This is a genomic window from Vagococcus fessus (genome assembly GCF_003987565.1).
Lineage (GTDB): Bacteria > Bacillota > Bacilli > Lactobacillales > Vagococcaceae > Vagococcus_D > Vagococcus_D fessus.
The window spans coordinates 115,344-173,014 of record NZ_NGJY01000002.1 but is presented as its reverse complement, the minus strand read 5'-3'; the positions used below and the strand labels follow the sequence as shown (position 1 = coordinate 173,014).

The 57,671-nt window shown below is 35.8% G+C and carries 51 protein-coding genes (2 of these 51 cut by a window edge); 40 read left to right on the top strand and 11 right to left on the bottom strand.

Features of this window, described 5'->3' with window-relative positions; genetic code table 11:
• From galE to CBF31_RS05165, 3 genes are all read left to right on the top strand, one after another.
• On the top strand, positions 1 to 813 hold the 3' portion of the coding sequence (galE, locus tag CBF31_RS05175) for a UDP-glucose 4-epimerase GalE (RefSeq protein WP_126831330.1). 171 nt of this gene lie to the left of the window's left edge; 813 of the gene's 984 nt are visible here — the last part of the coding sequence; its start codon lies off the left edge, out of view; it ends in the stop codon at positions 811 to 813.
• A 100-nt stretch (positions 814 to 913) separates the two neighbouring features.
• Positions 914 to 2,638, top strand: coding sequence for a phospho-sugar mutase (locus CBF31_RS05170; RefSeq protein ID WP_126831329.1), 1,725 nt, complete (start codon positions 914 to 916; stop codon positions 2,636 to 2,638).
• Positions 2,639 to 2,750: 112 nt separating this feature from the next.
• Entirely contained in the window at positions 2,751 to 3,065 is a 315-nt protein-coding gene (locus CBF31_RS05165) for an ArsR/SmtB family transcription factor (protein ID WP_126831328.1), read from the top strand.
• Positions 3,066 to 3,096: 31 nt separating this feature from the next.
• On the opposite strand, the gene CBF31_RS05160 is transcribed toward CBF31_RS05165, so the two are convergent.
• Positions 3,097 to 3,924 carry a pyruvate, water dikinase regulatory protein gene (locus CBF31_RS05160; protein WP_170167885.1) on the bottom strand — a complete coding sequence of 276 codons (828 nt, stop codon included), beginning with the start codon at positions 3,922 to 3,924 and terminating at the stop codon, positions 3,097 to 3,099.
• Between the two features lie 71 nt (positions 3,925 to 3,995).
• Here CBF31_RS05160 and CBF31_RS05155 point away from each other — a divergent pair, with 71 nt between their 5' ends.
• From CBF31_RS05155 to CBF31_RS05055, 21 genes are all read left to right on the top strand, one after another.
• Positions 3,996 to 4,433: a Fur family transcriptional regulator gene (locus CBF31_RS05155; RefSeq protein WP_126831909.1), complete on the top strand. Its 438-nt coding sequence runs from the start codon at positions 3,996 to 3,998 to the stop codon at positions 4,431 to 4,433.
• A 177-nt stretch (positions 4,434 to 4,610) separates the two neighbouring features.
• Positions 4,611 to 4,787, top strand: coding sequence for a 30S ribosomal protein S21 (rpsU, locus tag CBF31_RS05150; RefSeq protein ID WP_126831326.1), 177 nt, complete (start codon positions 4,611 to 4,613; stop codon positions 4,785 to 4,787).
• 25 nt (positions 4,788 to 4,812) lie between these two features.
• A complete protein-coding gene (locus tag CBF31_RS05145; RefSeq protein ID WP_126831325.1) occupies positions 4,813 to 5,256 on the top strand; it encodes a GatB/YqeY domain-containing protein in 444 nt (147 codons plus the stop codon).
• Positions 5,257 to 5,445: 189 nt separating this feature from the next.
• Positions 5,446 to 6,444, top strand: a complete 999-nt coding sequence (locus tag CBF31_RS05140) for a PhoH family protein (RefSeq protein ID WP_415674407.1) — start codon at positions 5,446 to 5,448, stop codon at positions 6,442 to 6,444.
• Between the two features lie 44 nt (positions 6,445 to 6,488).
• On the top strand, positions 6,489 to 8,690 hold the full coding sequence (locus tag CBF31_RS05135; protein ID WP_126831324.1) for an HD family phosphohydrolase: 2,202 nt from the start codon (positions 6,489 to 6,491) through the stop codon (positions 8,688 to 8,690).
• A 2-nt stretch (positions 8,691 to 8,692) separates the two neighbouring features.
• Positions 8,693 to 9,169 carry an rRNA maturation RNase YbeY gene (ybeY, locus tag CBF31_RS05130; RefSeq protein ID WP_126831323.1) on the top strand — a complete coding sequence of 159 codons (477 nt, stop codon included), beginning with the start codon at positions 8,693 to 8,695 and terminating at the stop codon, positions 9,167 to 9,169.
• Positions 9,153 to 9,554 carry a diacylglycerol kinase family protein gene (locus tag CBF31_RS05125; RefSeq protein WP_245977927.1) on the top strand — a complete coding sequence of 134 codons (402 nt, stop codon included), beginning with the start codon at positions 9,153 to 9,155 and terminating at the stop codon, positions 9,552 to 9,554. The genes ybeY and CBF31_RS05125 overlap by 17 nt, the downstream gene beginning before the upstream one ends.
• A gap of 60 nt (positions 9,555 to 9,614) precedes the next feature.
• Positions 9,615 to 10,520 (top strand): GTPase Era, encoded by a 906-nt coding sequence (gene era, locus CBF31_RS05120; RefSeq protein WP_126831321.1) that lies wholly within the window; start codon positions 9,615 to 9,617, stop codon positions 10,518 to 10,520.
• 63 nt (positions 10,521 to 10,583) lie between these two features.
• Positions 10,584 to 11,384 (top strand): DNA repair protein RecO, encoded by an 801-nt coding sequence (gene recO, locus CBF31_RS05115; protein WP_126831320.1) that lies wholly within the window; start codon positions 10,584 to 10,586, stop codon positions 11,382 to 11,384.
• 272 nt (positions 11,385 to 11,656) lie between these two features.
• A complete protein-coding gene (gene glyQ / locus CBF31_RS05110) occupies positions 11,657 to 12,559 on the top strand; it encodes a glycine--tRNA ligase subunit alpha (RefSeq protein WP_126831319.1) in 903 nt (300 codons plus the stop codon).
• A gap of 1 nt (position 12,560) precedes the next feature.
• Complete coding sequence (glyS, locus tag CBF31_RS05105; RefSeq protein ID WP_126831318.1) at positions 12,561 to 14,648, top strand: glycine--tRNA ligase subunit beta; 2,088 nt, start codon at positions 12,561 to 12,563, stop codon at positions 14,646 to 14,648.
• 205 nt (positions 14,649 to 14,853) lie between these two features.
• Complete coding sequence (locus tag CBF31_RS05100; protein WP_126831317.1) at positions 14,854 to 16,383, top strand: ABC transporter permease; 1,530 nt, start codon at positions 14,854 to 14,856, stop codon at positions 16,381 to 16,383.
• Positions 16,384 to 16,396: 13 nt separating this feature from the next.
• Positions 16,397 to 17,071, top strand: a complete 675-nt coding sequence (locus CBF31_RS05095) for an ABC transporter ATP-binding protein (protein ID WP_126831316.1) — start codon at positions 16,397 to 16,399, stop codon at positions 17,069 to 17,071.
• Entirely contained in the window at positions 17,064 to 18,539 is a 1,476-nt protein-coding gene (locus tag CBF31_RS05090) for a PASTA domain-containing protein (RefSeq protein WP_126831315.1), read from the top strand. The genes CBF31_RS05095 and CBF31_RS05090 overlap by 8 nt, the downstream gene beginning before the upstream one ends.
• Positions 18,540 to 18,767: 228 nt before the next feature.
• Positions 18,768 to 20,708, top strand: a complete 1,941-nt coding sequence (gene dnaG / locus CBF31_RS05085) for a DNA primase (RefSeq protein WP_126831314.1) — start codon at positions 18,768 to 18,770, stop codon at positions 20,706 to 20,708.
• A 21-nt stretch (positions 20,709 to 20,729) separates the two neighbouring features.
• A complete protein-coding gene (rpoD, locus tag CBF31_RS05080) occupies positions 20,730 to 21,842 on the top strand; it encodes an RNA polymerase sigma factor RpoD (protein ID WP_126831313.1) in 1,113 nt (370 codons plus the stop codon).
• Positions 21,843 to 21,993: 151 nt separating this feature from the next.
• Positions 21,994 to 22,761, top strand: a complete 768-nt coding sequence (locus CBF31_RS05075; RefSeq protein ID WP_126831312.1) for a hypothetical protein — start codon at positions 21,994 to 21,996, stop codon at positions 22,759 to 22,761.
• A gap of 71 nt (positions 22,762 to 22,832) precedes the next feature.
• The gene (locus CBF31_RS05070) at positions 22,833 to 23,531 is read left to right on the top strand and encodes a tRNA (adenine(22)-N(1))-methyltransferase (protein WP_126831311.1); all 699 of its coding nucleotides are present in this window, start codon (positions 22,833 to 22,835) and stop codon (positions 23,529 to 23,531) included.
• Positions 23,531 to 24,571, top strand: coding sequence for a Nif3-like dinuclear metal center hexameric protein (locus CBF31_RS05065; protein WP_126831310.1), 1,041 nt, complete (start codon positions 23,531 to 23,533; stop codon positions 24,569 to 24,571). Before CBF31_RS05070 ends, CBF31_RS05065 begins: the two co-directional genes overlap by 1 nt.
• Before the next feature lie 21 nt (positions 24,572 to 24,592).
• Positions 24,593 to 25,831: a peptidase T gene (pepT, locus tag CBF31_RS05060; protein WP_126831309.1), complete on the top strand. Its 1,239-nt coding sequence runs from the start codon at positions 24,593 to 24,595 to the stop codon at positions 25,829 to 25,831.
• 75 nt (positions 25,832 to 25,906) lie between these two features.
• Positions 25,907 to 26,362 carry a hypothetical protein gene (locus tag CBF31_RS05055; protein WP_126831308.1) on the top strand — a complete coding sequence of 152 codons (456 nt, stop codon included), beginning with the start codon at positions 25,907 to 25,909 and terminating at the stop codon, positions 26,360 to 26,362.
• A 793-nt stretch (positions 26,363 to 27,155) separates the two neighbouring features.
• Here CBF31_RS05055 and CBF31_RS05050 read toward each other — a convergent pair.
• Positions 27,156 to 27,629, bottom strand: coding sequence for a hypothetical protein (locus CBF31_RS05050; RefSeq protein ID WP_126831307.1), 474 nt, complete (start codon positions 27,627 to 27,629; stop codon positions 27,156 to 27,158).
• 266 nt (positions 27,630 to 27,895) lie between these two features.
• Between CBF31_RS05050 and CBF31_RS05045 the strand changes: the two genes are divergently transcribed.
• Together CBF31_RS05045 and clpB are read left to right on the top strand one after the other, a co-directional pair.
• A complete protein-coding gene (locus CBF31_RS05045; protein ID WP_126831306.1) occupies positions 27,896 to 28,297 on the top strand; it encodes a YxeA family protein in 402 nt (133 codons plus the stop codon).
• A 252-nt stretch (positions 28,298 to 28,549) separates the two neighbouring features.
• Positions 28,550 to 31,156 carry an ATP-dependent chaperone ClpB gene (gene clpB, locus CBF31_RS05040; RefSeq protein WP_126831305.1) on the top strand — a complete coding sequence of 869 codons (2,607 nt, stop codon included), beginning with the start codon at positions 28,550 to 28,552 and terminating at the stop codon, positions 31,154 to 31,156.
• A 61-nt stretch (positions 31,157 to 31,217) separates the two neighbouring features.
• Here clpB and CBF31_RS05035 read toward each other — a convergent pair whose 3' ends face one another.
• Genes CBF31_RS05035 through CBF31_RS05015 form a run of 5 tightly spaced genes read right to left on the bottom strand, consistent with a single transcriptional unit; the run spans position 31,218 to position 34,521 of the window.
• Positions 31,218 to 31,640 (bottom strand): DUF2712 domain-containing protein, encoded by a 423-nt coding sequence (locus CBF31_RS05035; protein ID WP_126831304.1) that lies wholly within the window; start codon positions 31,638 to 31,640, stop codon positions 31,218 to 31,220.
• Positions 31,641 to 31,666: 26 nt separating this feature from the next.
• Positions 31,667 to 32,299 carry an ABC transporter ATP-binding protein gene (locus CBF31_RS05030; RefSeq protein WP_126831303.1) on the bottom strand — a complete coding sequence of 211 codons (633 nt, stop codon included), beginning with the start codon at positions 32,297 to 32,299 and terminating at the stop codon, positions 31,667 to 31,669.
• 15 nt (positions 32,300 to 32,314) lie between these two features.
• A complete protein-coding gene (locus CBF31_RS05025; RefSeq protein ID WP_126831302.1) occupies positions 32,315 to 33,019 on the bottom strand; it encodes a hypothetical protein in 705 nt (234 codons plus the stop codon).
• Positions 33,006 to 33,707 (bottom strand): hypothetical protein, encoded by a 702-nt coding sequence (locus CBF31_RS05020; protein ID WP_126831301.1) that lies wholly within the window; start codon positions 33,705 to 33,707, stop codon positions 33,006 to 33,008. The genes CBF31_RS05025 and CBF31_RS05020 overlap by 14 nt, the downstream gene beginning before the upstream one ends.
• Positions 33,697 to 34,521 carry a hypothetical protein gene (locus CBF31_RS05015; RefSeq protein ID WP_126831300.1) on the bottom strand — a complete coding sequence of 275 codons (825 nt, stop codon included), beginning with the start codon at positions 34,519 to 34,521 and terminating at the stop codon, positions 33,697 to 33,699. Before CBF31_RS05015 ends, CBF31_RS05020 begins: the two co-directional genes overlap by 11 nt.
• Before the next feature lie 214 nt (positions 34,522 to 34,735).
• Between CBF31_RS05015 and CBF31_RS05010 the strand changes: the two genes are divergently transcribed.
• The 3 genes from CBF31_RS05010 to CBF31_RS05000 all read left to right on the top strand — a co-directional run bounded on the left by CBF31_RS05010 (position 34,736) and on the right by CBF31_RS05000 (position 39,601).
• Complete coding sequence (locus CBF31_RS05010) at positions 34,736 to 37,006, top strand: helix-turn-helix domain-containing protein (protein WP_126831299.1); 2,271 nt, start codon at positions 34,736 to 34,738, stop codon at positions 37,004 to 37,006.
• 177 nt (positions 37,007 to 37,183) lie between these two features.
• Positions 37,184 to 38,398, top strand: coding sequence for an MFS transporter (locus CBF31_RS05005; RefSeq protein WP_126831298.1), 1,215 nt, complete (start codon positions 37,184 to 37,186; stop codon positions 38,396 to 38,398).
• 15 nt (positions 38,399 to 38,413) lie between these two features.
• The gene (locus CBF31_RS05000; RefSeq protein ID WP_126831297.1) at positions 38,414 to 39,601 is read left to right on the top strand and encodes an amidohydrolase; all 1,188 of its coding nucleotides are present in this window, start codon (positions 38,414 to 38,416) and stop codon (positions 39,599 to 39,601) included.
• 44 nt (positions 39,602 to 39,645) lie between these two features.
• Here CBF31_RS05000 and CBF31_RS04995 read toward each other — a convergent pair whose 3' ends face one another.
• Both CBF31_RS04995 and CBF31_RS04990 read right to left on the bottom strand, forming a co-directional pair.
• Entirely contained in the window at positions 39,646 to 40,962 is a 1,317-nt protein-coding gene (locus CBF31_RS04995) for a Sapep family Mn(2+)-dependent dipeptidase (protein ID WP_126831296.1), read from the bottom strand.
• A 14-nt stretch (positions 40,963 to 40,976) separates the two neighbouring features.
• Positions 40,977 to 41,702, bottom strand: coding sequence for a GntR family transcriptional regulator, LSA1692 subfamily (locus CBF31_RS04990; RefSeq protein WP_126831295.1), 726 nt, complete (start codon positions 41,700 to 41,702; stop codon positions 40,977 to 40,979).
• Positions 41,703 to 41,993: 291 nt separating this feature from the next.
• On the opposite strand from CBF31_RS04990, the gene CBF31_RS04985 reads away from it, so the two are divergent.
• From CBF31_RS04985 to CBF31_RS04965, 5 genes are read left to right on the top strand one after another with little or no spacing between them, the layout of a single operon-like run.
• Positions 41,994 to 42,314, top strand: coding sequence for a PTS lactose/cellobiose transporter subunit IIA (locus CBF31_RS04985; protein WP_126831294.1), 321 nt, complete (start codon positions 41,994 to 41,996; stop codon positions 42,312 to 42,314).
• A gap of 33 nt (positions 42,315 to 42,347) precedes the next feature.
• Positions 42,348 to 43,310 carry a glycosylasparaginase gene (locus CBF31_RS04980; RefSeq protein WP_126831293.1) on the top strand — a complete coding sequence of 321 codons (963 nt, stop codon included), beginning with the start codon at positions 42,348 to 42,350 and terminating at the stop codon, positions 43,308 to 43,310.
• A 45-nt stretch (positions 43,311 to 43,355) separates the two neighbouring features.
• Entirely contained in the window at positions 43,356 to 43,685 is a 330-nt protein-coding gene (locus CBF31_RS04975) for a PTS sugar transporter subunit IIB (protein WP_126831292.1), read from the top strand.
• 27 nt (positions 43,686 to 43,712) lie between these two features.
• Entirely contained in the window at positions 43,713 to 45,071 is a 1,359-nt protein-coding gene (celB, locus tag CBF31_RS04970; RefSeq protein WP_126831291.1) for a PTS cellobiose transporter subunit IIC, read from the top strand.
• A gap of 15 nt (positions 45,072 to 45,086) precedes the next feature.
• Positions 45,087 to 45,602 carry a GrdB-related putative oxidoreductase gene (locus CBF31_RS04965; protein ID WP_126831290.1) on the top strand — a complete coding sequence of 172 codons (516 nt, stop codon included), beginning with the start codon at positions 45,087 to 45,089 and terminating at the stop codon, positions 45,600 to 45,602.
• A 19-nt stretch (positions 45,603 to 45,621) separates the two neighbouring features.
• Here the strand turns inward: CBF31_RS04965 and CBF31_RS04960 are convergent, their stop codons facing one another.
• Positions 45,622 to 45,984 (bottom strand): DUF805 domain-containing protein, encoded by a 363-nt coding sequence (locus tag CBF31_RS04960; RefSeq protein WP_126831289.1) that lies wholly within the window; start codon positions 45,982 to 45,984, stop codon positions 45,622 to 45,624.
• A 216-nt stretch (positions 45,985 to 46,200) separates the two neighbouring features.
• Between CBF31_RS04960 and CBF31_RS04955 the strand changes: the two genes are divergently transcribed.
• A complete protein-coding gene (locus CBF31_RS04955; protein WP_126831288.1) occupies positions 46,201 to 50,031 on the top strand; it encodes a MucBP domain-containing protein in 3,831 nt (1,276 codons plus the stop codon).
• A gap of 159 nt (positions 50,032 to 50,190) precedes the next feature.
• Positions 50,191 to 51,045, top strand: coding sequence for a MucBP domain-containing protein (locus CBF31_RS04950; protein ID WP_126831287.1), 855 nt, complete (start codon positions 50,191 to 50,193; stop codon positions 51,043 to 51,045).
• 170 nt (positions 51,046 to 51,215) lie between these two features.
• Here the strand turns inward: CBF31_RS04950 and CBF31_RS04945 are convergent, their stop codons facing one another.
• Positions 51,216 to 52,439: a GNAT family N-acetyltransferase gene (locus tag CBF31_RS04945; RefSeq protein WP_126831286.1), complete on the bottom strand. Its 1,224-nt coding sequence runs from the start codon at positions 52,437 to 52,439 to the stop codon at positions 51,216 to 51,218.
• A 171-nt stretch (positions 52,440 to 52,610) separates the two neighbouring features.
• Here CBF31_RS04945 and lepA point away from each other — a divergent pair, with 171 nt between their 5' ends.
• The 4 genes from lepA to herA form a co-directional block, all read left to right on the top strand.
• Complete coding sequence (gene lepA / locus CBF31_RS04940) at positions 52,611 to 54,446, top strand: translation elongation factor 4 (protein ID WP_126831285.1); 1,836 nt, start codon at positions 52,611 to 52,613, stop codon at positions 54,444 to 54,446.
• Between the two features lie 73 nt (positions 54,447 to 54,519).
• The gene (locus CBF31_RS04935; protein ID WP_126831284.1) at positions 54,520 to 55,080 is read left to right on the top strand and encodes a hypothetical protein; all 561 of its coding nucleotides are present in this window, start codon (positions 54,520 to 54,522) and stop codon (positions 55,078 to 55,080) included.
• A gap of 88 nt (positions 55,081 to 55,168) precedes the next feature.
• Positions 55,169 to 56,458, top strand: coding sequence for a DUF4297 family anti-phage-associated protein (locus CBF31_RS04930; RefSeq protein WP_126831283.1), 1,290 nt, complete (start codon positions 55,169 to 55,171; stop codon positions 56,456 to 56,458).
• 19 nt (positions 56,459 to 56,477) lie between these two features.
• On the top strand, positions 56,478 to 57,671 hold the 5' portion of the coding sequence (gene herA / locus CBF31_RS04925; RefSeq protein ID WP_126831282.1) for an anti-phage-associated helicase HerA. Its footprint extends 537 nt past the window's final position; only the first 1,194 of its 1,731 coding nucleotides appear in the window; its start codon is at positions 56,478 to 56,480; its stop codon lies off the right edge, out of view.

Here is a 57,671-nt window from a genome sequence, read left to right as displayed (position 1 = left end):
TTGACACAAGTCTTTGAATTTGAGAATATTGAAGGTGTTATTCATTTTGCAGCTAATTCTTTAGTAGGAGAATCTGTTGAGGAACCTTTGATGTACTTTGATAATAATGTTTACGGGACACAAGTTCTAGCTGATGTGATGAGAGAACAAGATGTGAAAGCAATTGTCTTTTCTTCATCTGCTGCTACGTATGGAGAGCCGAAAGTAGTGCCGATTTTAGAAACAGCAGAAACAAACCCTACAAGTCCATACGGTGAAACAAAACTAATGATGGAAAAAATCTTAAAATGGTGTGATAAGGCATATGGTACTAAATTTGTAGCACTGCGTTATTTTAATGTCGCGGGTGCGAAGTTAGATGGTACGATTGGGGAAGATCACAATCCAGAAAGTCACTTAATTCCAATTATTCTTCAAACAGCACTTGGTCAACGGGATAGTCTGAAAATCTTTGGAGATGATTATCCAACACCAGATGGAACGTGTATTAGAGATTATGTCCATGTTTTAGACTTAGCTGAGGCACATGTTTTAGCGATTGACTATTTGTTAAAAGGTGGCGAAAGTAACATCTTTAACTTAGGGAGTAGTGTTGGTTTTTCTGTTCAAGAGATGTTAGAAGAAGCACGTAAAGTGACAGGGAAAGCAATTGATGCTGAAGTCGTTCCGAGACGAGCAGGAGATCCGAGTACGTTAGTAGCCTCTAGCGATAAAGCGAAATCTGTATTAGGCTGGTCACCTCGTTATACAGAAGTGGATACGATTTTATCGAGTGCTTGGAAATGGCATAGTTCGCATCCGGAAGGGTATTAATCGGAAAGGGTGGCTAGTTCAGCACTCTTTTTTCTTTTTATTTTTTTAGTTGTAAATGGTATACTGTAAAGGATTACATTTTAGTGGAAGAGGTGTCGACATGTCTTGGGAAGAGAACTATCAAGAATGGGTTAAATACGAAACATTAGATAAGGAAGTTAGAGATAACTTAGATAAATATAAAAATGATAAAAAAAATTTAGAAGAAGCTTTTTATGCCCCATTAGAATTTGGTACAGCGGGTATGCGTGGCATTTTAGGTGCGGGGATCAACCGTATGAATATCTATACGGTTCGTCAAGCGACAGAAGGATTAGCTTTATTTGTGGATAGTTTAGGAGAAAAAGCTAAGAAGCAAGGTGTTGCGATTGCATTTGATTCACGTCACCAGTCACCAGAGTTTGGTTTAGAAGCAGCTCGTGTCCTTGCCAATCATGGCATTCAGGCTTATCTTTTTGAAAGTTTACGTCCAACACCAGAATTATCATTTGCCGTTCGTGAGTTAAATTGTGTAGCAGGTATCATGATTACAGCAAGTCATAATCCGGCTGACTATAATGGCTATAAAGTATATGGAGCTGACGGTGGCCAAATGCCGCCTAAGGAAGCGGCAGCTCTTACAACGTTAGTTAGAAGTGTAGAAAAGCCATTAGAAATCAAAGTTGCAGAACACTCTGAAGAAAAACCATCTCCATTTATAACGATTATCGGTGAAGAAATTGATACCCGTTATTTAGAGCAGTTAAAATCAATTACCATGAATCAAAAGCTTGTAGAAGAATACGGTAAAGATTTAAAATTAGTATTTACCCCTCTTCACGGGACAGGTAAAATGATTGGTGAACGTGCGTTAAAACAAGCTGGGTTTGAAAAATTCGTAGTAGAACCTGAGCAAGGTGTGGTTGACCCTGATTTTTCAACAGTAGCGTCACCAAATCCCGAAGAGTATGCAGCGTTTGAATATGCCATTCGTTTAGGTACAAAAGAAGAAGCTGATTTATTAGTAGCGACAGATCCAGATGCAGATCGTCTAGGGGCAGCTGTTAGATTACCTGATGGGTCATACCAAATCCTTACTGGAAATCAAATTGGGGCAATTTTAATTCACTATATTTTAACGACTAAAAAAGCACAAGGACAGTTACCAACCAATGGTGCGGTAGTGAAATCAATTGTTTCTAGCGATTTCTCAGCAGAAATTTGTCGTGATTTTGATGTAGACATGATGAATGTCCTAACAGGATTTAAATTTATAGCTGAGAAAATTGAAACCTTTGAAAAAACAGAAAGTCATGAGTTTTTATTTGGATTTGAAGAAAGTTACGGCTATTTAGTGAAATCATTTGTCCGCGATAAAGATGCGATTCAAGCTTTAGTGCTCTTATCAGAAGTAGCGGCTTACTATAAATCACAAAACAAAACGTTGTTTGATGGCTTGCAAGACTTGTTTAAAACCTATGGCTATTTTGATGAGAAAACAATTTCAGTGACAATGCCTGGAATTGAGGGAACTCAAAAAATTAAAGAGTTAATGGCTAAATCACGCACAGAGCGCTTTGAATCATTTGGTGGCAATAAAGTAATCTCAACAGAAGATTTCTTAAGCCAAGAACGCCTTTCATTTGAAGGGGCTGTTTCGAAAATTGACTTACCACAAGCTGATGTGTTGAAATATACACTAGAAGATGGAAGCTGGGTTGCTATTCGTCCGTCAGGAACAGAACCTAAAATTAAGTTCTATATTGGCGCAAAAGCTCAAAATTCTGATACTGTATCAGATAAAATTAATAAAATCGAAGAAACTATCCAAGAATTAATTAAATAAAAAAGCTAGAGGAATCTAGCTTTTTTTGCTACTTGATATTAAAGACTCGACTTTTTTCAAAATAGGTATTACGATAGTGAAAAGAAAGCAATGACTAAAACGAGGTGGTAAGATGACTAAACTTGAGGCAACGGATGAGATGATAGCAGAAGCATCCCAGTTATATAAAGCGTTGAGTGATAGCACACGCATAAAAATTCTCACACTTCTGAGTCAAGGTGAGCGAAATGTTAGTGGAATTGTTGAAGCGTTAGGATTAGAACAGTCAAATGTATCTCATCAGTTGAAACTGTTGAGAAATGCTAATTTAGTTAAGACTCGTAAAGAAGGCAAGACGGTTTACTATGCATTGGATGACCAACATGTGTTGGATATTTTAGGTCAGACCTTCAAGCATGTAAGCCACTCGCCAAAGTGTAAAAAATAAAAGAGTTGGGATTTTTCCCAACTCTTTTTAATTAACCAAGGAAGCTGTGCTCTTCTAAACAAAGTGCTTCCAAAATGATAGAGGCTGTTTCTTCGATAGATAAATCAGCGACATTAATAACAACGCAATGTAATTTTTCGTATAAGTCATTGGCGTATTGTAACTCTTCTTGGATTTTATCAATATTTGAATAAGCAGTGTCTGGATCGAGCCCATATGCCCGCATTCTTTCTTGACGAATTTTATTTAAAACTTCTGGATTATTAGTGAGTCCGACAATTTTATCAGGATCAACTTCCCAGAGTTCTTTAGGCAATGTTGCCTGTGGGATAAGTGGTAAGTTTGCAACCTTCAAGTTTTTATTTGCTAAGAATAGGCTAAGTGGTGTTTTTGATGTACGAGAAACACCTAGTAACACAATGTCGGCGTCTAAGAAACCTTTAGGGTCTTTTCCATCATCGTATTTAACAGCAAATTCCATAGCAGTAATTCGACTGAAGTATTCTTGGTTTAAAGAATGAACAGCACCGGCAATACGGTTAGGTTCGATTTCAGAACGAGTAGCTAATTCATTTACAATAGGGGATAATAAGTCCATTGAGAAAAGATTGTGTTCTTTACAGTAATCATTAGCTAACTGAATAAACTCCTTTGAAATCAATGTATGAATAATAATAGCATTGTGTTCCTTTGCTGATTCAAGAGATTCTAATAAGTCTTTTTTTTCAGATACAAAGGTTTTACGAACGAAAGTGATATTAAGTTCGTCGTATTGTGAAACAGAGGCTTGGGCAAGTTTTGAAGCAGTTTCCCCAGCAGAGTCTGAAATAATATAAATATAGATGTCTTTAGTAGGCATATTATATAACACTCCTTGCATTTAAGTTTCCATTATTATAGCATAGTTTAAGTAGGAAGGTGATGAGAGAAATGCGGAATCCTAAGATAGAGAATGCTTTGTCTATTATGAAGGACAAAGGCTTTAAGTATACAAAAAAACGTGAAGAGATTTTAGCGTTCTTATTAGAGGCAGATAAATATACAAGCGCAAGAGAAGTTTATGACTTTATGAATAATAAATATAATGGCATTAGTTATGATACGATTTATCGTAATTTAAAAGATTTTTGTGAATTGGAATTGATTGAAGAAACAGATTTTAATGGCGAAAGAAAATTTAGATTTCATTGTAGTCATAGTGAATTAGGACATCACCACCACTTTATTTGTACAAAATGTGGAAGTACAAGAGAGATATTAATGTGTCCGATGACTTATTTTAAAGAACAACTAGCAGGCTGTGAGATAACAAGCCACCGCTTTGAAATATTTGGCACGTGCGAAGAATGTTTAGCAATTAAATCTTAGTAGGCTATTTTTGTAAATTATTTTTAAAAAAAGTGGAATAAAACTAAAGAAAGTAGAAAAAGATAGTTGACGGTTAAAAAGAGTTTAGATATAATGATAAAAGGACAGTTTTGATAACGTTTTTTCAAACGTTTATCGAATTCGGTTACTTTTTAAGCACGGAGGGAGGGAATTTGTATGTCAAAAACAGTTGTTAAGAAAAATGAATCTCTTGATGATGCTCTTCGTCGCTTCAAACGTTCCGTTTCAAAAACTGGTACTTTACAAGAATACCGCAAACGTGAATTCTACGAAAAACCAAGCGTAAAACGTAAGAAAAAATCTGAAGCAGCAAGAAAACGTAAAAAATTCTAGTTTTCTATGAATGGAGCTGAATTAGATGACACTTTTATCGACATTGAATGAAGATATAAAAACTGCCATGAAAGCTAAAGATAAACCAACTTTAGATGTCCTGCGCTTATTGAAATCTTCTGTTCAAAATGAGCAAATCGCTAAAGGCGAAGACTTAACTTCTGATGAAGAAGTAACAGTATTAGCTAGAGAGATGAAGCAACGTCGAGATTCACTTGTGGAGTTCGAAAGTGCTGGTCGCTTAGATTTGGTCGAGAATGTTAGAGCGGGCATTGCTATCGTTGAAAAATATCTACCTAAACAGTTAGATGAATCTGAGATTCGTCAAATTGTATCTGAAGCTATCGAAATTACAGGTGCTACTTCTGCTAAGGAGTTTGGTAAAGTGATGGGGGCAGTAATGCCAAAAGTTAAAGGTAAGGCAGATGGCAATTTAGTGAATAGTATTGTCAAAGAGTTATTAAATTAAGTTTGAAAACCAGCAGGTTAACCTGTTGGTTTTTTTATTATATAAAAATAGAGACGAACAAATTAAAAAGTGATTAAAAACAAGTGTTATAGGCGTTAGGCGAGGGTTGTTAAAACTTTTTAAGAAGTTGAAAGTATGGTATATTTAACTTGGAAGATATTAGATAAAAGTGAAGGAGATGTTCTTTTTTTGATCGAAAATAGTAAAGAAATGCGCGAGATCGAACTGAAGAATCCCAATGAGGCTCAACAATTAATGGGAGCTCAAGATCAGTATCTGAAATTAATAGAAGAAAATCAAAGTGTCGAAATACACAGTCGAGGTGAAGTGTTACAAGTAAGCGGAGAGCTAGATTCAGTTCATAAAGCGTACGATGTTTTGAAAAAATTACAAGCCTTACTTTTAAAAGGCGTACCTATCGGCACAGCGGATGTTGTGACGGCTCTTAAGATGGTTAACAAAGGGACTCTAGATTATTTTTTAGACATGTATGAAACAGAAATTATGAAAGATAAGATGGGCAAACCAATTCGTATTAAAACGATTGGTCAAAAACAATACGTCGAAACAATTAAGAAAAAAGATGTCACATTTGGAATTGGTCCAGCGGGGACAGGTAAGACATACCTAGCAGTTGTCATGGCAATTTCTGCCCTAAAACGTGGAGAAGTACAAAAGATAGTCTTAACACGGCCAGCGGTTGAAGCTGGAGAGAGTTTGGGCTTCTTGCCAGGAGATCTTAAAGAAAAAGTGGATCCTTATTTACGACCAATATACGATGCGCTGTATTCAGTCTTTGGAATGGATCATACTAATCGATTGATGGAAAGAGGTATTATTGAAATCGCACCATTAGCATATATGCGTGGGCGAACATTAGAAGATTCGTTTGTTATTTTAGATGAAGCTCAAAATACTACGATAGCTCAAATGAAAATGTTTCTGACGCGCTTAGGATTTAATTCAAAAATGATTGTAAACGGTGATATCTCACAAATTGATTTACCAAGGGGCGTGACGAGTGGTTTAATTCATGTACAAAAGAAATTAAAACCTATTAAAAATATAGGGTTCGTGACGTTCTCATCGAGTGATGTGGTTCGTCATCCTGTGGTTGCTGAAATTATTGAGGCTTACAAAGAAGAAGAACAGAAATCCAAGTTAGCAGTAGATAAAGAAAGTGACTAGAAATTATATTATAAGTATTAAGGCTTATAGTAAGGAGTAAAATAATGAAGTTGAATTTTAAAAGAAGACAAAAGGGGTTAGGTAACAAGTATATTGTGACCTTATTACTGGTCTTTGGAATTGCTTGTTTTTTATTACTTTTTAATAATGTGCGTCAAAAATCGGTGTCGATTAAAGAAGGACAACTCGCAGAAGAAACAATTAGAGCCAATAAAACAATCGAAAATAAGGCGGAAACAGAAGAGAAAAAACGTCTTGCTGCGGAAGCAGTGACCCCAGAGTATAATTTTGATAAGGACCTAGAAGGAAAGCAAGTTGTTCTTTTGGAACAGTTGTTTGAAATTATTGATAATGTCAGCACCTCAGCTCAAGCCTCGTATCAAACAGAGCTTGCAAGTACGAAAGATAAGGAAAAAAATAAGGTTCAAAAACCAACGAGTGAAGATAAGATAGTCTTATTAAAGAAACAATTTGAAACTACCGATCAAGAAGATGTTAGCTTTTACCAAGCCTTTCCAAATGTATTTTACAAAGGAATGTTCGACCTAACAGATAAAGACCGTGACAGAGTAAAAACGGAAAGTATTAAAATTGTCAAAGAGAAAATGTCTGAGCCTATTCGTAATACTAATTTAGATTCGGTAAGACAAAAAGCGAATGATGAAATTCAATATCTTGATTTACCTAGTGATATGCAACAATTAGTTAAGTACGTTGTTGATAGAGGGATTATCAGTAACGAAGCAGCAAATGATAAAAAAACGGAAGAACTTCAAGAATTAGCTAAAAATAACGTTAAGCCTGTGATGATTTACCAAGGTGAAGTGGTTGTCCGTGAAGGTGTCCAAATTGATTCACGTGCCATAAATAAATTGGAATTATTAGGAATTACTAATCGAGAACCTTCAGTGTTCCCATTGGTGGCCTTAGCAGCAATGATTATTACTCAAATTCTTGCTTTGGGCTATCTTTTATATAATACAATTGGAACGGATATGAAAATTCGATTTGTGACTTTTTATGTGATTACGATGCTAATTGGTTTAATTATGATGAAAGCACTAGAGTTTTTCCAAACGGAAAATATGTCTGCAGTACCGTTATTATTCCCTGCAGCCTTTACACCGCTTGTTTTAAATTTATTTATCAGTCGTCGTGCAGGTATTTTAGCAGCGCTCTTCCAAGTGTGCTTTGCCATGTTTGTGTTCTACGATATGTTAGGAACAAGTACGTTATTATTAATCACAGTTATTTATATGTTTACAGGGTTAATGGCAACACTGATTAAACAAGATCGTATAGGAAGACAACTTAGAACAGCCGCATTGTGGTTAATTGCTTTCCCTATGTTATTTAGCCTTGTCGTAACAACCTATCAAGGTATGGAGTTATCAGATTCAAAAACACTGACAATGCTTTTGTGTGTATTTGTAGGAAGTGTCTTTACCTTCTTGATGTCAGTTGGATTACACCCGTATATCGAGCTATTTTTAAATGATGATAGCATCATTGTTTTAAATGAATTAAGTAATCCAAACCATCCACTATTAAAACGTCTCTTGCAAGAAGCACCTGGGACGTATCACCATAGTATGATGGTAGCAAGCCTTAGTGCTAATGCAGTAGCTGATATTGGTGGACGCTCACTGTTAACTCGAGTAGGGTGTTATTATCATGATATTGGTAAAATTAAACACGCTAACTTTTTCGTAGAGAACTTACCAGATGGGGCAGAAAATCCACATAACTTCTTATTACCTGAAGATAGTAAAGAAATTATTTTTAGTCATGTTTCTGAAGGGGTTAAGATTTTAGAAAAAGAAGGCATGCCGCAGATGGTAATTGAAATCTGTCAGCAGCATCATGGAACAACGTTGATGAGTTATTTCTATTCAAAAGCGAAGGAACGTAATCCGGAAGTAACAGAAGCAGAATTCCGTTATCCTGGACCAAAACCTCAATCAAAAGAAGCGGGTGTTGTTAGTTTAGCTGATACGTGTGAAGCAGCAGTTCGTGCAATGGATCACCCTAGCAATGAAAAAATCAGAAAATTTGTTAATAAATTAATCGAAGGTCGTATTATGGATGGACAGTTAGATGATACGGGTCTAACGCTTAAAGAAATCAGAATTATTGAAGAGTCCTTAATCAATGGACTATGCAGTACGTTCCATTCAAGAATTAAGTACCCTAAGATGAAATCAGAAGCAGAAGAAATGAAAAAAGAACAAGAAGGAAGTAATTAATTATGGAAATCACGTTAATGGATGAAACAGGAAAAGTCTCAGAAGAGCAACAAGCTGAAATCGAACGTATTCTAGTATTTGCTGGAGAACAACTTGAGTTAGAAGAAGATACTGAAATGTCTGTAACGTTTATGGATAATGCAGCTATTCAAGAAATTAACCGTGACTACCGTCATAAAGATGCGCCAACTGATGTTATTAGCTTTGCTCTAGAAGAATTAGGTGAAGATGAAATGCCAATTATTTTTGAAGAGGAAGACATGATGATGCCTCGTAATATTGGCGATATCATGATTTCGATTGAACGTGCAGCAGAGCAAGCAGAAGAGTACGGTCATAGTTATGATCGTGAACTAGGTTTCTTAGCGGTTCATGGTTTCTTACATCTTAACGGGTATGACCACATGACAGAAGAAGATGAGAAAGAGATGTTCGACTTGCAACGAAAGATTTTGGCTGATTATGGCTTATCAAGATAAGGACCCATTCCAAACCAGTAAAAATAAATCTTTTTTCAGGTCGTTACAACATGCTTTAAGAGGAATCGGAACTGCTTTTAAGGAAGAACGTAATATGCGCTATCATGTTTTAGCAGGATTTGTTATACTACTCTTAGCGCTAATCGTTCAAATTCAATTGAATGAGTGGTTGTGGCTACTCCTTGTTATCTTTTTAGTTCTAGCAATGGAGATACTAAATACGCTTGTTGAAAATACAATTGATTTGGTAACGGATTATCATTATCATCCGTTAGCTAAAAAAATTAAAGACATGGCGGCAGCCCTTGTCTTACTAACAGCACTCTTTGCACTGCTTGTTGGGGGAATTATTTTTATTCCAAAAGTGTTGTCATTACTAATTTAACTAACCAAACAAACAGTGCCAACATCGTCACTGTTTGTTTTTTAAGAAAGAGGAAACTAAATGAGTTCAAACGAACATAAGTCAGGATTTGTGGCGATTATTGGTCGCCCAAACGTTGGAAAATCAACGTTATTAAACAGAATTGTGAAACAAAAAATCGCAATCATGAGTGATAAAGCTCAAACAACACGTAATAAAATTCAAGGTGTCTATACAACTGATGACGCTCAAATTATCTTCATTGATACACCTGGTATCCATAAACCAAAACATCGCTTAGGTGATTTCATGGTTGAGACAGCCTACAGTGCATTAAGAGAAGTTGATGCGACGTTATTTATGGTTAGCGCAGAGCAACCTCGTGGACGTGGAGATGATTTCATCATCGAACGTTTAAAAAATAGCCAAACACCGGTGTATTTATTAATTAATAAAATTGATACAATCCATCCAGATAAATTATTACCAATCATTGAAGATTATAAAGAGCAAATGGATTTTGCTGAAATTATACCAATCTCAGCAACTGAAGGAAATAACGTGGACAACTTACTTTCTATTTTAGAAAATAAAATGCCTGAGGGTCCTCAGTACTATCCGGCAGATCAAGTAACGGATCATCCGGAATACTTTATCGCTTCAGAATTAATCCGTGAAAAAGTCTTACTTTTAACTCACGAAGAAGTACCGCATTCAGTTGCAGTTGTAATTGAAGATATGCGTCGTGATGAAAATGATAAAATTCATATTCATGCTACTATCGTTGTTGAACGTTCTAGCCAAAAAGGAATTCTAATTGGTAAAGGCGGCAAAATGATGAAAGACATTGGTATCAAATCTCGTAAAGATATTGAAAACTTATTAGGTAACAAAGTTTATCTTGAACTTTGGGTTAAAGTTAAGAAAAACTGGCGTGATAAGCAAAGCTCATTACAAGATTACGGTTACCGTGATATGGACTATTAAAAAGAGTAGGATTGATTTTATATCAATCCTCTTTTTTGTTTAAAAAAAGAAAGGAGCAACGTGATGACACTAAGAAGCGAAACCAAAGGGATGATATTATTTACGAAGGATCATCGAGAAAAAGACAAATTAGTCAAAATATTTACTGAAAAACACGGTAAGATTATGTTTTTTGTCAGAGGGGCACGTGGTAGAAATAGTAGCGTTGCTCCAGCTATCTTGCCATTTACAGAAGCAACATATATTGCAGATATTAACAGTGATGGCCTCTCTTTTTTGAAAGATTACAAAGAGCTAGAGAACTTTAAACTCATCCAACAAGATATCTTTGTCAGTGCCTATGCGACGTATATCTTAAATTTAGTAGATGTTGCAATTGAAGACCAAACATACGACCCGGCACTTTATGGGTTTACCAAACAAGCGCTAATGTATTTAAATAAAGGATTGGATGCGGAAATCATCACGAATATTTTTGAGCTGCAATTACTCTCTCGATTTGGCTATGACTTTGAATGGAAAGGGTGTAGTGTATGTGGGGAAACTCATGGACGTTTTGATTTTTCTTCACAGTATTCAGGTGTCTTATGTGAGCGCCACTGGGAAATGGACCGAAGACGTTACCATGCTGACCCGAAGGCTATCCATTTCATGCGTTTGTTTGCTAGTATTACACTAGATCAAATTGAAAGTATTACATTAAAAGAGGATACAAAATTAGCCATTAGACAAACCGTCGATTTACTATATGATGAATTTACAGGGGTAAGGTTAAAAAGCAAAAAATTTATTGATGAAATGAAATCCTGGGAAGGTATGTTAAAACCACTGCCTACAAAAGAAAAAGAAGTTGACAACGACTAAGGTTTAACGCTATTATTAAAAGGAATTAAATAGTTACGTTGAAAGAGAAAAGTAGCGACATCAGGTTTAGTAAAGCGAGGTTGGGAGAGTGAAAGCCAACTTAAACGGATGAGTGAAGAGGCGCTCTGGAGTAACACCAAACGAAGCTGCTGGTAGTCATATCAGAAGTAGGGTGGAACCGCGATTAGTCGTCCCTATGTGTATTCTGGAAACAGGTACTCATAGGGGCTTTTTTTGTTGTTTTAAAGTAGAAAACTAAAGGAGAAATCAAGATGAAGAAAAAATTAACCGTTCAAGAAATGATCTTAACGTTACAAAAATTCTGGTCTGAACAAGGCTGTATGTTAATGCAAGCATACGATACTGAAAAAGGGGCAGGGACAATGAGCCCTTACACGTTCTTACGTGCAATCGGACCTGAGCCGTGGAATGCAGCTTATGTTGAACCATCACGTCGTCCTGACGATGGCCGTTATGGTGAAAATCCAAACCGCTTATTCCAACATCACCAATTCCAAGTGGTTATGAAACCATCTCCAAATAACATTCAAGAATTATACTTACAAAGTTTAGAATTAATCGGGATTAACCCATTAGAGCATGACATCCGTTTTGTCGAAGATAACTGGGAAAACCCATCAATGGGCTGTGCTGGTTTAGGATGGGAAGTATGGTTAGACGGTATGGAAATCACTCAATTTACGTACTTCCAACAAGTGGGTGGATTAGAATGTAGCCCTGTTACAAGTGAAATTACATTCGGTATTGAGCGTTTAGCTTCATACGTTCAAGAAGTAGAAAGTGTTTATGATTTAGAGTGGACAGAGGGCGTTAAATACGGCGAAATCTTTATCCAACCTGAATATGAGCATTCAAAATATGCTTTTGAAGTAAGTAATCAAGAGATGTTATTTGATTTATTTGAAAAATATCAAGCAGAAGCTGAAAAATGTATTGCTGAAGGTTTAGTACATCCAGCCTATGACTACGTTTTAAAATGTAGCCATGCCTTCAACTTATTAGATGCTCGTGGGGCTGTGTCAGTAACAGAGCGTGCTGGTTTCTTATCACGTATCCGTAAAATGGCGCGTGAATTAGCGAAAACTTTCGTAGCAGAACGCGAAAAATTAGGCTTCCCATTATTAAATAAAGACACAAACAAGGAGGACAAATAAGATGGCTCAAAATTTCCTATTAGAAATCGGTTTAGAAGAAATGCCCGCTCATGTGGTTTCACCAAGTGTGGCTCAATTAAAAGATAAGACAGCAGCATTTTTAAAAGATAATCGTTTAGACTTTGAGTCTATTGAAACATTCTCAACACCTCGTCGTTTAGGCCTACGTGTTAATGGCTTAGCTGAAAAACAAGCAGATATCGAAGAAGAAGCAAAAGGACCGGCTAAAAAAATCGCATTAGACGATGAAGGCAATTGGTCAAAAGCAGCTCAAGGATTTGTACGTGGACAAGGAATGACACCAGAAGATATTTTCTTCAAAGAAATCAAAGGTGTAGAGTACGTTCATATTAATAAATTTATTCCGGGTAAAGAAGCAAAAGAAGTGTTAGCAGAAATGCCTTCTGTTATTAAAAGTATTAACTTCCCTGTTAGCATGCACTGGGGAAGTTATGATTTCAAATACATTCGTCCAATTCATTGGTTAGTGGCATTATTAGGCGAAGAAGTTGTACCATTTGAATTATTAGACATCCAAACAGACCGTACATCACGTGGTCATCGTTTCTTAGGTCAAGAAGCGTCAATCACAAGTGCTGATACATACGAAGAAGACTTACGCGCTCAAGCTGTTATTGTTAACAGCCAAGAACGTCAAGATTTAATCGTGGCACAAATGGAAGCTCTATCTGTGGAAAATAATTTCAAAGTCATTGTTGACGATGAGTTATTAGAAGAAGTGACAAATCTTGTGGAATACCCAACAGCATTTGTGGGTAACTTTGACCAAAAATACTTAGATATTCCTGAAGAAGTTCTAATCACATCAATGAAAGAACATCAACGTTATTTCTACGTAACGAATGAAGTAGGTCAATTAATGCCTCATTTTGTTTCAGTTCGTAATGGTAACGATGCTCATATTGAAAACGTGATTAAAGGAAATGAAAAAGTATTACTAGCTCGTCTTGAAGATGCTGAATTCTTCTTCCGTGATGACAAAGAACTAACAATCGCTGAATGTGTTGAAAAACTTAAAAACGTCACATTCCATGAAAAAATTGGTTCAACATATGAAAAAATGCAACGTACTGGGGCAGTCGCTCAAATTTTAGGTCAAAAACTAGGTTTAACAGCAGATGACTTAGCATTACTACAACGTGCTTCTGAAATCTATAAATTTGATTTAATGACTAACATGGTCGGTGAATTCCCTGAATTACAAGGGATTATGGGTGAGAAATATGCGTTAATGCAAGGTGAAAATCCAGCAGTAGCAAAAGCAATCAAAGAACACTATATGCCAACATCAAGTGAAGGTGACTTACCAGAATCTGAATTAGGTGCAATCTTAGCGGTTGCGGATAAATTAGATTCAGTGATGAGCTTCTTCAATGCTGATATGGTTCCAAGTGGATCAAATGATCCTTATGGTTTACGTCGTCAAACATATGGTATTGTCCGTATTGTTGCTGACCGTGAGTGGGACTTACCGCTTATTGAGCTATACCGTGATATTTTAGAAACAATAAATAAAGACTCAGCTAAATATGGCGTAACATTATCTGCAGATGTGGACAGCATTTTAGACTTCATTAAAGCACGTATGAAACAATTCTTATCAACAAAAGAAATCCGTCATGATATTATTGAAGCTGTTATTAACACAGATGAAGCAAACTTAACAACGATGTCAGAGGCGGCTCATGTCTTAAAAGCGAGCCAATCAAACGATGATTTCAAACCATCTATTGAAGCCTTAACTCGTGTTATGAACTTAGCTAAAAAAGGTCATGAATTACTTGAAAAAGGGATTCATGAAGAAGTTGAACCTAAGTTATTTGAAAATGAAGCTGAGAAAAACTTGCATACAGCTGTTGCCGAATTAGAAACAAAAGCAATGGACCGTACATTATCAGAAAATTACGATGCACTTAAAGCACTACAACCGTTAATCGATGCTTACTTCGATGAAACAATGGTAATGGCAGAAGATGATTCTGTTAAAGCAAATCGTCTACGTCAATTGAATAAAATTGCTAAGATTGCTAAATCAATTGCAAGCTTAGATTTACTTGTTATTAAATAATAAATGAAACTCCGCATCTTAATTGATGCGGAGTTTTTAGTATAAGTAGGCTGTTATTTTAATGAGGGGTATTTGTTTAAAAGCTTATTATTACGAATTCTGTTAGCGGTTTAATAAGAAAAAATTAAATAGTTTTCATTAGGAGCCTATGGTATAGTCGGGGTATAATTAGGCGATAAAAGTGGAGAGGAAAAGGGGCGATGGTATGAATTATTTTAAACGAGCGATAGCGAGTGTTACGAGAAAAAAGGGGAAGTCTTTAATTTTATTTGCAGTTATTTTTATTTTAGGAAATGTAATCGCAGGTGCTATCTCAATTCAGCAAGCGACACAAAATGTTGAAAAAAATATTAAGAAACAATTAGGTGGGACTGCGACAGTAGGGATAAATTCAAAAGAGTTTGAGAAATTTTGGAATGAGCACCCTGATGATGAAAAAGGACCAGGAAATAAAGAATTAACATTGGACAAGATTAAAGAGATTGGGTCACTACCTTATGTTAAATATTATGACTACAATATAACAGGTGGGGCGCAAACTAAAGAGTTAAAGATGTATCAAAAGCATGAAGAGGAAGAGATGCAGAGCCAAGATGGCCTAACTGAATTTTTTTCATATAAAGGTGTCAATTATCCTAAAGTAATGGATATTGAAGAGAAGAAAGTTGAACTAACCGATGGTCGAGTTTTTACAGAAGAGGAAATTGCGAGTGGAAAACCTGTCGCGATTATTTCGAAACAAATGGCTAAGAAAAATAATCTAAAAGTTGGTGATAAGCTTGTAGTAGATTCCTCATCACCAAATTATATGGATTCAGAAGCGATGGATGATGAAAAGAATAAGCCAGAGTTATTCACACAAAAACAAGTGTTTGACATTATTGGTTTGTTTTCACCGATTGTAAATGATAAAAAAGAGAAGAAACGAAATGACGTAGCAGAGAACATGGTAGAAAACTTATACAATTTAATCTATGCTCCGAATGACGTCATTAAAAAAAATAATAAAGCATTTGAAGAAGGAATGTATAAGAAATTCCCTTCTTATAAAAAAGAGATGGAAGAGATTTTAAAAGGGGAGCAACCTTCGGAACCATTGACACCTTATTTTGTTCTTAAAACACCAGAAGATGCTGAGGCGTTTAAACAAGATGCCACAGCGTTACTACCTGATAAATACAGTAAATTAATCATGTCGACAGACCAATACGATTCTATCGCAGGTCCTGTAAAAAATATGTCGAAGATTGCTAAATACGTGATTTATGTATCAGTAGGTGCAACTCTGCTGATTATTTCATTGGTTGTCTTGTTGTTCTTACGTGACCGTAAGCATGAATTAGGGATTTATATTTCTTTGGGTGAGAAACGTACAAAAGTAATCGGTCAAATCGTGATAGAGGTAGTTATGATTGCATTTGTTGCGATTACATTATCTGTCTTTACAGGAAATGTTTTAGCTAAGAATGTATCTGGCTCACTTATTTCAACTCAAATGAAAGCACAAGAAGATAAGAATAATGATATGGGTATGATGAATGAAGATGATTGGGAATTAGCAGAGTTGACGGGTAATTCAGTTGATGCAACTGATGTTAAAGAATCGTATGAAGTCTCATTATCAGCAAAATATATCGGTGTATTCTATGTGGTGGGGTTACTGACTGTTTTACTTTCAACGGTGATACCTTTGATTTATATTTTACGACTAAATCCTAAGAAAATAATGATGTAAGGGGGGACTTAAGATGGCAATATTAGAAACTAAAAATGTGAGTTATTTTTACCAAGATGGCGATCAACGTCGCTTTATTTTAAAAGATACAACAGTTGGATTTGAAAAGGGTAAATTTTACACGATATTAGGGCAATCGGGCTCTGGTAAAACAACCTTTTTATCATTAATTAGTGCACTTGATGAACCTAAGGAAGGAGAAATTCTTTTCGAGGGGAATGATATCAAACAAATTGGTTATGAGAACTTTAGACGTAATAAAATCGGAATAATTTTCCAAAGTTACAATCTTATTCCCTACTTAACCGCGGTTGAGAATGTGATGGTTCCTATGTCGATTACAGAAAATAAGTTGCCAGAAAACCCAGAAGTAGTAGCCTATAATTTATTAGATTATATTGGAATTGTTTTAACAAAAGCTAATCGACCAGTTAACAAACTTTCTGGTGGAGAGCAACAACGTGTTGCGATTGCAAGAGCACTTGCAACAAATGTGGATGTTATATTAGCAGATGAGCCAACCGGAAATTTAGATGAAGAGATGGAGCTAGAAATTGTTGATATTTTTAAAACTTTAGCACATGAACATAATAAATGTGTCATTGTAGTAACTCATTCTAATGAAATAGCAGCGATGTCAGATGAAACATTGTATCTTAAAAAAGGGATGTTGAGTAAATATGAGTGATTTTTTATCGAATTTTGACCAAGATAATTATGGTAAAACCATAGCAAAAAAAGAAAAAAATAATGAAAAGAAACCAGATAGACCTGCTAAATCAAAAGAGGTTCAAGACGAAGAAGCGTTAAAAAGAGAAATTGAACGTCGTTTGATGGAAGAATATGACGTAGAGGTAGAGGTAGAAGACAATACAGCATCTAAAAAATCGATGCCGAAAGAAACCATCAAGACGTCTAGAAAAAAAGAAAAGAAACAAGCTGCCATTAGTTCTACGGTAGGGGAAGAAGTTGAAATTGATCCTACTTATAAAAAGAAAAAGCAAAAACAACTTATTGTTGGGACAATAATAGGGGTCGTATCGGGTTGTTTAATTGCTTGGGCGTGGTATAGCTATAGTCATGTAGAGGTGCCAAACTTTAAGAATAAAACAGTATCTGAAGCGAGAACATGGAGTAGTGAGAATGATGTCGCGATTAAAGTGGAAACAGAGTTCAATACACAAAAAGAAGCAAATGTCATTTTGAAACAGAAACCAGAATCGACTAGCAAACTAAAGAAAAAAGAAACACTGATTTTAACTGCAAGTAAAGGCCCAGATCCTGATGAAGTTCTACCTTTACCAGATTTTAGTAAGCTATCAAAAGCTGCAGCAACGGAGTGGATCGTAAAAAATAAGGCAGATAATGTGACCGTTTTAGATGACTATAGCGATAAAAAGAAAGAAAAAGAATTTATCAAATTAGAGTTTAAAGATAAAGATGTGACGGAAAAAACATATACACGTTCTGACCAAGTTATTGTAACCTACTCTAAAGGGAAAGAAGTATTTGAAAAAGATATCACAGTTCCTGACTTCAAAGGGAAATCTAAAGAGGTAGTGGAAGAGTGGGTCAAAAAAAATGAGTTGGAAGCAACCTATGAAAAAAGCGACTCAGACAAGATTGAAGAAGGCTTAGTCATTTCTCAATCACATGAAAAAGGTCAGAAAATAGCGAAAAAATCACCATTTAAAGTAGTTATTTCTGAAGGGAAATCAGTAATGGTTCCAAACTTCTCTGATTACACGATGGAGTCAGCAACGAGTGTAGAAGGCTTGGAAGTAACTGTGAAACAAGTCTTTTCAGGTTCAGTTCCATACGGTAATTTGATTTCTCAATCAGTAGAAGCGGGAACTAAGTTAAAAACGAAGGAACAAGCTAGAGTAACTGCAACGTATTCAAATGGTCGTCCCTATTTAAGATCATACTTTGGTCAACTAGAGGGTGACTTGGAGAAAGCTTTTTATGAAGATTATCGATCAAAAGGTGCGGCTATTTATTATCAAACTTATGAAAAAAATTCAACTGAGGAAAAAGGAACAGTGGTTGAAATGAGTGCTTATAATCAGTATGTCCCAATGGAGTATACTGTTAAAATTGGAATAAGTAATGGTAAAAAAGCACCTAAGCCAGTAAAGAAGATTGAAAAAGAATAATAAACATGTAGTTAAAAATAAGGTAAAAGAAATGAGAGCTAACGGGATCAAAGTTAGCTCTCATTTTTTTGTAAAAAAGCGTTTTAATCAGAGGGCTAGTAATTGCTATACAAGGGAAGTGTGCTATAATAGAATATGAATATTTATGGACATTTCCAAGGGTCGTGTCGAACGTTTCGTTCGGTGCGGCCTTTGATACCTGTAACCATAATAAGTGAGGTGAGAACAATGGCACAACGTATTCCTCAAGAGATGCTTGAGGATATTAGAACACAGACTAATATTGTTGAGATAGTTGGACAATATGTCCAACTGAAAAAATCAGGTAAAAATTATTTTGGTTTGTGTCCGTTTCATGAAGAGCGTTCTCCCTCATTCTCAGTCGTAGAAGATAAACAAATCTTTTACTGTTTTGGCTGTGGTAAGGGTGGAAATGTATTTAAATTTTTACAAGAGCTTGAAGGACTTAGCTTTCCTGAATCAGTAAAGAAAGTTGCTGAAATTGGCAATATCTCGACGGACTTAAGTTTTGTAACACCCGCAGAGGTTGAAGTGACGCCGGCTATGCGTCAACGTCAAGAACTTTTGAAGTTACATGAAACGGCTGCTGATATCTATCACCATGTGTTACTCAATACAGAAGCTGGAGAAGAGGCACTTCATTATCTTAAAGAACGGGGTATGACAGAAGAACTTATCAAAGAGTTTGAGATTGGCTATGCACCGAAAGAGCGTATACTTTTACAAAAAGTATTCGAGAGAGATAATATTTCTGATGAATTATTAGCCGAATCAGGTTTGATGACAGAGAGAGATGAAGGGTTTGTTGATCGTTTTTATCAGCGGATAATGTTTCCAATTCGTGATGATAAAGGCAAGACCGTCGCATTTTCAGGACGTGTTCTTCCAAGTGAAACGGTGGATACATCGAAACAACCTAAGTATCTTAATAGTCCAGAAACACCATTATTTAATAAACGCCAAGTCTTATTCAACTTTGACAAGGCAAAAGCTATTGCTCGCAAGGAGCAGGAACTTATTTTATTTGAAGGGTTTATGGATGTCATAGCGTCATGGCGTGCAGGTGTAAAACAAGGTGTGGCGTCCATGGGGACTAGCTTAACAAACGAGCAAATCAACATGATAAAACGTCAGTCTAAAAATGTTGTGATTGCCTATGATGGTGATTCAGCTGGGATTGAAGCTACGCATCGTGCAATTGAGCTATTAAGTGCACAAACCGACTTAGGTATAAGCATTTTAAGTTTACCAGGTGGTCTTGATCCAGATGATTTTATTAAAGAAAATGGAGAAGAACGCTACCGAGAAATAATGAAAAATGGTCGTGAAAGTCCATTTAGTTTTTACATGAGATACCATCAAAAAGGTAAGAACATGAAAAATGAGCAAGAAAAATTTGCTTATATTGAAGAGATGGTTAAAGAACTAGCTAAAATTCCTTCTGTTATCGAAAGAGAAGTTTATATTACTCAATTGTCAGAAGAATTCAGTATTTCGCCAGAAGCGATTGAATCTGAATTACAAAAGGTTAAACAGGTAGATCGAACACGTCAGAAACAGCAACGACCAGATCGTTCGGTAGTCGTAGACGATGTCATGCCTGAACCACCTTATCCAGAGACCTTCGAACCACCGTATGGTGAACCGGTTTATCACAATGAACCTCCTGTTTACCAAAGGTCTAGTACTCAGGTGAAAGAGTTTCAAGAAAGACCGCTTAGTGTGGGAGAAAAAGCAGAACAATTTCTCTTATACCGCATTATGCATGAACGGGGTGTACAAGCTAAGATTTCTCAAATTGAGGAGTTTACGTTTATTCACGATGAGTATCAAGAGCTCTATCATCACTTTAATGATTATATGATGATACATAGTGAATTTGAAGAAGCTGCTTTTTTAGATTATCTTAAAGAAGATCATCTGAAGAATAAAGTGGTTCAGTTATCTTACCAAGATTTATCAGATGAGAGTTCTGAAAGAGAAATAAATGATTATTTGCTAGCTATTAAGCGTCAAAAATTAGAAGTAACCAAGCAAGAAAAATTAAAACAACAAAAAGAAGCAAGTCGTCAAGGGAACAAGCAACTCGAACAAGACCTGACGATTGAAATTATAAATCTACAGCGTGACTTAAAAAGTCTACGATAAACTAAAAGGGGGCTTTCTTCTGTGGCAGAGAAAAGTGGAGAAAAAAAAGTAACATATGATAAAGCGGTTTTAGCGCTTATTAAAGAGTATAAACCAAAAGGTGCAGTTGTAATTGATACATTGACTGATGTGATTGCAGTGCCTTATGAGCTAGGTTCAGAAGGAATGGATAGCTTAATTCAACGTGTTGAAGATCAAGGTATCAGTGTTGTTGATGCGTCAGGCGAACCAGCTGAACGTGCTTTGATTAAAGAAGAAAAAGTAAGTAAAAAGGATTTAGAAGATTTATCTGCCCCCGCAGGTGTGAAAATCAATGACCCAGTTCGTATGTATCTTAAAGAAATCGGACGCGTGTCACTTTTAACAGCGGAGGAAGAAGTTGAACTTGCACTTCGTATTCAAGAAGGCGATCAAGAAGCGAAACAAAAATTAGCAGAAGCTAACTTACGTTTAGTAGTAAGTATTGCGAAACGTTATGTAGGTCGTGGCATGCAATTCCTTGATTTAATTCAAGAAGGTAACATGGGTCTTATGAAAGCTGTTGAAAAATTTGACCATACTAAAGGGTTCAAATTCTCAACTTATGCAACGTGGTGGATTCGTCAAGCGATCACTCGTGCGATTGCCGATCAAGCAAGAACAATCCGTATTCCAGTACATATGGTTGAAACTATTAATAAATTAATCCGTATTCAACGTCAATTACTTCAAGATTTAGGTCGTGAACCTTTACCAGAAGAAATCGGTGCTGAAATGGAATTACCAACTGAAAAAGTTCGTGAAATCCTAAAAATTGCTCAAGAGCCAGTGTCATTAGAAACGCCAATCGGTGAAGAAGATGATTCGCACCTTGGGGACTTCATTGAAGATCAAGATGCGACAAGCCCTGCTGAGCATGCGGCATACGAATTATTAAAAGAACAATTAGAGAGCGTACTTGATACATTAACTGACCGTGAAGAAAATGTTCTACGTCTACGTTTCGGTTTAGACGATGGTCGTACACGTACTCTTGAAGAAGTTGGGAAAGTATTTGGCGTAACACGTGAACGTATTCGTCAGATTGAAGCAAAAGCGTTAAGAAAATTACGCCATCCATCTCGTTCTAAACAACTAAAAGATTTCTTAGAATAAAAATGTTGAAACATCCTCTAATTTTTAGAGGGTGTTTTTTATTGAGTAATAATAGTAAGCATGAATGTGCCAAATGTAGTAAAATAGAGAGGTAATATGAAACTAACTCATCCATTAATAGGGTCGAGTAAATGAAAAGAGGCGTTTTAATATGAAGAAAAAATATTTAGTTACAGGTGCATTAATCATGAGTATGGTGGTTCTTGGAGCATGTGGCAATAAGTCTGATAAAACTGAAACAACGGAGACGAAGACAGAGATGACAGAAGCAACTAAAGAAACAGAATCAAAAGATGTAGCCAAACAAGATGAGGTTATATTTAAAGGCTCATTAAAACAAGATGCGGTGGTTGAGGGTGATAAAGTCAGTCTATATATCATTGGAGCAGAGGGTGTTAAAGATCCAGATGGTATTTCAAAAGGCTTAGTTGATGGTGTTATTATTAACACAACAAAAGATTTAATTGAAGGTAAAATTAATGAGGAAGATCTTACTGAAGGTAAGATGGTTGAAGTGACGATGAAGAGTCCTTCAGCAATGACAAGTTCCCTACCTCCGCAAGTAGCAGGAAATGCTATTGTATCTGTAAAATTATTAGATGAAAAAGTTACAGACCAAAAGGATAATGTTGTTTTCACAGGAACATTAAAAGGTGAAACAACGATGGCTGAAGGTCAAATGAGTTGTCATGTTTCTGATATCAATGCGGAAACAGACCCTGATGAATTAGTTAAAGGATTTGGTCAAGATGGTGTTATCTTAAACTTGGGTGAAGAGCAAGTTGAAGATGATTTCAAAGTAGAAAACTTTGTTGAAGGCGATAAAGTTGAAGTAACAGTTAAAGGTGATGCGGTGACAACTCGTTCACTACCACCACAAATCCCTGGTATGTCTATCGTTAGCATGAAAAAACTTTAAGATTAACGCCCTCTTGTAGGGCGTTAAGTGTTATAATGAAGCGGTAAATAAACAAAAGGTGTTGTGAAAAAATGAATGAAAAAAAGCTATCAGACCGTCTAGCTAAAGTCTGTGAATTTGTGCCAAGTGGTGCGATTGTAGCAGATATCGGATCGGATCATGCTTATTTACCCGCATGGTTAATATTGAATAATAAAATAACAACTGCTGTAGCAGGAGAAGTTGTAAAAGGCCCTTATGAGTCTGCTTGTCATTTGGTTAAAAGTCTTGGACTAGAAGATCAAATTACAGTTCGTTTAGCCAATGGACTTGAAGCAGTAAAACCAGAAGATAACGTCACAGCTGTTACGATTGCTGGTATGGGTGGTTCTTTAATTAGTGAGATTTTAGATCGAGGCTATGAAAAAGAGATTTTATCAGGTAAGGAACGTCTTATTTTACAACCCAATATTGGTGAAAGAACGCTTCGTTTATGGTTACAAGACCACTCTTATAAGATTATTGCTGAAGATATTTTAGAAGAAGATGGTAAGTTTTACGAAGTTATCGTGGCTGAAAAAGCATCAGAAGCCCCGACTTATACTGAAAAAGAATTACAGTTTGGCCCCTTCTTACTTTCTAATCAAACGTCTGTTTTCAAAGCAAAATGGGCAGATGAATTGGAACAAAAAGAGTATGTTTTAAAACAATTAAAAGCAGCCAAGGGTGACCAAAGCGCTAAGATTGAAAAAATGACACAATTAAAAACATGGATTGAGGAGTTGATCTAATGGGATTACTATTAAAAGACTTTATCAAACAGTTTGAAACATATTGTCCTCAGGAATTAGCAGAGGCGGGAGATCCGGTAGGGCTACATTTTGGTTCGATGGATCAAGAGATTAACAAGGTCATGCTAACTCTAGATGTTCGTCCGGATACGATCAAAGAAGCGATTGAAAATAACGTAGATTTAATTGTGGCGAAGCATCCACCGATTTTCAGATCAGTAAAACGTTTAGTGCCGGATAATCCGCAAACTAAAATGTACACTGAGATTATCAAGCATGATATCGCAGTTTATGCAGCACATACGAATCTAGATATCGTAGACAATGGCTTAAATGACTGGTTCTGTGAGGAATTAGGGATAAAAAATACCACTTACTTAACGCATACACACAGTATTCTAGAGTGGGAATTAAGTGTAATGGCAACAGATGAAGAAGAATTAAGATTAGTCGAAGCAGCTATTAGTCAAGACTTCACTTGTTACCCAACAATCGTGGAAGAGATGGAAGGCGAATTGGTAGTTGGAACGTTTAAAGTTCTAGAATTTGCAAAACAAACTGTAGAAACGAAGTTGAAAGAGCTATTTAATAAAGAACCAATGGACTATGCTTGGGAGCCTATGCCGTCAACGACTGCAGACTTCGGAATTGGTCGTATTGGAGAATTAGAAGAGGAAGTGTCGCTGGAAGAGTTTGTACAAACAGTGAAACAAACCTTTAACTTAGATGGTTTACGCTTAACGACAGATTCTGTTGATAAAAAGGTAAAACGTGTGGCGATTTGTGGCGGTAGTGGAGAGAAGTTTTATCCAGATGCAGTTAGCAAAAAAGCTGATGTTTATTTAACAGGAGATGTGTATTATCATACAGGACATGATATGATAGAGGAAAGATTATCTGTGATTGATCCAGGTCATCATATTGAAGTTTTATGTCAACCACGTTTACGTGAGCTATGTGAACAATGGAAAGAAGCTTATAATTGGGACCTTGAATTTGTAGAGTCATCTACTGATACAAACCCATTTAAATATTATTAAACTATAAAGGAGATTTTTCTTATGTATGAAAATTTAGTACCTCGTTTTATCCGTTATGTCAAAACTGAAACACGTTCTGACGATACTAGCACTACAGTACCTTCAACTCAAACACAGGTTGATTTTGCTCAAACATTATTAGCTGAATTAAAAGAAATCGGCTTATCAAATGCTAGCTACAACGAAAAAAATGGTTTCGTAACAGCTGAATTACCAAGCAACACATCTAAAGAAGGTGTACGTAGCATTGGTTTTATCGCTCACATGGATACAGCTGATTTTAACGCTGTTGGTGTTAATCCTCAATTTGTTGAAAACTATGACGGTGAATCTGATATCGCATTAGATGCTGATGGTAAATACAAATTAACAACGAAAGATTTCCCTAACCTTAAAAACTACAAAGGTCAAACACTTATCACAACTGATGGGTCAACTCTTTTAGGAGCAGATGACAAATCAGGGATTGCTGAAATCATGACAGCGATGGAAATTTTAATCGCTAACCCAGATATCGAGCACGGTACAATCAAAGTAGCATTCGGTCCAGATGAAGAAATCGGAACAGGTGCTAACAACTTTGACGCTGAAGGATTTGGCGTAGATTTCGCTTACACAATGGATGGTGGCCCATTAGGCGAATTACAATTTGAAACATTTAGTGCAGCTTCTGCTGAAATCACTATCCATGGTAAAAACGTTCACCCGGGTACTGCTAAAGATACAATGATTAGCGCTATTAAATTAGCAATGGAATTTGACAGCAAATTACCAGCTAAAGAAGTACCAGAACATACTGAAGGATACGAAGGGTTCTACCACTTAGAACACATCGAAGGAAACGAAGAAAAAACAGAAATGTCATACTTAATTCGTGACCATGACCGTGAAAAATTTGAAGCACGTAAAGAAGTAATGAAAAACCTAGTTGCTGAAATGAACAGCCGTTTCGACGAAGAACGTTTCGTTATCGAAATTGCAGATTCATACTACAACATGGCAGATATCATTGCTAAAGACATGAGTATCATTGACCTTGCTAAAGAAGCAATGGAAAACTTAGATATCGTTCCTAACACTGCACCAGTTCGTGGTGGTACTGACGGTTCTAAAATTTCATACATGGGTATCCCAACACCGAACGTATTCGCTGGTGGCGAAAACATGCATGGACGCTTTGAGTTTGTTTCTGTTGAAACAATGCAAAAAGCAACAGACGTTATCGTTGAAATCGTTAAATTAAACGCTAAAAACGCATAATACTGACTAATCAAGAAAACTTCTTCGTAAGGAGAAGTTTTCTTTTATTAAGATAAAGAATAGATGAGGTGTCAAATGTTATCATTTGAAGAAAAAAAAGCGATCTTTGACGAGTTTGAAGAGCTAACATGCCAACCCGTATCAATGAATCGTTTAAACTACCATTATGAAGGTAGTGCCGTTCCAAAAACAACAGTCGTAAAATTTTTACACCCTAAAAGTGGAAATGCTTTTGTATACGCTGGCTACTTAGCACCAGAAAAAACAAAAGACGGCTATGTATCAGTTATCGAACTGAACCGTGAAGAATTAATCGAGTATGTTAGAAATGCAATAGAATTCCTAAACCTAACAGAAGATGGCTATGCAGAAGGCTACGAAGAAGAATGGTCAGACGCACACGACGATCGCCTGTACCTACGCTACCAAAACTACATGTGGGTAGTAGTGATGCAAAGCGGAGGCATCGAAGCAGTATTCAAAACAAAAGAACAAGCCGAAGCCTACCTAATGGACGAAGGCTTTAATTAAAGCTGTAAAAAAATCGATCTGCTCCAAGTAACTGGAGAAATAGGATGAATTTGAAATACTAATTCAACCTATTTCGAAGTTACCGAAGGAGTAGATTTTTTTGCGCGTAGATAAGGTGTTTTTTCTGATGGTTTGATTTGAGTAATTGTAGAAAGCTACTTAAATCATTTATTTGGATTAAAGTAGCTTTCTACAATTACCGATAATCAGTCAGAAAAAGTCCGTGTATAAGCTGTGAGAGTGGTTGTTTTGATTTTAAAAGATATTAGATACTAAAAAGCATGACCTGTTAATCATTAACAGGTCATGCTTTTTTACTATTTTATTTGTTAGGTTCCGTATTGGTCTTTTGCCAATTGAAGGTGGAGTATCGTGATAACAGATTCTATAATAAAAAAGAGTAAGAAGAGTGGACTAGTAAAATAGAATAAAAATGAACCAATTAATATAAAGCCACCGATAATATAATAGTAATTAAGATAGGAAAAGATTGAAGCTAGTGATGTTAATGCAAGTACAGTTAAAAAAATAAAATTTAGAATTAATAATAGGAGTTCAATTTTTAATGGCACCTGAGCGGCATAAGAATAATAAAATGAGTTAAATACAGAAGCTAGTAAACAAATAGCTGAACTGAGTAACAGTAGTTTTAGTATGCTTTGATAGCGCAAAATAGGAATCACTTTCTTTCTAACGAGTGTATCGTTTAGTTTTGAAACTGTTATTTTATATTTATATCAGATAAAAAATATCATTTGTTTATTAGTTGAAGTCGTCTAAAAAAAAGTATTTATTATAGCGTATTTTCAAGGACATTGGTTCCAAAAATGTTCTTAGCTTCTCGTTCCATATCAATTATCTGTTCTTGTTTTCCGATAGATAAATTAGAGAATTCGAGATCTACTGAGCCACTTTTTATTTCGAGTGGTTGAGATAAAAGCTTGTCGTATTTTTTAGAAAACTGTTGGAGCGTTAAGGTTGTTTCTTTAGGGAATTTCCGCCAAATGATAAGTTTGTAACTTCCATCTATTGAGGCGACACTAAGTTGGCCTGTAAGAGTACCATATGATGGAGTTTGGGCTTCTAGGTAGTAGTGATTATCTAAATCAATAGCTGAATAAGTTTCGTGGTTTGAAGGTGTATCAAAAGTGGAAGTGAATCGGTTGAAGCTATAGCTTAAATAAAAATAGGAAAAGTGGTAACCAATAGTCAGTAAAATAAAAATAGAACCGAGCAATTTAAGTGTTTTTCGTAATGATAATTTCATATAAGACCTTTCTATACAAGAGTAAGACTATCAAAACTTCACAGTAGTGAGCAGTCTACTCATAATAGAATGTCTTTATACAAAAGTAAATTTCTAATTTTGTATGTTGAGTAGTTATTGTATAAAAAAGTATCTAACTTGGAGTGATTTTCAAATAGAAGGGAGGATGTTTAAAATTAGATGTGTTATTTAATCTAATTGTTACACCAGTGTTATCTCATCTAGTGATATAGTGTCCTCATATAAAGCGATAAGGAGTGAGGTCTATGAGTGATACATTAAAACGAGGGTTAGTACTAGTATGTTTGGTGGCAATTGGACTAGCAGGTTTTATTTTTATAGGAGATAGAGAGAACGATCATTATTTAAAATTTAATCCGCTAGTTAAGTTGGAAATAGGTTATGCTAAATTACCTAAGACAGTAACATATAATCATGGTAAATCTTTTAATAACCAAACAACAGCTCCTCAATTTCCTGATCCGTATGAAGATGTGGAAGTGGTCAATCAATTTGGTCAAGTAGTAAAATTGACCTTTAAGGGGGGACAATCTCCTAATGATAAGAACTATGCAAAGGTCAGTCATAAAGCTGACTTTGTCAAAGAGATAGAATTCGTATCATGGGATGAGATTCCGTCTGCTTACCAACTATATATGACACATTGAAAAGCTTACGTTAGGTAAGTTTTTTTATTTTCCGTCATTCATTAATCCTCTTCTTATCATTTGCCATTTAGCCTCTATTTCTTATAAACTAAACCTAGATATACTAAAAAATATTGGACTAAAGTCTGATGTATACTGACTTATAAATCGTTATACTTATAGTCAATAAAGGTCAATGAAACGAAGTGTTATTCTTTGACCTTTACTGACCTTGTTGATATAATAAGGTATAAAGTTAAGGAGGCAATGCTTATGAATATAGAAAAAATGACAACAACCATGCAAGAAGCCATAGCAGCAGCCCAACAAGTGGCGATGACAAGACGTCATCAAGAGATTGATATTTGTCACTTATGGAAAATCTTTTTACAACCGGATCATTTTGCGTATAAATTCTATGCAGATGCCGGCGTACCGGTAAACGAATTTGTAGCAGCAGTTGACCGTGACTTAGATAGTAAATCAGTAGTAGAAGGCAGCAATGTTCAGTACGGACAAGGCTTGAGCCAAAATTTATTTAATTTATTGCAAGAAGCAGATAAAATCAGAGAGAGCTTTGGAGATGAGTATCTAGCAACAGAAGTCATCTTGCTTGCTTTGATGGAATTAAAAAATCATCCACTAGCAAAATTCTTAACCGACAGAGGAATTAAGAAAAAAGACTTACGTCAAGCAGTGGAAGACTTAAGAGGGGGAGAACGTGTGACATCACAAAATCAAGAAGAACAATATGAAGCATTAGAAAAATACGGCACTGATTTAAACAAATTAGTAAAAAGCGGGAAACAAGACCCGATTATCGGACGTGACGATGAGATTCGTGATGTCATTCGTATCTTGTCTCGTAAAACAAAGAATAACCCAGTGTTAATCGGGGAACCTGGTGTTGGTAAAACAGCGATTATCGAAGGATTAGCCCAACGTATCGTCCGTAAAGACGTCCCTGAAAACTTAAAAGACAAAACAATCTTCTCGTTAGATATGGGAGCGTTAATTGCCGGAGCGAAATTCCGTGGTGAATTCGAAGAACGACTAAAAGCTGTCTTAAAAGAAGTGAAGAAAAGCGAAGGTCAAATCATCTTATTCATTGACGAAATTCATACGATTGTTGGAGCAGGTAAGACTGAAGGCAGTATGGATGCTGGGAACTTGCTGAAACCAATGTTAGCTCGTGGTGAGTTGCACTGTATTGGAGCGACAACGTTAGATGAGTACCGTGAATACATGGAACAAGATAAAGCTTTAGAACGTCGTTTCCAACGTGTTTTAGTTAAAGAACCAACAGTAGAAGATACGATTAGTATTTTACGTGGGTTGAAAGAACGTTTTGAAATCCATCACGGAGTTAACATTCATGATAATGCCTTAGTGGCAGCTGCAACGTTATCAAACCGTTATATAACAGACCGTTATTTACCGGATAAAGCGATTGACTTAGTCGATGAAGCGTGTGCGACCATCCGTGTGGAAATGAACTCAATGCCAACGGAATTAGACCAAGTGACACGTCGTTTGATGCAATTAGAAATTGAAGAAGCGGCTCTTAAAAAAGAAGAAGACGATGCAAGTAAAAAACGTCTAGATATACTTCAAGAAGAATTAGCTGAATTACGTGAAGAAGCTAACCTAATGAAAATGCGTTGGGAAACTGAAAAAGCAGAAGTGAACTTGCTAAGTGCGAAACGCAGTGAGATTGATAAAGCACGCCATGAGTTAGAAGAAGCAGAAAGTAATTATGATTTAGAACAAGCGGCTGTCTTACGTCATGGTACAATTCCAAAATTAGAACAAGAGTTGAAAGACTTAGAAGCTAAAAATGAAGCAGAGTCAGATAATCGTTTAGTCCAAGAAGCCGTAACGGACAATGAAATTTCAGTAGTAGTTGGACGTTTAACAGGTATTCCTGTGACGAAATTAGTCGAAGGCGAACGTGAAAAAATCTTACGTCTAAATGAAACCTTACATAAACGTGTTATCGGACAAGACGAAGCAGTAGATGCAGTATCAGATGCGGTTATCCGCTCACGTGCGGGACTTCAAGATCCAAATCGTCCACTAGGGTCATTCCTATTCTTAGGGCCTACAGGGGTCGGTAAGACTGAATTAGCGAAAGCTTTAGCAGAAGATTTATTCGATTCAGAAGAGCACATGGTCAGAATCGATATGAGTGAGTACATGGAAAAACATTCAGTGTCTCGTTTAGTCGGAGCTCCTCCAGGATATGTCGGCTACGAAGAGGGCGGTCAATTAACAGAAGCCGTACGTCGTAGTCCATACACAATCGTCTTATTAGATGAGATTGAAAAAGCTCATCCAGATGTGTTCAACATTCTGTTACAAGTGCTTGATGATGGTCGTTTGACTGACTCTAAAGGTCGTATGGTAGACTTCAAGAATACTGTTTTAATCATGACAAGTAACGTTGGGTCTCAAACGATGTTAGATGGCGTTACACCTGAAGGAACATTACCGAAAGAAACAACGGATTCTGTGATGTCACAATTACAAATGCACTTCAAACCGGAATTCTTAAACCGTATCGATGATACGATTTTATTCACACCATTAACATTAGACAATGTAAAACAAATCATCGACAAGATGACACGTCACCTAAGCGAACGCTTAGAAGACCAAGATATTCAATTAGAATTATCAGAAGAAGCGAAAAGCTGGGTAGCCGAGTCAGCCTATGACCCAATTTACGGCGCTCGTCCACTTAAACGTTTCTTAACCAAAGAAGTGGAAACACCACTTGCTAGAGAAATAGTAGCAGGAAAAGTTGGCCCACAAACAAAAGTCATCGTCACACTTAAAGACGACAGCCTACACTTCGAAACTGAAAGTTTGGAAGACTAGTAGGAAAGGGTACAGAGGTAAAGGAAAAGACATGCCAGAGATGGCATGTCTTTTTATGTTGCTACCAAGTTTCTTCATCCCAATTCCCAGAAACGTTATAGCTATCCCCGTTAAAATTATTGTTTTCTGCAGTTAGCCAAACATTAATTTGACTGGCTGATTTATAAGCATCCTTGTAATAGGGACCGGAACCTTGTTTAGCATCTACTGTTTTACTTACATTAGTGTCATTTTTATTTTCTAACCAAAATCTAGTGACAGTTCCTTTTCCTTCACCACTTTTAAGAAGTTTGACCTTCCATTGATTATCCGTGTGGGTTGTTTGTCTGTATTGTCCAGTTGCTTCATGACCATTACTTTGATAGGAAGGGACACGAAAATTAAATGAGATATTATCGTTAGTTGCGAGAGCGTTAATATAGAAACTTGAACTAAGTGTTACGACACTTGCGAGAGTTAAAAATAGAGTTTTCTTTTTCAACATTATTATCACCTCCTTTCAATGACGATTTAACTTATCAACTCACCATCGACCATCTTCATAATATGGTCTGCTAGGGCAAGAAGTTCTTCTTTATTATGTGTTGCCATAATGATAGTACAGCCTTGTTCTTTTAATCTAAGTAAAATATCATGTATCAACTGAACGCTATCTTCATCCAAGGCGTTGGTAGGTTCGTCCAGTAGTAATAAGGATGGCTTTTCAAAAATAGCTTGAGCTAAACTTAATTTTTGTTTCATTCCTAAGGAGTAGTTCTTAACTTTTGTATGCTCATGACCGCCAAGGCCAACTTGTTTTAAGCTGTCTAAAATATCGTCATCTGTGGCAGTCTTATTGATTTTACTCAACATTTTCAGGTTTTCGTAGCCTGTCATATTAGGTAAAAGTTCAGTATGTTCGATGATAATTCCTGTGTGAGGTGGAAAGTCGATATCCTTTTGGAGAAGCTTTCCATCTATGGTAACCGTCCCTGTAGTGGGAAAGATTAAACCAGAAATCGCCCGAAGTAACATAGTTTTACCAGAGCCATTTTGTCCGTGGAGACCATAGATTGTCCCATTTTCAAAGTGATAGTTGATTGAGTTAAGGACAGGGCGTTTTTTGATTAGTTTTGAGTAGTTTTCAATGTCAATAATAGGCATGTGAGTTCCTTCTTTCTATATCCAATTTTTAGTTTTAAAGAGATGTAACATCAATCCTATACTGCAAACCATCACACCACTCATAATGATTAATGACAAGAGTGTCGGATAAGGTAAGGACTGGCTAAAGTGATTAAATCTATTTGTAAGTGTCAAGTTAAGTGGAAGTAAGGCATTTACCCAAGAACCTGGTGCTAGAAAATTTAGAATATCGCTAACCAACACTGAGCAACTAACAGACAAAAGTGTTGCGATGAGTGCTTTAGGGCTGTCTAGTAATAATTCTAAAAGAGCTTGTATCACTAAAATAAAGCATAGGAATAAGCAGTTAAGGATGTAAGGCTTAATTAGTGGGACTAAACTAGGTAGAACGGGGACAGTTAGTTTAAGATACAGACAAAATGCTAGGACTTTTAAGGTCTCCATAACGACGACAAACTGAATAATTTGCTTCAAAAAAATGGTGAAGATAGGGTAAATACTATGAGAACGAATTAAAATACAAGGAACGATTTCTTTAAGATGAGTTTCGATTACCCCCATAGTAAGGCAGACGTACGATCCAATATTAAAAAAGTAACATAAAATAAGTATTGTTCTGGAATGGTAGTCTGGTCCTGCATATAGAGTTGAAACAAGACCAGGTTGAGAAAAATGTTGCGCTATTAAGACGTAAAAAATAGTTAAGATACCCATGACACTATAATTAATCCGATTCATTCAGAAAATCCTTTCTATTAAAAAGTAGGGACGCGATAAGAGCTGTCCCGATAGAGAGTGTGATGAGATTAGCTAATATGAGGCTGTACTCTAATAAATTAACCGCACCAGATTCTTTTAAAAAAGTGTCTAAAATTTCAAATGAACGGATGGGACCAGAAGAAAATAAGATTAAGCCGCCATAAGTCGTGAGAGCGCTGAATAAAAAGCTAATGCTAAGTGCTTGAGTATGTGTTTTGAAAAGGAGACTGATGATTAAGAAAACAAGTCCTAGCCACAAATAAAAAAGAAACATAATCACGGCATAGAGCATCATGCTACGGTAAAAATGAGTAGCAGATAAGATGGCATGAGAGAAACGATACCGATTTAAAAGAAGGCTACTTCCTATAAATAAACTGGTAAATGCCAAGGAAATCCAAGAATATTTAACAATATGACGGGTGAGAGACTGTTGACGACTTCGACGAATTAAGAGTTGTACCTTTGGTAAGGGAGGTAACAGGATGAAAAATAATAAAGCATTAATTGTCCCAAGTCTTAACATATCATTGTAGCCGGAATAAGGTTCATTAGTATCAAGAATACTAAGAACTGTATTATGCCTATCTAGATTTCTACTCCCAAAAAGCCAAGAAAAGATAAAAATAGCCAAACATAGAATATATTTTAATAGATTAAAGTTCATGATATCTCCTTTGGTAAATTATGGCAGTGACAGTAACAATGAGTACAAGACTAGTGTAGACGAGTAGAGCGGGTATAATACTATCCAGCCCGTATTCGATAAAAGGCTGCATCACATAAGTCAGACTATTGGGTGCTATGATTTGAATAATCCATATTAAGAAGCAAGCAGGATAGACAACTTTTGGATTTGGGAATAAAAACGAAAGGCTCAGACATAAAATAGAGAGTAGGGCGGTCAGTACTGAAAATACTAAAATATAAGCAAAATAAATACTGTAGGGATGGTCGATTGAAAAATTAAGCAGAGTGGGATTCGGATTACGATAAAGTTCTAACCCTTGAAAGCCATGGCCTTTGTGGAAGACGAGGGTGACTAGTCCAAAATTAAGAAGTAAGCCGCTAAATGCTACGATAAAAGATAAACTTGTAGTCAAGATATAACGTTTCTTTAGCCAGTCTTTTCGAGATAGCTTGGTTAACTGTATGCTATCAATGCCATTTTTCTTATCGGTTAAATAATAATCGCCATTAATAGCAAGTAATAATAAGGGGAGTACCCAGATGTACAGCATTTGTGGCAGATGGCCAATTGTATTGCCTGCTAAAAAAGAGGTAGCTGCAGGATGAATATCAAACTGATGGTCAAATGGATGTGTTTGGAAATAATGGTAATAATAAACAGGGTCAGTCAGATATTCTTGGAATTCTTGTGTAAGACTAAGTAAAAAGTCGAGTAGAGGAATTGCAATCATAAAGCCGATGAAAAAGAGACTGCGTTTATTTTTTGAAATACGATAAAGTTCTGCTTGCATATAATCACCCTTTGTAAGTTATTTAGGAATATAGTCCTATTGTAACGGATTATATTCAGTAATGGAACCTTAAATTAAGAGTTGTAGTCAGTATTTTTCATTAAAACCATCTGAAAATATCACGTTTAATTAAAGGGAAATCGTAAGAAATCCCCTATCTCTTTTCAAGCTATGCTAAAATGAACCCACAATTACTCAAGTTGGAGGTAGAGAAATGAGTCAGGGTGTATCAGTCTTACCGTTTGACATATCGTTGGTATCGATAGTCAAAGCGTCGCCAGAGATGGATAATCAGTACCGGTTATTTTTTGCAGTAGAAGGGACGTTGGCGTATCAGTTAGAGGGGCAACAGGGGCAACTGAAAAAAGATGAGTTGCTTATGATTAATCCAAATGAAAGTTTTACGCTGACGTCAGAAGAGGAAAATGCGATACTCTTTATGACTTTTGATCGTCAGTTGATTGAAGGGACTAATCTGTACGAGAGATTACCATTATTTGTTAATGATTTAAGTAAATTGACACTGATTAAAGAAAGTCAGTTAGACATCGTGAAGAAGAATTTACTGTTAATTTTATTAGATTGCATCGGTGGAGAGAGCAATGTATTTGATCAACTCCAAAAATTTTATGAGCTGTTGGCTATCTTGGTAGGAGAGTTTGTCGTCGGGTATCAAGAGGAACAAACAGATGAGCGATTGCCACAAGTAGAGGACCCTCGTATTTCGGAGACGCTTCGTTATATTGAGGGGCATTATCAGGAGAAATTAAGCTTAGAGCAATTAGCTAATTTGCAGTATTTAACCCCTTTCTATTTTTCAAAATTATTTAAAGATGAGGTAGGGTTAAGTTTGTCTGAATATCTGCAAGCACGTCGAGGGGCAAAGGCTAAAGAATTACTAGCCTTACCCGAGTTGACGATTTCTCAAATTGCCGATGCATCAGGTTTTTCTAATGAAAAAGCCTTCTATAAATTTTTCCGTGATACATATGGTCTGACTCCAAAACAGTATCAAAAACAAGTCAATTCGGAATCAGTTGAGTTGGAATCGGATGATATTAGGCCAATCGAAACAGAAGAGATTTACCGTTTGCTGTCTTATATTTTGGTAAATAAAAATATTCCGTATCGTTTTTATAACAATCAAGGGAGTCTTAATTTATCGGTCAAAGAGTCTCTAGACACAGCATTAAACTTGCCAGATCGGTTGGTGACGATTGGAAATGTTGAAAACGGGGAGAAGGCGATTGTTCAGAAGCAGTTGGTACAGTTGCAAAAGGAGCAAGGCTTTGAGTTTATTCACTTTACGGAGTTGTTAGCAGAGGATAATTTTAGCTATTCTAATGAGATGGTCTCTAACTTTATCCGCAATCGAAATTGGTTTGATTTTATTAATGAGCAAGGTTTGAAACCGATGGTGCGTTTGACGTTACCTAGAGAGGTCAAAAGTTTTCATGACTTAGAAGACTGGTTTTCAACTTACCGAGAGACGTTAGTTTATTTGAAATCACGGGAACAAGCCCTACATATTGAAATGGCGATTGCCGAGTATGATGAACAGTTCCAACAGTATCAATTAGTTTATGATTGGATGAAAGAGATTAGTGAGGACTTTACCGTAGGCTTAAAATTAAACTTAACAACACAAGAAGAGTTGCTTCAGTTAGAAGAGCATCTGGTGAACTATCAGCCAATTATTGAGTTTTATAGTGTGATATTAGTCGGCGAGATTGACACACAAAAAGGGACGCAAGGGAATGATATTATCGAGAAAATCACCTACTTAGCTGATTTTCTCGATGGATTAAAATTGGAGAGTGTGCCCATTTATTTACTGGATTGGAACACATTGATGGGGTATGGTGATGTGTTGAGTGGGACATTTTACCGTGCAGCCTTGATTTTAGATACCATAGTGGCGCTTGCTGATCGTCTGAGTGGTATTGGCTATTGGTTAAATATTGGGATTGACCGAACAGATGAAGACAAGTGTGAAATCAGTTCATTGTCGTTATTTATGTATGACGGCTTACGCCGACCTGTCTACCATGCTTTAACGTTATTGTATCAGTTAAGCAGTAGCATGGTCGCAAAAACGGAGACTAGTGTCTTGACCTTTGATAAGAAACGCGAGGCTTATCAACTCGTTATTTGGAATCCGACTTATATGAACCCGTTGTATTCACTGGATTATCACAGTATTCAGAAGCAAAACCATGAGTTAATGGTCGCACTAAAAGGCTTGCCACAAGGAACGTATTTTATAAAAAAATACACGTTGAGTAAAGACCAAGGTGGGATTTATAATACGTGGTTGTCATTAGGTGGGGTAAGGGAGATTGACCGTGCAAGTCAAACTCATTTAGAAACCACAATCTTACCTCAACTAGAGGTGCAAGAGAAAAAAGTCAGTAGTGAATTAGCTTTTCAATTAGAAATGAGCTTTAATTCCTGCCATCTTTTAGAAATTAAAAAGGTAAATTAAAATAATCGTATCTTTTGACTGTCAAAAGATACGATTATTTTTTTGAAGATGTACAAATAACGTATGATAAGGGGAGTTTTTCATATGGAATAAACTTATATCTATTTTTCACAAACGTATAATACTAGGTGTGAGAGCGTTATCACACGCTTTAAAACAAATTAGAGGAGGCTTATTATGGTTAACACGAAACAAAAAGAGTTATCAAAAGGCGCAAGTATTAAATTAGTCATTGCACTTATGGCAGGTTATTCAATGGTTTACATGGATAAAAATATGATTTCAACTGCAATTATTCCCATTGCCAAGCAATTAGACTTTGCCCCGTCACAAACAGGGATGATTATGAGTATGTTCTTCTTAGGTTACTCATTAATGCAAATTCCAGGAGGTTGGTTAGCAGATAAGATTGGTGCTAAAAAAGTTCTGATGATTTCATTAGGAATGATTTCATTGTTCTCATTCTTATTCGGAACAGTGAGTAGTTTAATGTTATTCTTCTGTATTCGTTTCTTTGCAGGGATTGGACACGGCGGGTATCCACCAAGTTGTTCTAAATCAGTAGCTGAGAATTTCCCACAAGAAAAACGTACGTTGGTTCAATCATGTATTTTATCAACATCAGGTATTGGTGGGATTTTAGCCTTTACATTAGGAGCGAACTTAATCGCAAACAATTGGCGTTATGCTTACTTAGCGTTAGGGTCATTATTCTTATTAGCACTAGTACTAGTGGCGTTATTTGTACCTAAAACTGAGCCAGTAGCTAAAGAAGCTAAAGTTAAATCATCTGTATCATTCAAAGAAATGATTTTAAACAAAGACGTTATTATTTTATTTATTGCAATGTTATTCTTAAACATTACGTACTACGGTAGTATGTCATGGTTACCAAGTTACTTAACAGAAACTTATAATTTAAGTATTCAATCAGCAGGGTATATTTTAACTGCGAATTCAATCGCACAAGTAATCGGAACAGTTGCAACAGGATTTTTACTATCTAAATTCTTCGTTGGACGTGAAAAATTATTTGTGATGGGTGGTTCTGTTATTATTGCAGCAATGATTATGCTTTTAATTAATACAGACTTACTTTGGTTATCATCAATCTTAGTTGTATTTATTGGCATGTTAACTATTTCATGTTTCACAGCAGTCTTCACTTGGCCACATAAATTATTTGAAGAAAATTCAATTGGGTTATCGATCGGTATTGTCAATACAGGTGGAACACTTGGTGGATTCTTAGCCCCAATGATCTTAGGTAAATTAATTGAAAAAGCAGATGGTTCTTATTCATTAGCCTTTACTTTTATTGCAGCAGCAATTGTTGTTGCAGGTCTATTAACATTCTTAGTATCGAATAAAAAACAAGCATCAGCTAACTAATCGGAGGTTGAAATTATGACAACATTAAAAGCAACATTACAAAAAAAGATTGATGACAAAACACCGAAAATGATTGAGATGAGACGTTACCTTCATCAACATCCAGAATTATCATTTGAAGAAGAAAAAACAAGTCAATTTATTGTTGATTTTTATAAAGGGAAAGACTGTGATGTCAAGACTAATGTAGGTGGTTACGGTGTTGTTGTAACCATTGACAGTGGCAAGCCAGGTAAAACTATTGCTTTACGTGCCGACTTTGATGCGCTACCGATTACTGAGGAAACAGGTTTAGAATTTGCTTCTAAAAATCCTGGATGTATGCACGCATGTGGTCATGATGCTCACACGTCATATATGTTAACTCTGGCGGATACATTGTTAGAAATTAAAGACCAATTAGTTGGGAAAGTGGTTATCTTACACCAACCAGCAGAAGAAACACCACCAGGCGGAGCGATTGCTATGATTAAAGACGGCTGTTTAGAAGGTGTGGATAATGTACTAGGTGTTCACTTGTGGAGCCCGATTGATACGGGAGATATTCACTACTGTTTAGGTGCAACAATGGCAGGACGTTCATCATTTAAAGTGAAATTTAAAGGAAAAGGTGGACATGGGGCAGTGCCTCACGAAGCAAATGATACAATTGTAGCAGCTAGTCATTTTGTTGTGGCAGCCCAAACGATTGTGAGTCGACGAGTGTCTCCATTTGAAATGGCAACCTTAACTATTGGAAACTTTGACGGACGTGGCTCTTTCAATGTTATTAAAGACAGCGTCTTTATTGAAGGGGACGTTCGTAGTATGGACCCATCAACACGTGAATTAGTTGCGAAAGAGTTTAAGTCAATCTTAGATGGTATTGCGGCGATGTTCCGTATTGAATACGAGTTATTCTACGAACATGATTACCCAGTTTTAATGAGTGACGAAGCGTTAACATCAAGCGTGATTCACAGTATTGAAACAGCTGGTATTGAAAATCTAAATGAGATTTCATTAGCCCAAGCAAATCCTGCGTCAGAAGATTTTGCTTATTACTCAGAAGTAGTACCAAGTTCTTATATTTTCGTAGGAGCAAAACCTGCATCAGGTGAGTTCTTCCCTCATCATCATCCAAAATTTGATATCAATGAAGATGCGATGGGAATTGCCGCAAAAGCGATTGGAACAGCAACACTTGATTACTTATTAGGTTAAAATAAAAGAGTCGTCTCTTATATAGAGACGACTCTTTTTTAGCATTAAGCCATTAATTCGGATAAGGTTAGGGCGTATATTTCCATATTTTTCATTAAATCACTAACGTCCATGTACTCATTTTTGTTATGAGCAATCCCTTTTTGACCAGGGAATGATGGCCCAAAGGCGATGATATTTGGCATTGAACGCGCATAAGTCGCTCCTGTTGTCGTAACAGGTGTACCGTCTTGTCCGGTACAGTTTTCGTAAACAGCTTGCATCGTTTTAAGCATCGGATGATGACGGTCAAATACCGTTGACTTCATGCGACGTGTGACAGTTACGTTAGTATCAAGTACAAGATGACCAAAGATAGCCTCAAGCACTTCTTCTTCAGTAACGGAAATAGGGTAGCGGATAGATAACGATAAAATCGCTTGGTTTTCTGTTAGCTTTAACTCATAAGGAGAAAGTTGAAGTGAGCCTGAATCTTCATCTGAAAAATTAGCGCCAATACCAGAACCATCATGTTTATCATGGAAGCCATCAGCTAGCCATGACAGGTATGTTGCCAGTTCACCAGTAAAGCGAGCCTCATCAGTCGACTCTTTAGCAAATAGTGTAATAGTATTCAGGCCCATATCAGGAGCGTTACTTGGCGAACGTTTTCCTCTTACTTCAATCGTTTCACCTGTTGCTAAAGTCACATCAAGTGTGTCGGGAATACTGCTGCGATCAAAGTTACCGACAAAGGATTGGATTTGGTTTAACGAGTCATCTGAGAATGTTGTAACGATATCAATCCCAACCACACCACGCTCACCATAAACGGCAGGGTACTTACAATCTGGTGTGTAGCCATAGATTGGAGCGGGTTCTTTTTCAAGATACATCGGAATATCAGCAGAGCCGCTTTCTTCATCACTTCCAAACACGATACGAATAGTTTTCGTTGGCTTAAGACCAAGTTCTTTTAAGACAGATAGAGCATACAAGTTACTCATGATAGGGCCTTTATTATCTAAGACACCGCGACCATATAGGACACCGTTATCTTCTGTTAAATCAAAAGGCTCATAATCCCAATCCGTCCCTTCAGGAACAACATCTAAATGACCGATGACGCCGATATACTCAGATGAGTCGGGACCCCACTGGGCATAGCCCATCGCATTATTGACCATTTTAGTTTTAAATCCCATTGACTCCGCAATCTCAAGAGCTTTTAAAACGGCTTGTTTCGGGCCGACACCAAAAGGGGCGTCCTCAGTAGCATCTGCTTTGACACTATTAATCTGCATGACTTCTTTTAAGCCGGCAAAGAAATCCTCTTGTCTAGCAGATACTGCTTGTTTAATCACATCATAATCTAGTTTCATCTTGTTCTCTCTCCTTAGTGGTTACGTTTAAGTATATTTTTGAAGGTATATTTATCAGGACGGTAATAAGATAAATCGATTAGTAAGGGTTCACCTTGAATAGAACTTGTCGTCGTATCCACAAGTAAAATAGGGGAGCCTTTTTCGATATCCAAAAGGGCAGCAGTTGAGTCGGAGACAAGTTCTGCACTGATCTCCTGTTGAGAGTATCCAATTAAAATATGTTGTTCAATTGTTTCAAACAGTGACTCTGTTTCAAAATCCACTTGTGTAATATCACCCAAATATTTTTTTCTAATATGTAGATTTTCAATAACAAGTGGCGTTTCGTTGGCGTAACGAACACGTTTGATAAAAATAACAGATTCTTTATCTTCTAATTCAAGACGTATCCGTATTTCCTCTGAAGGTAAAAAGACCTCAGTCATTTCAATTAGTTTAGTACTAGGAGTCATCCCTAGATTGCGAATGATTTCAGAGAAACCCGCTAATCCGCTTGCTCCACTTTGGATTTTACTTTGCTCAACTACGAAAGTCCCGTGGTTTTTTTGTTTAATTAAAATATTTCTAGCTATCAGATAATCAAGTGCTTTTCTGATAGTCAGTCTGCTGACTTCAAATGTATCCGCTAATTCATATTCAGTTGGGAGTTTTTCTCCACCTTTTAACGAACCGGATTGAATATCGGCTAGTAATTTATTGGCAATCTTCATATAAAGAGGTGTTTTTTTTGATGTCATAATCTAAGCTCCTTTCATTAAGTAGGATGTACTTTTAATTTAAATGTAAAGTAAAGTTTTATAAGGTTCAACTACTTTCTAAAAAGAAAGCGCTTGAATAAAGATAGTATATACCTTTATTATTTTTAATACAATGGGTAACTATTAATTTAAAGCTATTTGTTGGAAAATAAATAAAATAAATGCTCATTATTTATATCATTAGAAATAAATTGGATAAAAAGTATATACAATATCAAAAAAGTGTTGTAAGATACATTTATCAAAAGAATATTTAAGGAGGAATTTTAGATGGACCAACAAATGCAAGCGTTTCAAATCATTGCCAAAGCTGGAGATGCTTTTTCTAAACAAATGGAAGCGATATCATTGGCAGGGGACAATCAATTTGAAAAAGCCGAGGAACTATTAGAGTCTGCAAAAGAAGATTTGAATGCTGCCCATCAAGTTCAAACAGATATTTTAACAGCAGAAGCACAAGGTACTCCAATGGAAACAACACCGATTATCGTTCATGCTCAAGATCATTTAACAAAAGCAATGATGGGTGACTTTTTTGTCCGTGAACAAATAAAATTATATAAACGTATTGAAAAATTAGAAAATAAATAGTAATCAGATAGCTAGAAAGTGAGTGTAAGACTTATGTGGGGAATTATTGCAACGTGGCGTATGGCACACGATGGTATTATTGCAGCTTCAGAACAATTAAAGAAAAATGGTAAAGCAGGAGATGCTGCTGAAACGTGCATCAAGATGGTGGAAGACTATCCTTACTACAAATCAGTAGGATACGGTGGTCTGCCAAATGAAGAAGGGATTCTAGAGATGGATGCCGCTTATATGGACGGCGATACATTTAAAATCGGGGGAGTCGCAGGGATTGTTGATGTGGCTAATCCAGTTTCAGTAGCCCGTGCTTTAAGTGACCATAAGTTTAACAGTTTCCGTGTTGGCGATGGGGCAACAAAGTATGCTCAACTCGAAGGATTTGAACGTAAAAACATGATGACTGATCGTTCTAAAAAAATGTATGAGTTACGTCTAGAAGAAATGAAAGAAAAAGGGTTAAGTGCATATGATGGTCACGATACAATCGGTGCTGTTAGTTTAGATCAGTCAGGAAGTATGGTTGCCGCAACTTCTAGTTCGGGCTTATTTATGAAAAAAGCAGGGCGTGTTGGTGATTCACCTTTATCAGGTTCAGGATTTTATGTTGATAGTGAAATCGGTGGTGCTGCAGCGACTGGCTTAGGTGAAGATTTAATGAAAGGCTGTCTAAGTTACGAAATCGTTCGTTTGATGGGTGAAGGAATGCATCCGCAAGAAGCTGCAGATAAAGCAATGTACAGTTTCCACCATAAATTAACCAAACGTTATGGTAAAGCAGGTGCCTTCTCACTAGTAGCTATGAATAATAAAGGCGAATGGGGAGTGGCAACAAACGTTGAGTTCACTTTCTCAGTGGCTAATGATAAAGAAGATCCAGCCATTTATATCGCGCAGATGGGTAAAGATGATAAAACAAGCATCGAACCAATCACTCAAGAGTGGTTAGATGCTTATGAAAAACGCATCAAAACACCAATCGACCAATTAGGGAAGTAAAATTATTAAATATAAAAATATAAATTAATTAAGGAGTGTTTTAAGATGAAGAAACAAATCTATTTATTCTGTGAATTTGGTATGTCAACAAGTATTATGGTAAATAAAATGCAAGAAGTGGCTGATTCTCATAATATGCCATTACAAATTACTGCTTTTCCAGCAGCTAAAGCTACAGATATGGTAAAAAAAGAAAAACCAGTTTGTATTTTATTAGGACCACAAGTTAAATTTTTATTTGAAAAAATTAATGGAGAGTTCGAACCCCAAGGAATTCCTGTAGGTGTTATTGAATCTGAAATCTACGGTATGATGGATGGAGAAAGAGCTTTAAAAGAAGCTTTAAAATTAATCAAACAAAACAAACAAAAATAGACTGAAATTTTTAAGGAGGATTTGATTATGAAAAATGCTATGTCTAAGCTGGAGGGGATTTTAACACCTCTTGCTAAAACAATTGGAGAAAACAAGTATTTAATTGCAATTCGTGATGGTTTCTTAGTTTCAACACCCCTTTTAATTACGGGTTCAGTCTTTATGTTAATCGCGAATTTCCCACTACCATTTTGGAACGAGTGGATGACAGCGCTCTTAGGTAGTGATTGGGCAGTTAAAATGTCTATGCCTGCTACAGCAAGTTTTGATGTTATGGCTATTCTTGCTACTATGGGTATTGCTTATAGTTTAGGTAAACTGCTTAATATAAATGCAATTGCGGCTGCAGGTGTTTCATTAGTAATTTGGTTTATGCAAACGCCTTATAAAATTCCTTTCACTCCAGAAGGCTCTGAAACAGAGCAAATTGTTAGTGGTATTCCATTACAATGGACAGGTTCAAAAGGTTTGTTTATGGGGATTATTGTTGCATTAGTTGCAACTCGTTTATTTGCTTATTTCTCAAATAAAGGTTGGACTATCAAAATGCCTGATGGCGTGCCTCCAACAGTAGCAAAATCATTTGAAGCTCTTATTCCAGGTTTTATTGTAACTGTTATTTTCTTTGTTATTGCGTGGGCATTCTCATTAACTTCATATGGTAGTGCGCAACAGTTTATTTTTGAATCATTACAATATCCATTATTAAAATTAGGTAATACATTACCAGCAATGGTTATAGCATATATTTTCTTACATTTATTCTGGTTCTTTGGAATCAATGGTTCAAGTGTTGTTGGTGCTGTATTTAATCCAGTACTAAGTGCATTATCACTTGAAAATCTAGATGCCTATAAGACAGGTGCAGAATTACCAAATATTATTACGGGTACTTTCCAAGATATGTTTGCTACATTTGGAGGCTCTGGCTCTACTTTAGCTTTAATTGTTGTGATGATTTTAGTCGCTAAGAGTCAACGTTCTAAAAAAATCTCTCAATTATCATTAGTTCCAGGGATCTTTAATATAAATGAACCAATTATTTTTGGATTACCGATTGTTTTAAATCCATTAATTTTAGTACCATTTATTATTGTTCCGACATTAAATATTATTATTGCATATTTTGCAATGAGTAGTGGCTTAGTACCTTTGACTAATGGTATTTCTGTTCCATGGACAACGCCAATGATTATTTCAGGTTTCCTTGTGACAGGTTGGAAAGGTGCAGTGTTACAAGCAGTGCTGTTTGTAATGAATATGGCAGTCTACTATCCATTCGTTAAGATTATTGACAAACAGTTTGTTCTTGAAGAGCAAGAAAATGCTAATAAAGTTGAAGATGATGAAATATCATTAGATGATTTTGATTTTGATGATTTATAGAAAGAAGATGTTAATATGAAAAAAATTATGATGGTATTAAATCAGGTACAAGCAGGAATGGGAAGCGATGAAAATAATATGCTAGCACCTACTGCTAAAAAAGGAGCTATAGGACCAGGTTCTACGTTAGAACCAAAATTCAATGAGAATGGTGCCACTGTAGCAGTTACTTTCGTATGTGGTGATAAATATTTTGTAGAAAATGAATCTGAAGTTACAAAGAAAATGATAGGTTTAGCGAAAAAAATGGGAATAGACGCGGTACTTTGCGGACCCGCTTTTCATTATCCTAATGCAGGAGAGATGTTTGCTAGAGCTGCTTTAATTTGCAATAAATATGGAGTACCAGCTTTAGCAACAATGTCTGTTGAAAATGAAGCGACTGAAAAATATAAAGATCAAGTTTCTATTTTAAAAATGCCTAAAAAAGGTGGCATTGGTCTCAATGATTCTTTCAATAATATGGCAAAATATACAGCTGAGTTAGCAAAAAATAAAACTATTGAAAAGAATGCTATTGATTTCTTCTAAATATAAAAAAACAACCTCATTAAAGGTTGTTTTTTTTATATTTTGAATTAGGATTAGAAGGAAAGCCCATCATTATTAAAACAATGAGTGTCCCGATAAAAGGGATAAAATGTATTAAAAATAACCACCCAGTTTTATTAATATCATGAAATCGTCTAACTGTTATGGTAATAGATGGAATTAATGCTGCTAATACGTAAATAGATAGAGCTATATAAATTATATTTACGATAGGAGAAGAAAGACCATTTTGTTCTATAGATGGTTGAAGCATCCCAAGTATAAATGATGGTAAGGCTAACCAAACTAAGTAGTTTGTCCAAAAATTCCTTCTTGTTTCGATACCTTTGATAGTAAAACCGCGTGTCCAAAAATCTAACATAAAATCCTCCTCTAGAAATATTGTATATACTATAATTTAACATAGTTTGATGAGAGTTTGGAAAAAAACAAAATTAAATTTCTTTAGTAAACTAATGAAGTGCTATTTTTCCTTCCTATAAAAACTGCATATCCTTAGGTAATTAATGAAATGTTAAAAAAATGACGAAATTGTATCATTAATTAACACAACTTAGTTTACAAGGAGGAGACACATTTGAAACGATTAAAAAAGAGTATGTTGGGGATTTTGATTGCAAATCTAGTGGCACCGTCATTGGCTTTAGCAAGTCCAACAACTGAAAATAGGGATGCCTACAGTAAAGAAACAGAAACGGTAAAGAAAACAGAAACATACGAGGAAAAGAAAGTCACATTAAAGGCTAAAAAAGAAAAGGACCCATCTAAAGAGCCAGAAAAAGTTGATTATGAGTTACTAATTGATGGATCAGGGTCAATGCGTGATACGGGCAGTTTAGATAAGACAAAAGAAGCTATTAATCATTTTATCGATGAACGAAACCCTAAGTATGAACGAGTTGGGGTATCTGTTTTTAGAGGTCCTGGTTATGATAGTGTCAAAGGTGAAGTGGTGTATGATGCGATTACGAAGACGTTATCCGACTACTCAAGCGATTTTTCTAAAGTGAAAGAAGCCGTTAATACGATGGAGGCAGGTGGCTTAACGCCATTGTATGATGGTTTAGATTATGTGTTACCTAAAATGAATGAGACGAGTAGAGATGATGCTCGAAAAGTTTTGATTATATTTGCAGATGGTCATCCGAATATAGGGCCAGAGCGTGATTATTTTGTTGGCATATCAGGTGAGGAAGAATATCGAAATGATGCTTCTAATTATCCTTCAACAACTAAGTATGCAAAAGAATTATCCGAAAAAATTGAAAAAATGTATGAAGCAGGGGACTATGATTCTCCTGAATTATTCGAATTAGAAGATGAAAAAAATAAACTAGAAACTGATTATCCTATTGGGATGAAACGTCCACTTACAGGCTATAATGAAAAATTAAAAGGACGATTATATGAGAATCATAAACAAGAATTTTATGATTTGATGTCCCTTATTGAAGGCAAAGCTGATGGTATTAAACAAGCGGGGTACGAAGTATTTACAGTTTATTTGGATAATTCAAGTAAAGATCCTAATAGTAAAGTTGTTAATGATAAAGGGGAAGCAGAAGGATTGTTTCGCCGTATTTCAACAGATACTGCTCACTATCTACCAGCAGAAAATGTGAGCTTGTTGCCGGAGATGTTTGAAAAGATTAACGATAGTATGACAAAATTCGTATACAACATCAATGATACGATTGAAGAAGGCTTTACGTTAATGCCAGAAACAATTAAAGAAAATCATGAAGGTGTTAAAGTTAATCATTCAGATGAAAAGATTGAATGGAACGCGACAGCGGTTGATTATGACGAGTTAACTGTGTCGTATCATATTTATCGCGAGATCGATCCGACTGAAAAAATGGGAGAGCTAGTGGTTAACCATGTAACAGAAGACGGAAAAGTATTAAAGGAACCTATAAGTTCAACAGAAAAAGTTGGAACGGCTTATAGTACTGAGAAACAATCGTTCGATGGCTATGAATTCGTCAAATTATCAGATGATAGTGGAAAACCAGCTGGCGAATATGTTGAAGGCACAACAGAAGTAACCTATATTTATAAAAAAATCGAAGCAGAGCCAGAAGAAAAATTCGGTAGTTTAGTAGTTCGTCACATAACAGAAGATGGCAAAGAGTTAGCGCCGATTACTGGAACAACAGAAAAAGTCGGAACGGAATATAACACTCACCAACAAACCTTTGCCGGCTATGAATTCGTTAAATTATCAGACGATAGTGGAAAACCAGCTGGCGAATACGCAGAAGGAACAACAGAAGTTACTTATATCTACAAAAAAATCGAAGCCGAACCCGAAGAGAAATTCGGTAGCTTAGTGGTTCGTTACATAACAGAAGATGGCAAAGAATTAGCACCAATCGCTGGAACGACAGAAAAAGTCGGAACGGAATATAACACTCACCAACAAACCTTTGCCGGCTATGAATTCGTTAAACTATCAGATGATAGTGGGAAACCAGTTGGCGAGTACATCGAAGGAACAATAGAAGTGACATATATTTATAAAGCAATCGAAGCAGAATCCGAAGAAAAATTCGGTAGCTTAGTAGTTCGTCACATAACAGAAGATGGCAAAGAATTAGCACCAATCGTGGGTACGACACAAAAAGTTGGAACAGCTTATAGTACTGAAAAACAATCATTCGACGGCTATGAATTCGTTAAACTATCAGATAATAGTGGAAAACCAACTGGGGAATATGTCGAAGGAACAACAAATGTAACTTATGTTTACAAAGCAATCGAAGCAGAGCCAGAAGAAAAATTCGGTAGCTTAGTAGTTCGTCACATAACAGAAGATGGCAAAGAATTAGCACCAATCGCTGGAACGACAGAAAAAGTCGGAACAGCTTATGAAACAAAAGAAGAAAAATTCGATGGCTATGAATTCGTTAAATTATCAGATGACAGCGGGAAACCAGTTGGTGAGTATGTCGAAGGAACAACAAATGTAACTTATGTTTACAAAGCAATCGAAGCAGAGCCAGAAGAAAAATTCGGTAGTTTAGTAGTTCGTCACATAACAGAAGATGGCAAAGAGTTGGCGCCAATCGCTGGAACGACAGAAAAAGTCGGAACAGCTTATGAAACGAAAGAAGAAAAATTCGACGGCTATGAATTCGTCAAACTATCAGATGATAGTGGGAAACCAGTTGGTGAGTATGTCGAAGGAACAACTAATGTGACTTATATTTACAAAAAAACGGAAGTAGAACCTGTAGAAAAATTCGGTAGCTTAGTAGTTCGTCACATAACAGAAGATGGTAAAGAGTTGGCGCCAATCGCTGGAACGACAGAAAAAGTTGGAACAGCTTATGAAACGAAAGAAGAAAAATTCGATGGCTATGAATTCGTTAAATTATCAGATGACAGCGGGAAACCAGTTGGCGAGTACATCGAAGGAACAACAGAAGTGACATATATCTATAAAGCAATCGAAGCAGAACCCGAAGAAAAATTCGGTAGCTTAGTAGTTCGTCACATAACAGAAGATGGTAAAGAGTTGGCGCCAATCGCTGGAACGACAGAAAAAGTCGGAACAGCTTATGAAACGAAAGAAGAAAAATTCGACGGCTATGAATTCGTCAAACTATCAGATGATAGTGGGAAACAAACTGGGGAATATGTCGAAGGAACAACAAATGTAACTTATATTTACAAAGCAATCGAAGCAGAACCCGAAGAAAAATTCGGTAGCTTAGTAGTTCGTCACATAACAGAAGATGGCAAAGAGTTAAGCTTTATAAAAATTGAGAATAAAAAAATCGGAACACCATATGAAACAACTAAAAAAACGTTTAAAGATTATACATTCCTAAAAATTGATGAACGCAGTTCTAAGATTAAAGGAGAATATAAAGAGGGAACAACGGAAGTTATCTATATTTATAAAAAGATAGCTGAAAAAGTACCTTCAGATAAGATAGGCTCATTGGTTATTACTCATATGACAAAAGATGGAAAACTATTAAAAGAATCAAGTAGTCAAAAAAATATAGAAGGAACATCTTATATTACGAACTCTGAAAAGATAAAAGGTTATAAATTCGTAGGACTTTCAGAAAAAAGTGCACCAAGAATTGGTAACTACACAAGTGGTATTACAGAAGTTATCTTTGTGTATGAACCAATTAAAAATGTTAAATTGCCTCATGACATTTTAAAGAAGGCTAATAAAAATAACACTAATTTAAAAGGATCAACTAACGTAACAGAACCTCTATACAAAAAAAATTCTAGTTATGATAACTTAGACAAAAAACATACAAAGAATAGTTCTATTAAACGTTTACCTCAAACAAGTGAAGTTAGAACAAAAAACCATGTTTTTGTAGGAATAGCCCTATTAATGAGCACTTTAAGTCTAATCATATTCAGAAGAAATAAATAATTTGGTTGTAAAGCAATTATACTCATTTGATTGGGTATAGTTGCTTTTTTGATTACTATTCATTTTCTGCTTATCTATACGCAAATGTTGATTATGTTTATATTAATGAGGGTTATATGATAAAAAGGAATAAGTTGTCATATAGGAGGGGTTTTGTTGATGAAAAAAGGCTCGATAAAAGGAATTGTTGGATTAATAGGTATTGTAGTAATAGGTGTCATGATTATAGGTATCGATTTATCTCAACCAATTCATTCAAATGCGCAAGAAAATCAGTTTGAGACTAAAAAAACAAGGCCCAGTATAAATCCTAATGCAACAACTGGAAAGTTAAAAATACGTTATCTATCTGTAAATAAAAAAGGCAAAGAACTAAAATCCAGTGTGACAACAACAAACGAAATTGGCAGCCCTTATCAAGCTAAAATAGAAAAAATAAAAGGATATGAGTTCGTAGGATTATCTGAAGGAAGTGCACCTTCAGCGGGATTTTATATAAATGGTACGCAAAAAGTAACATTTATGTACAAGGCGAAAGAAAAAACGGCATCTAAAAAAGGGAACTTGAAAGTTCGTTATGTAGATACTAACGGAGTGGATATCATTGCTCCGAGAGTAATAACAGAAAAATTAGGCACACATTATAAAGTTAGCAAAGTTAAGTTTAAAGGCTACACATATAAAGGCTTGTCGGGAAAAAGTGCTCCTGTAACAGGCAAGTATAAAGAAAATGAGCAAGAGGTATGTTTTGAATACCAACAGGACGCCTTCAATACGGTTTCGGAAAATGGATTAAGAAAATTAATTGTTCGTTATGTTGATATGAATGGTAACGTGATAAGAAAAGAAACAGAATCAACAGGAGAAATAGGTTCTTCCTATGAAGTAAAACAGATTCCTATCTATGGTTATAATTTTGTTCAATTAGCTGATTCTAGTGCACCAATAACAGGTCAGTATTCTAAAGAAACAACAATTGTAACGTATGTATATGATAAAAAAAGTGTAAAATAAAAAGGTAAGCCAATTCTAGTGGCTTACCTTTTTTTGTTATTTAAGTGTGTTTCCAACTACTCAGAGTTAATCAGCTTTCCTCACACTTTTTTTACAGCTTACTTACGGGCTTTTTCTGAATGATTTTCGGTGATTTCAACACTTAAATCAAAGCGTCAGTAAAAGCACCTTTAGAAATAGTCACTGAAGTAGGCGCTTTGGTTGGGGATGATGCGTTCTAGGGATCTTAGTGTTTTTCTATCGGTTGTGAGTCTGTCGATTTGTGACAGGTAGGTTGGGCGTTTGTAGCTCATTAGCATGGTTGCTAGGGTTTGGATGTCTAGTGTCACGGGTTGGCCGATGGCTTCGCGTGTGACGGTGACATTTTCGTCTTCGTCCCATGTTAGGGAGAAGGTTCCGTTATTCCATTCGGCTACTGGGTCTTCGATGACAAAGTGGAAAGGTTCCACGCTGCTGTCGAATGGGTAGTGGCTTAGGAAGTTTTCTACGTCTACGATACGTGCCATAAAGAACGGCGCTATGGTTTCTTTAATGTCACTGTCGTCAAATAGGAACGCAATTGGTTCATTTTTATAAGTCGATCCTTCGACGTGATTAATCATTGAGAAATGAGCTGAGATGAAGTTCCACAGGCCTTTTCTTGCTTCTTGGTTTAGGTAAATCATTTCTTTGATGTGGAAGACTTCTTCAGCGATCCAGTAGAAACAGAAACCAGTCGGACGGTCGTTTTCATCGTAATAGACGGCTGCGGTACGTTCGCCTTCGTTTTCCCAACGCCAGTATTCATCCCAGTTTAGGTCACTTCTGACCATGGCACCGTGAGTTTGTTTGGCGAATTCGTCGTAGACTTTAATCACATCAGGGTCATCAAAGGCTAAACGTTCAACTGAGCCAGGTGTTGCGGCTTGTTTTGGCAGTTGGCTGTCTTTGATTTTAAAGGTCATATGGTCAGACATGATTTCCCAGCCTTTACGACGGTAGTACGGAATATTGTAAGGGTACAGGTAAGAAATCCACTGTCCGCGTTCGCGCATATTCGTTAGGGCTAGTGTAATTAAATCTTTCATCAAGCCTAAGCTTGCATATTCGGGATAAGTTCCCACACCGGTCACGCCACCCATGTCGTAAATATTGCCGTGAATGTTGACTTGGCAAGGGTAGACAGCGATTTGTGACAGTAATTTATCATCTTCGTCAAACCAACCTAAAACATCGGCTGATTTTAAGACGGGGCGTTTTGCTTTAGTAATCTCGCTTTCGTCTTCGTAGCCACCTTCCTCAATATCTGAGTCTGTTACTTGGAACACGTAGCGTAATAATTCGTTAAATTGTTTTAAATGTTTTAGTTCAACGGGCTTGATCTCAAGCTTCTCCCGTATCTCTTCTCGATTCATGTTATAACCTCTCTCTAGTTGTTAGCTTCATTATACCAAATATTCTGAAATTCGGTCAAAAATGTGCTATTGTTAAGAAGAGTACGCTTTGACAAGCGAAAAGTCTTTTAATCCCTGCCCAAGCTTGCTATAATTAAGGGTGCTGAAGAAATAGAAAGTAGGAGTATATAGATGACGATAGAAGAGATGAAAAAACGCCAGGAAAAGATCCGTAACTTTTCGATTATCGCCCATATTGACCACGGAAAATCAACATTAGCTGACCGTATTTTACAACAAACGGAAACAGTATCAGACCGTGAAATGCAAAATCAATTACTAGATTCAATGGATCTAGAACGTGAGCGTGGGATTACAATCAAACTAAACGCGGTTGAATTAACATACACAGCTAAAGATGGAGAAGATTATATCTTCCATTTGATTGATACACCGGGACACGTGGATTTCACTTATGAAGTATCACGTAGTTTGGCTGCCTGTGAAGGAGCTATCTTGGTTGTCGATGCAGCCCAAGGGATTGAAGCCCAAACATTAGCTAACGTTTATTTAGCGTTAGATAATGACTTAGAGATTTTACCTGTTATTAATAAAATTGACTTACCTGCCGCTGATCCAGAGCGCGTACGTGGTGAGATTGAAGATGTAGTCGGTATTGATGCCAGTGAAGCAGTTCTTGCTAGTGCCAAAGCCGGTATCGGAATTGAAGAAATCTTAGAGCAAATCGTGGAATACGTACCAGCGCCAACAGGTGACTTAAACGCGCCACTTAAAGCCCTAATCTTTGACTCAGTTTACGATAGTTACCGTGGGGTTATCTTGAATGTCCGTGTGACGGATGGGATGGTTAAACCTGGTGACGAAATTATGCTGATGCAAAATGGTAAAAAGTTTGAAGTTATCGATGTTGGTATCTTCTCACCAAAACCAATTAGCCGTGATTTCTTAATGGTTGGGGATGTTGGTTATATTACTGCCGGTATCAAGACTGTTAAAGACACACAAGTTGGGGATACGATTACCCTAGCAAATAACCCAGCTGAAGAAGCTCTTGCTGGATACCGTAAGATGACACCGATGGTTTACTGTGGTCTTTACCCAATCGACACAGCCCGTTACAACGACTTACGTGAAGCATTAGAAAAATTACAATTAAACGATTCAGCTCTTGATTTTGAACCTGAAACATCACAAGCCTTAGGGTTTGGTTTCCGTTGTGGTTTCTTAGGATTACTACACATGGACGTGGTTCAAGAACGTCTTGAGCGTGAATTTAACTTAGAATTAATCACAACAGCACCGTCAGTTATCTATCATGTTAATCAAACAGACGGCACGCAAATCGTGGTGGATAATCCATCAGATTTCCCAGAGCCTGTGAAGATTGATTCAGTAGAAGAGCCTTACGTTAAAGCTTCTATCATGGTGCCAAACGAATACGTTGGGGCTGTTATGGAATTATCACAACGTAAACGTGGCGACTTCTTAACAATGGATTACTTAGATGATTACCGTGTAAACGTGGTCTATGAGTTACCATTATCAGAAATCGTATTTGACTTCTTTGATAAATTAAAATCAAGTACAAAAGGCTATGCCTCTCTTGATTATGAGATTATCGGATACAAAACAAGCCGCTTAGTGAAGATGGATATCTTATTAAATGGCGAAAACGTCGATGCGTTAAGCTTTATCGTTCACAGAGACTTTGCCTTTGAACGAGGGAAAGCCATCGTTGAGAAACTGAAAAAACTAATTCCTCGTCAACAATTTGAGGTGCCAATCCAAGCTGCCATCGGTCAAAAAATCGTGGCGCGTAGTGACATCAAAGCTTTACGTAAAAACGTATTGGCAAAATGTTACGGTGGCGATATTTCACGTAAACGTAAATTACTTGAGAAACAAAAAGATGGTAAAAAACGTATGAAACAAATCGGATCAGTAGAAGTCCCACAAGACGCCTTCATGGCCGTTCTGAAGATGGACGAAGACGAACCGAAGAAATAACAACAAAACCCATCCATTCTATATTTATAGAATGGATGGGTTTTGTTATAATAGTAATTAAAGGGGGAATAAAATGAAAAATTATTATTTTTATATTCTTAAACTGGAAACTGAAGTACATGAGGAATATAAATATTATGTAGGTAAAACTTACAAATTAGAGGATAGAATGACTAATCATTACAGAGGAAATAATAAGTCATCAGCTCGAATCCAAAAACCGAAATTAAATAAAAATAATAAAAATAATGGTGGTAAGCCACTTGTGGTAAAAGAAGTTATAGCCTTATATTTACTTGATACTTCTATATTGGAGGGTGTGAAGAATGATAGTGAGTTAGATTCAATTACTTCTATTGTAGAGAATAAAATAACGTATGATTTATTCTCATCAGGAGAATCAATAGTGAACGCACAAGAAAATCTTAGAAATATCGATTTTAAATATGAGAATGTACGGGGTGGATGTTTTCTGGATTACTGGATTGATTCTTCAGGAAAACCTATAGCAATCCCAAGTTGCAAAAAAAGAATGGATGAAGAGTATCTTGATAAGAGTGGTATAACGCTTGAGAAATTAATATTTTGCGGAGACAAAATGAAAGAGATAAATAACTCGTACTCTAATTTATAATTATTTAGGTGAAGCATTTAAGGGGTTTCATTTTCTGTGTAATTATTTTTATAGTTTTTCATAATAAATATCAATGAGGTGGTTACAAATGACAAATAGATCTGCAAAGGCGACAATAAAAGGATATCAATATCAATTTAATCTGAGTATATTAGAGATTCTTAAATTGAAAGCGCTAACTGATGAAGTTACTATTGAAGGAGTTGAAGATATTGATATAACAGAAGAGAGTGGTGAGTTAGAAGCGATACAAATTAAATATTATGAAGGAACTAAGTATTCACCATCAATAATTGCAAAGCCAATCAGATGGATGTTAAAAGATTTTTCTGAGAATTTTAACAAGGATAGAAGGTATAAAATTTATGGATATTATTCAAATTCTGATAAAATTTTTAATCAGGAGAGTGAAAAAATCTATGTAGACCTTGAAGACTTCAAGAATAAATTTCTTATATATACAAAAGACTCTAAAATTCCAGAAGATGAAAAAGTACCAGATGATGTTAAAATACCTGGAAAACCAGGATATTATAAAAGAAGTATTAAATATCATGAGGAGTCAGACATAAATTTGTCTGATCAGTATTTAGAAAAATTTATTAGTAGATTAGAGATTAATGTTAAGGCAAAAGAATTTAAAGAACTAGAAAACGATATAATAAAAGAATTTATCGAAATGTTCAGTTGTGACAAACATGAAGCTAAGATTTATTTTGAAAAAGCTAAAGCAATTATTTCAGAATTAGCTATTGGGGGAGACGGTAATAATAAGATAAGTAAAGAAGTATTTTTAGAATCTCTTAAAAATAATAAAAGAAAGTTATATAATATTTGGATGATTGATGAATTAAATATTAGGCAATATGAAAAAAAAGTAAAACATAATCTTAATTTAACACAGATGAATTTGTCCCCTAATGAAAGGTTTTTTATAATTGAAATAGATAAATTAATTACCAATGTTGAGATAAAGGTATTGTTACAAGAGATTTCTAAAAAATTATCGGTTATTCCAAATGGTAAAAGAAAATTAGAATCATTTTGTCCATACTTTTTTTTACGAGGAATTTCGAATGAGCGGTTGGCTGTAATAAAAAAACTATTTGATCAAGACGGTGAAAATTTGATTGACGGGTATAAATATAAAGATAGCGATTTTGATACAGAATTTATAAAAAGAAGGCCTAGCGTAGAACATCCAATTAAGTATAAGTTTTGTAATAGTATTATGGATTTAGATTCTACGATTAACTCGCTAGAAAAAACCAGAGAAATTTTTGAATTTTATTATACAGATAGTTTAGATAAAAAATATAACCATAGACATGAATTAATTAGGATTAATTCAACTAATGACATAAGAAAGTTAATTTAAATAAGGAGGCAGGTAAGTTATGAGTGAACAGATGTATGCAGAAGTTATTGCTGTATTTCCAGATAAGGTAAAAATATCCGTTGATAACCTAGAAGATTATCAACGAGGGGTGGAGAATTTAAAAATTGGTTCTTATTTAAAAATAGTAGGAAATGATGAGTCTATTGGGATTATAACAATTATTGAAAATTTTATAATAGAAGCTGTTGATGAAGATAGTGATAATTTTAGAAAACATATAATAGAGGCTAGGCCATTAGGTGTAATTAATGGTAATGAATTTGTCAGGGGAGGAGATTCCATTGCATTACCACCAAAAGGTGCTATTCCTGCAACAAAAGAAGATATTAATAAAATATATTGTGACTCAGTAGAAGAAGATAAGAGATTTATATTTTCAAAACTTTCAAGTAATAAAAAAATTGAAGTACCAGTTGATGGTGATAAGTTTTTTAATAAACATATTGCTATAGTGGGATCTACTGGTTCGGGAAAATCACATTCGGTAGCTAGTATATTACAGAAGGCTACGACTGAAAAAAATAAAAAATATGATGGTATAAATAATTCTCATATAATGATTTTTGATATTCATTCTGAGTATCGAACAGCTTTTCCAAAAGCAAATTATTTAGATATAGAAAATCTTTTATTACCATATTGGTTGTTGAATAGTGAGGAATTACAAGAGTTATTTTTAGATACTGAAGGTAATGATCATAGACAAAGAAGTGTATTTAAAGATAGTGTTGTAAAAAATAAAATATATAATGCTGACAGTAAAAAGAAAGATAAAATTCATTTTGATTCAGTTATTAAATTTGATATAAACGAAACTCTTCAATATATAAAATATAAAAATATTGAAAAAAAGGATAAAAGTAATAATATCTTATGGAAGAAAGAAGATGGAGATGAGTTTATTTTAACTGATGATAATATTAATTTACTATTTGAAAAAGGGTTAATACCCGCTGGAACTTCTAAATCAGGTTTAAATGGGGAGTTAGGAAATTTCATTGATAGGTTGGAAAATAAAATTAATGACAAACGTTTAGATTTTATTTTTGGAGAAAAAGCAAAAAACGTAGGACTTAGTGATGTACTAGAACAATTACTTAGTTACGGGAAGGTTAAATCAAATGTTACAATATTAGATTTAAGTGGAATACCATTTGAGGTACTTAGCATAACTGTTTCATTAATATCTAGG

Excerpts from the sequence above, each read along its gene's own strand:
- CBF31_RS05095 (WP_126831316.1), top strand. The coding sequence starts at position 16,397 with ATGGCAATATTAGAAACTAAAAATGTGAGTTATTTTTACCAAGATGGC.
- CBF31_RS04950 (WP_126831287.1), top strand. The coding sequence starts at position 50,191 with ATGAAAAAAGGCTCGATAAAAGGAATTGTTGGATTAATAGGTATTGTA.
- CBF31_RS04995 (WP_126831296.1), bottom strand. The coding sequence starts at position 40,962 with ATGAAACTAGATTATGATGTGATTAAACAAGCAGTATCTGCTAGACAA.
- CBF31_RS05035 (WP_126831304.1), bottom strand. The coding sequence starts at position 31,640 with ATGTTGAAAAAGAAAACTCTATTTTTAACTCTCGCAAGTGTCGTAACA.
- CBF31_RS05055 (WP_126831308.1), top strand. The coding sequence starts at position 25,907 with ATGTTATCATTTGAAGAAAAAAAAGCGATCTTTGACGAGTTTGAAGAG.
- CBF31_RS05070 (WP_126831311.1), top strand. The coding sequence starts at position 22,833 with ATGAATGAAAAAAAGCTATCAGACCGTCTAGCTAAAGTCTGTGAATTT.
- lepA (WP_126831285.1), top strand. The coding sequence starts at position 52,611 with ATGACGATAGAAGAGATGAAAAAACGCCAGGAAAAGATCCGTAACTTT.
- CBF31_RS04965 (WP_126831290.1), top strand. The coding sequence starts at position 45,087 with ATGAAAAAAATTATGATGGTATTAAATCAGGTACAAGCAGGAATGGGA.
- CBF31_RS05030 (WP_126831303.1), bottom strand. The coding sequence starts at position 32,299 with ATGCCTATTATTGACATTGAAAACTACTCAAAACTAATCAAAAAACGC.
- CBF31_RS05000 (WP_126831297.1), top strand. The coding sequence starts at position 38,414 with ATGACAACATTAAAAGCAACATTACAAAAAAAGATTGATGACAAAACA.
- recO (WP_126831320.1), top strand. The coding sequence starts at position 10,584 with ATGACACTAAGAAGCGAAACCAAAGGGATGATATTATTTACGAAGGAT.
- glyS (WP_126831318.1), top strand. The coding sequence starts at position 12,561 with ATGGCTCAAAATTTCCTATTAGAAATCGGTTTAGAAGAAATGCCCGCT.
- CBF31_RS04990 (WP_126831295.1), bottom strand. The coding sequence starts at position 41,702 with ATGACATCAAAAAAAACACCTCTTTATATGAAGATTGCCAATAAATTA.
- CBF31_RS04930 (WP_126831283.1), top strand. The coding sequence starts at position 55,169 with ATGACAAATAGATCTGCAAAGGCGACAATAAAAGGATATCAATATCAA.
- ybeY (WP_126831323.1), top strand. The coding sequence starts at position 8,693 with ATGGAAATCACGTTAATGGATGAAACAGGAAAAGTCTCAGAAGAGCAA.
- CBF31_RS04975 (WP_126831292.1), top strand. The coding sequence starts at position 43,356 with ATGAAGAAACAAATCTATTTATTCTGTGAATTTGGTATGTCAACAAGT.
- CBF31_RS04960 (WP_126831289.1), bottom strand. The coding sequence starts at position 45,984 with ATGTTAGATTTTTGGACACGCGGTTTTACTATCAAAGGTATCGAAACA.
- CBF31_RS05075 (WP_126831312.1), top strand. The coding sequence starts at position 21,994 with ATGAAGAAAAAATATTTAGTTACAGGTGCATTAATCATGAGTATGGTG.
- CBF31_RS05025 (WP_126831302.1), bottom strand. The coding sequence starts at position 33,019 with ATGAATCGGATTAATTATAGTGTCATGGGTATCTTAACTATTTTTTAC.
- glyQ (WP_126831319.1), top strand. The coding sequence starts at position 11,657 with ATGAAGAAAAAATTAACCGTTCAAGAAATGATCTTAACGTTACAAAAA.
- dnaG (WP_126831314.1), top strand. The coding sequence starts at position 18,768 with ATGGCACAACGTATTCCTCAAGAGATGCTTGAGGATATTAGAACACAG.
- clpB (WP_126831305.1), top strand. The coding sequence starts at position 28,550 with ATGAATATAGAAAAAATGACAACAACCATGCAAGAAGCCATAGCAGCA.
- CBF31_RS05005 (WP_126831298.1), top strand. The coding sequence starts at position 37,184 with ATGGTTAACACGAAACAAAAAGAGTTATCAAAAGGCGCAAGTATTAAA.
- CBF31_RS04980 (WP_126831293.1), top strand. The coding sequence starts at position 42,348 with ATGTGGGGAATTATTGCAACGTGGCGTATGGCACACGATGGTATTATT.
- celB (WP_126831291.1), top strand. The coding sequence starts at position 43,713 with ATGAAAAATGCTATGTCTAAGCTGGAGGGGATTTTAACACCTCTTGCT.
- CBF31_RS05165 (WP_126831328.1), top strand. The coding sequence starts at position 2,751 with ATGACTAAACTTGAGGCAACGGATGAGATGATAGCAGAAGCATCCCAG.
- CBF31_RS05125 (WP_245977927.1), top strand. The coding sequence starts at position 9,153 with ATGGCTTATCAAGATAAGGACCCATTCCAAACCAGTAAAAATAAATCT.
- CBF31_RS04945 (WP_126831286.1), bottom strand. The coding sequence starts at position 52,439 with ATGAATCGAGAAGAGATACGGGAGAAGCTTGAGATCAAGCCCGTTGAA.
- CBF31_RS04985 (WP_126831294.1), top strand. The coding sequence starts at position 41,994 with ATGGACCAACAAATGCAAGCGTTTCAAATCATTGCCAAAGCTGGAGAT.
- CBF31_RS05065 (WP_126831310.1), top strand. The coding sequence starts at position 23,531 with ATGGGATTACTATTAAAAGACTTTATCAAACAGTTTGAAACATATTGT.
- CBF31_RS05045 (WP_126831306.1), top strand. The coding sequence starts at position 27,896 with ATGAGTGATACATTAAAACGAGGGTTAGTACTAGTATGTTTGGTGGCA.
- CBF31_RS05020 (WP_126831301.1), bottom strand. The coding sequence starts at position 33,707 with ATGAACTTTAATCTATTAAAATATATTCTATGTTTGGCTATTTTTATC.
- CBF31_RS05015 (WP_126831300.1), bottom strand. The coding sequence starts at position 34,521 with ATGCAAGCAGAACTTTATCGTATTTCAAAAAATAAACGCAGTCTCTTT.
- era (WP_126831321.1), top strand. The coding sequence starts at position 9,615 with ATGAGTTCAAACGAACATAAGTCAGGATTTGTGGCGATTATTGGTCGC.
- CBF31_RS04935 (WP_126831284.1), top strand. The coding sequence starts at position 54,520 with ATGAAAAATTATTATTTTTATATTCTTAAACTGGAAACTGAAGTACAT.
- CBF31_RS05090 (WP_126831315.1), top strand. The coding sequence starts at position 17,064 with ATGAGTGATTTTTTATCGAATTTTGACCAAGATAATTATGGTAAAACC.
- CBF31_RS05050 (WP_126831307.1), bottom strand. The coding sequence starts at position 27,629 with ATGAAATTATCATTACGAAAAACACTTAAATTGCTCGGTTCTATTTTT.
- CBF31_RS05100 (WP_126831317.1), top strand. The coding sequence starts at position 14,854 with ATGAATTATTTTAAACGAGCGATAGCGAGTGTTACGAGAAAAAAGGGG.
- pepT (WP_126831309.1), top strand. The coding sequence starts at position 24,593 with ATGTATGAAAATTTAGTACCTCGTTTTATCCGTTATGTCAAAACTGAA.
- CBF31_RS05170 (WP_126831329.1), top strand. The coding sequence starts at position 914 with ATGTCTTGGGAAGAGAACTATCAAGAATGGGTTAAATACGAAACATTA.
- CBF31_RS05010 (WP_126831299.1), top strand. The coding sequence starts at position 34,736 with ATGAGTCAGGGTGTATCAGTCTTACCGTTTGACATATCGTTGGTATCG.
- CBF31_RS05145 (WP_126831325.1), top strand. The coding sequence starts at position 4,813 with ATGACACTTTTATCGACATTGAATGAAGATATAAAAACTGCCATGAAA.
- rpsU (WP_126831326.1), top strand. The coding sequence starts at position 4,611 with ATGTCAAAAACAGTTGTTAAGAAAAATGAATCTCTTGATGATGCTCTT.
- CBF31_RS05155 (WP_126831909.1), top strand. The coding sequence starts at position 3,996 with ATGCGGAATCCTAAGATAGAGAATGCTTTGTCTATTATGAAGGACAAA.
- CBF31_RS05160 (WP_170167885.1), bottom strand. The coding sequence starts at position 3,924 with ATGCCTACTAAAGACATCTATATTTATATTATTTCAGACTCTGCTGGG.
- CBF31_RS05135 (WP_126831324.1), top strand. The coding sequence starts at position 6,489 with ATGAAGTTGAATTTTAAAAGAAGACAAAAGGGGTTAGGTAACAAGTAT.